This window comes from Streptomyces sp. NPDC006655 (genome assembly GCF_040703965.1).
Classification (GTDB): Bacteria; Actinomycetota; Actinomycetes; order Streptomycetales; family Streptomycetaceae; genus Streptomyces.
In genome coordinates this window covers 56,948-97,607 of the sequence record NZ_JBEYJU010000027.1, presented here as the reverse complement: position 1 = coordinate 97,607, position 40,660 = coordinate 56,948, and the positions used below count along the sequence as shown (strand labels likewise).

General features: G+C 70.9%; 29 protein-coding genes (1 of these 29 only partly in view). 12 read left to right on the top strand and 17 right to left on the bottom strand.

Annotation, left to right across the window (positions count from 1 at the left end; all coding sequences use genetic code 11):
- Positions 1 to 305: 305 nt before the first annotated feature.
- The 6 genes from AB0958_RS18105 to AB0958_RS18080 all read right to left on the bottom strand — a co-directional run bounded on the left by AB0958_RS18105 (position 306) and on the right by AB0958_RS18080 (position 6,793).
- Entirely contained in the window at positions 306 to 1,535 is a 1,230-nt protein-coding gene (locus AB0958_RS18105; protein WP_366891406.1) for a cysteine desulfurase, read from the bottom strand.
- A 39-nt stretch (positions 1,536 to 1,574) separates the two neighbouring features.
- The gene (locus tag AB0958_RS18100; RefSeq protein WP_366891405.1) at positions 1,575 to 2,888 is read right to left on the bottom strand and encodes an MFS transporter; all 1,314 of its coding nucleotides are present in this window, start codon (positions 2,886 to 2,888) and stop codon (positions 1,575 to 1,577) included.
- Positions 2,885 to 4,126 (bottom strand): ATP-grasp domain-containing protein, encoded by a 1,242-nt coding sequence (locus AB0958_RS18095; RefSeq protein ID WP_366891404.1) that lies wholly within the window; start codon positions 4,124 to 4,126, stop codon positions 2,885 to 2,887. Before AB0958_RS18095 ends, AB0958_RS18100 begins: the two co-directional genes overlap by 4 nt.
- 74 nt (positions 4,127 to 4,200) lie before the next feature.
- Positions 4,201 to 5,481: an ATP-grasp domain-containing protein gene (locus AB0958_RS18090; RefSeq protein ID WP_366891403.1), complete on the bottom strand. Its 1,281-nt coding sequence runs from the start codon at positions 5,479 to 5,481 to the stop codon at positions 4,201 to 4,203.
- The gene (mtnC, locus tag AB0958_RS18085) at positions 5,478 to 6,203 is read right to left on the bottom strand and encodes an acireductone synthase (protein ID WP_366891402.1); all 726 of its coding nucleotides are present in this window, start codon (positions 6,201 to 6,203) and stop codon (positions 5,478 to 5,480) included. The genes AB0958_RS18090 and mtnC overlap by 4 nt, the downstream gene beginning before the upstream one ends.
- Positions 6,200 to 6,793: a cupin gene (locus tag AB0958_RS18080; RefSeq protein ID WP_366891401.1), complete on the bottom strand. Its 594-nt coding sequence runs from the start codon at positions 6,791 to 6,793 to the stop codon at positions 6,200 to 6,202. Before AB0958_RS18080 ends, mtnC begins: the two co-directional genes overlap by 4 nt.
- A 408-nt stretch (positions 6,794 to 7,201) precedes the next feature.
- Here AB0958_RS18080 and AB0958_RS18075 point away from each other — a divergent pair, with 408 nt between their 5' ends.
- The 9 genes from AB0958_RS18075 (at position 7,202) to AB0958_RS18035 (ending at position 20,242) form a co-directional block, all read left to right on the top strand.
- Positions 7,202 to 8,998, top strand: a complete 1,797-nt coding sequence (locus AB0958_RS18075; protein ID WP_366891400.1) for a non-ribosomal peptide synthetase — start codon at positions 7,202 to 7,204, stop codon at positions 8,996 to 8,998.
- A 6-nt stretch (positions 8,999 to 9,004) separates the two neighbouring features.
- Positions 9,005 to 12,562 (top strand): SDR family NAD(P)-dependent oxidoreductase, encoded by a 3,558-nt coding sequence (locus AB0958_RS18070; RefSeq protein WP_366891399.1) that lies wholly within the window; start codon positions 9,005 to 9,007, stop codon positions 12,560 to 12,562.
- Positions 12,563 to 12,754: 192 nt separating this feature from the next.
- A complete protein-coding gene (locus tag AB0958_RS18065) occupies positions 12,755 to 13,966 on the top strand; it encodes an aminotransferase class V-fold PLP-dependent enzyme (protein ID WP_366891398.1) in 1,212 nt (403 codons plus the stop codon).
- Positions 13,963 to 14,715, top strand: a complete 753-nt coding sequence (locus tag AB0958_RS18060) for an alpha/beta fold hydrolase (RefSeq protein WP_366891397.1) — start codon at positions 13,963 to 13,965, stop codon at positions 14,713 to 14,715. The genes AB0958_RS18065 and AB0958_RS18060 overlap by 4 nt, the downstream gene beginning before the upstream one ends.
- Positions 14,716 to 14,755: 40 nt before the next feature.
- Positions 14,756 to 15,979, top strand: a complete 1,224-nt coding sequence (gene metK / locus AB0958_RS18055) for a methionine adenosyltransferase (protein WP_366891396.1) — start codon at positions 14,756 to 14,758, stop codon at positions 15,977 to 15,979.
- A complete protein-coding gene (gene mtnA / locus AB0958_RS18050; protein WP_366891395.1) occupies positions 15,976 to 17,538 on the top strand; it encodes an S-methyl-5-thioribose-1-phosphate isomerase in 1,563 nt (520 codons plus the stop codon). Before metK ends, mtnA begins: the two co-directional genes overlap by 4 nt.
- Positions 17,535 to 18,233 (top strand): methylthioribulose 1-phosphate dehydratase, encoded by a 699-nt coding sequence (mtnB, locus tag AB0958_RS18045; protein ID WP_366891394.1) that lies wholly within the window; start codon positions 17,535 to 17,537, stop codon positions 18,231 to 18,233. The genes mtnA and mtnB overlap by 4 nt, the downstream gene beginning before the upstream one ends.
- Before the next feature lie 6 nt (positions 18,234 to 18,239).
- Entirely contained in the window at positions 18,240 to 19,061 is an 822-nt protein-coding gene (locus tag AB0958_RS18040) for an S-methyl-5'-thioadenosine phosphorylase (protein WP_366891393.1), read from the top strand.
- Entirely contained in the window at positions 19,058 to 20,242 is a 1,185-nt protein-coding gene (locus AB0958_RS18035) for a pyridoxal phosphate-dependent aminotransferase (protein ID WP_366891392.1), read from the top strand. Before AB0958_RS18040 ends, AB0958_RS18035 begins: the two co-directional genes overlap by 4 nt.
- Before the next feature lie 34 nt (positions 20,243 to 20,276).
- On the opposite strand, the gene AB0958_RS18030 is transcribed toward AB0958_RS18035, so the two are convergent.
- The 11 genes from AB0958_RS18030 to AB0958_RS17980 form a co-directional block, all read right to left on the bottom strand.
- A complete protein-coding gene (locus AB0958_RS18030) occupies positions 20,277 to 20,642 on the bottom strand; it encodes a hypothetical protein (protein WP_366891391.1) in 366 nt (121 codons plus the stop codon).
- A 2-nt stretch (positions 20,643 to 20,644) separates the two neighbouring features.
- A complete protein-coding gene (locus tag AB0958_RS18025) occupies positions 20,645 to 20,875 on the bottom strand; it encodes a ferredoxin (RefSeq protein WP_366891390.1) in 231 nt (76 codons plus the stop codon).
- Positions 20,868 to 22,130, bottom strand: a complete 1,263-nt coding sequence (locus AB0958_RS18020) for a cytochrome P450 (protein WP_366891389.1) — start codon at positions 22,128 to 22,130, stop codon at positions 20,868 to 20,870. Before AB0958_RS18020 ends, AB0958_RS18025 begins: the two co-directional genes overlap by 8 nt.
- Before the next feature lie 63 nt (positions 22,131 to 22,193).
- Positions 22,194 to 23,636 carry an aldehyde dehydrogenase family protein gene (locus tag AB0958_RS18015; protein ID WP_366891388.1) on the bottom strand — a complete coding sequence of 481 codons (1,443 nt, stop codon included), beginning with the start codon at positions 23,634 to 23,636 and terminating at the stop codon, positions 22,194 to 22,196.
- Complete coding sequence (locus tag AB0958_RS18010) at positions 23,633 to 25,027, bottom strand: cytochrome P450 (RefSeq protein ID WP_366891387.1); 1,395 nt, start codon at positions 25,025 to 25,027, stop codon at positions 23,633 to 23,635. Before AB0958_RS18010 ends, AB0958_RS18015 begins: the two co-directional genes overlap by 4 nt.
- Positions 25,028 to 25,077: 50 nt before the next feature.
- Entirely contained in the window at positions 25,078 to 25,938 is an 861-nt protein-coding gene (locus tag AB0958_RS18005; protein WP_366891386.1) for an oxidoreductase, read from the bottom strand.
- A 145-nt stretch (positions 25,939 to 26,083) separates the two neighbouring features.
- Complete coding sequence (locus tag AB0958_RS18000) at positions 26,084 to 26,512, bottom strand: ester cyclase (RefSeq protein WP_366891385.1); 429 nt, start codon at positions 26,510 to 26,512, stop codon at positions 26,084 to 26,086.
- A 38-nt stretch (positions 26,513 to 26,550) separates the two neighbouring features.
- Positions 26,551 to 29,040, bottom strand: a complete 2,490-nt coding sequence (locus AB0958_RS17995; RefSeq protein WP_366891384.1) for an SDR family NAD(P)-dependent oxidoreductase — start codon at positions 29,038 to 29,040, stop codon at positions 26,551 to 26,553.
- On the bottom strand, positions 29,037 to 35,147 hold the full coding sequence (locus AB0958_RS17990; RefSeq protein WP_366891383.1) for an SDR family oxidoreductase: 6,111 nt from the start codon (positions 35,145 to 35,147) through the stop codon (positions 29,037 to 29,039). Before AB0958_RS17990 ends, AB0958_RS17995 begins: the two co-directional genes overlap by 4 nt.
- 26 nt (positions 35,148 to 35,173) lie before the next feature.
- Entirely contained in the window at positions 35,174 to 36,997 is a 1,824-nt protein-coding gene (locus tag AB0958_RS17985) for an acyltransferase domain-containing protein (protein ID WP_366891382.1), read from the bottom strand.
- Positions 36,998 to 37,100: 103 nt separating this feature from the next.
- Positions 37,101 to 38,468, bottom strand: coding sequence for an NAD(P)/FAD-dependent oxidoreductase (locus AB0958_RS17980; protein ID WP_366891381.1), 1,368 nt, complete (start codon positions 38,466 to 38,468; stop codon positions 37,101 to 37,103).
- Positions 38,469 to 38,760: 292 nt separating this feature from the next.
- Here AB0958_RS17980 and AB0958_RS17975 point away from each other — a divergent pair, with 292 nt between their 5' ends.
- From AB0958_RS17975 to AB0958_RS17965, 3 genes are all read left to right on the top strand, one after another.
- A complete protein-coding gene (locus AB0958_RS17975) occupies positions 38,761 to 39,300 on the top strand; it encodes an FABP family protein (protein ID WP_366891380.1) in 540 nt (179 codons plus the stop codon).
- 13 nt (positions 39,301 to 39,313) lie between these two features.
- Positions 39,314 to 40,072, top strand: coding sequence for a 4'-phosphopantetheinyl transferase superfamily protein (locus AB0958_RS17970; RefSeq protein ID WP_366891379.1), 759 nt, complete (start codon positions 39,314 to 39,316; stop codon positions 40,070 to 40,072).
- 395 nt (positions 40,073 to 40,467) lie between these two features.
- Positions 40,468 to 40,660 carry the beginning of an IclR family transcriptional regulator C-terminal domain-containing protein gene (locus tag AB0958_RS17965; protein WP_366891378.1) on the top strand. Its footprint extends 557 nt past the window's final position, so 193 of the gene's 750 nt are visible here — the first part of the coding sequence; it begins with the start codon at positions 40,468 to 40,470; the stop codon falls past the right edge of the window.

Sequence of the window (40,660 nt, the reverse complement as noted above, 5' to 3'; positions counted from 1 at the left end):
AGGTACGACAAGTTGGCGGTCCGCTACGAGGCGACCGTGCTGGTCGCAGCCATCAACGAATGGCTATGACCAGCACATTTGAAACGCACCCTAGTGCCGCATCAGGCAATGTCCGCCGTGTTCACCACCCGCCGGAGGCGTTCGTCGGCGGCGTGCTTGCTCGGCTCTTCCGCGTGGCGGCGCTCGACCAAGTCGTCCCGCCCGGACTCCGGCGGCCAGGAGGCCGCCGACACCTCGGGCGGGACGTGAATCCACGGGGCATGGGAGCCGTGGGACGACGGCCCGGTCGGCGGCCGGCGGGGATCTCAGCCGAAGTACTCCTGTGCGGCGCGGATTCCGGCAGCCAGTGCGGCCACGTCATCCAGGGTGTTGTACAGGTAGAAGCTCGCTCGTGCCGTGGCGGGAACGCCGTAGCGGCGAGTGAGGGGGCGGGCGCAGTGGTGACCGACCCGGACGGCGACGCCCCGGTCGTCCAGCACCTGCCCGAGGTCGTGCGGATGGATGCCGTCGACCGTGAAGGAGACCGCTGACCCCCGGTCCACCAGATCCGTGGGGCCGATGATGCGTACGCCAGGGATCTCCGTGAGCAGTTCCAGGGTGCGCGCCGTCAACGCCTCCTCATGTGCGGCCACCTCGGCCATACCGACCGCGGTCAGGTAGTCGACGGCGGCGGCCAGCCCCACCGCCTGTGCTGTCATGGGGACGCCGGCTTCGAAGCGCTGCGGCGGCGGCAAGAAGGTGGTCCGGTCCATCTCGACGATCTCGACGATCGAACCACCGGTGAGGAACGGCGGCAGCGCCTCCAGACGCGAGCGGCGACCCCACAGCACGCCGACCCCGCTGGGGCCGAGCATCTTGTGGCCGGAGAAGGCGACGAAGTCCGCGCCCAGGTCCTTGACGTCGACCGGGCGGTGCGGCACGGACTGGGCGCCGTCGACCAGCACGAGCGCACCGACCGCGTGCGCTCGGTCGGCGATGAGGCGGACCGGGTTGAGAGTGCCGAGCACATTGGACTGATGAGTGAGAGCGACGACCTTGGTGCGGTCGTCGATCAGCCGGTCCAGGCCGTCCAGGTCGAGCCGTCCGTCGTCGGTCAGCCCGAACCAGTCGAGTCGGGCTCCGGTCCGCTCGGCGAGCTGTTGCCAGGGCACGAGGTTGGCGTGGTGCTCCATCTCGGTGACCACGATCCTGTCGCCGGGTCCGACTACGCGGGAATGACCGAGCCCGTACGCGACGAGGTTGATGCCTTCGGTGGCGTTCTTCGTGAAGACGACCTCACTCTCCTCGGCACCGATGAAACGAGCGATGGTCCGCCGCGCGTCCTCGTACGCCTCCGTGGCCTCCTCGGCGAGCTGGTGCGCGCCCCTGTGCACGGCGGCGTTGCGTGTGACGTAGAAGTCGCGCTCGGCGTCCAGCACTTGCACCGGCTTGTGCGTGGTCGCACCCGAGTCCAGGTAGACGAGGCGTGCTCCCTCCCGGATGCTCCGCCCCAGGATCGGGAAGTCCTTCAGGAGCGCAAGGAAATCAACAGCCAAGACGAACTGCCTCTCACGTGGGACCACTTCGAACTTGCTTCACTCTAGTGACATGCCGTCCGCGTCAACGGCGGGCGCGGGCCGAGCCGCCACCAAGGTGACCAGTGTCGCCATGGCGAACAGCCCAGCGAGTGCCAGCCAGCCCGCGGCTCCCGACGGGAGCAGGACGGCGGTCATCAGGAAGGGGCCCACCACGAGCTGCACGCTCATTCCCGTGCTGAACAGGGAGAGATACTGGGCTCGGGCCCGGGGCGGTGACATCTCGTACGACAGTTCCCAGCGCGCGATCGCATGCAGGTTCTCCCCCGTGGTGAGCAGCGCGATGGCCACGATCGCACTGCCCAGTGCCACCAGGGGGCTACGCCCGTCCGCGCCGGCGAAGCAGGCGCACGCGAGGACCAGGAAGACACAGGCGAACCGCAGGACACGCAGGGCCTTGTCCGTGCCCTTGGCCAGACGGCCGAACGCCATCTGCAGGACCACCGTCAGCACGGTATTGACGGCCAGTAGCCCGGAGCTGACGCTGGCGGGCAGACCGGCGCGCTGCACGATCCACAGCGGCAGCAGGATGAACAGCACGCAGTCATGCAGCATCAGCACCCCGTTGGCGCAGGTGACGATGAGGAACCGCAGGTCGCGATAGGGCGATCTGGTCGGTGCCGCCGGTGGTTTCGCGTTGTGCGGCCCGTTCTCGGCCGGTGCCGCAGCGGCGGTGCCGACGACGCGGCCCGCCGTCACCACGGAGAAGGCGACTCCCACGAAGACCACCGCGTTGAAGGAGAAGAAGGCGATGAAGGCGATCCGGGACTGTGCCGCCTGCACCACGGCGGCCAGGAAGAACCCGATCGTCAGACCGATGTTGCCGATGGCGCGCAGCGACGCCATGGTACGGGTCCGTTCGGTTCCCGCCTCGAACTCGCCCACGATCACCTGCAAAAGGGGTGAACAGGCACGGGTGGCACCGGTGACCACGCAGGTGACGACCAGGTAGCTGACGTAGTTCGTGACGAAGCCGTAGGCGACGAAGCCGACTGCCCGCAGCAGGGTCAGGCCGACGTACACCGTGCGTGAGCCGAGCCGGTCCGCCAGCGGACCGAAGATCATCGGTGTGATCAGGCCTACGACGTTCGCGATCGCGATGGCGCTGCCGATGGCCACTGCGGACACATGGAGGAAGTGGACGAAGTACAGCGTCGCCGCAGCGAGATAGAGGCCGTTGGCGACGGAGTCCGCCGCCGCGCCGACGGCCACGATGCGGCCCTGCTTCGAGCCCGGGATCAGCGCGTCGCCCAGCGAGTTCAGGGCCTTGGCCACCGTCGACCTGCGCGGCCGCACGGGTGTGGTGGTGCTCACGACTCCACCACGAAGCGGACGGAGGACACCAACTCAGACGCCAACTCCCGGGCGGCGGCAGGGGTTTCCGCGCCGACGACCACCACGCCCACGCGGTCGCTGGACTTCCGGACGGGGTTGATCCGGTCTCCCACCTTGGCGGTCAGGTCGGCGTACAGGACGGCAGGATGGGCCCGCACCTCGTCCCAGCCCTCTATCGCCGTCAGTCGTCCGGGGGGCGGGATCATGTAACGGGCTGCCGCGCCCCGTACCGGTCGCAGGTCGCCGGACGTGTCGGCCCGGCCGAGCATGTCGTCGTAGATGGCGCCGAAGAGTTCCAGGCCGGGGATGGCGTGCGCGAGCATGCGGTGGATCCAGTCGCCACCGAACCGGCCGTGCACCTCACCGAGCACGACACCGGACGGGGTGAGCCACAGCTCGACGTGAAAGCCCCCGAAGCGCAGCCCCAGCGCGGTCAGAGCATCGCCGACCTGCTGTTCGATCTCGATCCTGACCGCCGGATCAAGCTCGGCCGGCAACACATGCCCCACCTCGACGAAGAACGGCGGCGCCACCTTCTCCTTCGCGGTGATCGCAAGGATCGTGGGCTTCCCGTTCTGGAAGAAGCCCTCCACGCTGTACTCCGGACCGTCGACGAACTCCTCCACCAGGAAGGGATCGTCGCTCGGCAACAGCTCTATCGCGGCGGGCAGTTGGGCGGGTTCGAAGACCTGGCTCACCCCGATGCTGCCCATCGCGTCGCGGGGTTTGACGATCCAGGGGCCGGCCGTCTCGGCCAGGAACGCGGCCGCCTCCGCCTGGTCGGCGCAGAGTCGTACGGCGGGCTGCGGGAATCCCTCGGCGGCGAGTACCGCCCGGCAGGTGTCCTTGGCCCGGATCCGACGGATCGCCTCGGGCGGATTGCCCGGTGCGCCAACCGCCTCGGCGGTCTCGGCGACGGACACCTGGGCCATTTCCTGGATGCCGAACACAGCATCGAACCTGTCGCCCGCGGCCACCCGGTCCCGGGCCCACTCTGCGGTGTTCCCGGGGCGGGTGAAGTCCACTGCGGAGGTGGTGTCCGCCAGCGCGCGGACCTCCGGCGTGCCCGCCAGCGAGGCAGCCTCACCGGTCACATGGGTGCGCATGCCGCGTCTCTTGGCCTGGGTCAGGGCCTGGACCGTCATGTCGGAGCTGAGGGGAATCGCTCGGGCTCCGCCGACCAGGAGCAACGTAGGGGTGGTCAGTTCTGTGGGCATGCTGCGATCTCCTGGGTGGGGGTTCCGTAAAGGGAAGCATCGGTGGGCTGCACCCGGCCGTGCTCCGGTGCGGACTAGGCGATCCGGTACACACGGTCCTTGAGCTGTCGGATGCGCTCGTGATCCCGTTCCAGGGCGGCGGGATGGTCACCGGCCATGTGGACCACCATGGTGGCGCTGGGCAGGTCGACGGTCGGTCGGATCCGGTCCCCGGCCTTGAGTTTGACGGTGAGCCGGAAGACCGTCTCCAGGGCTTCGATCTGCCGGACCACCTGCTCGTCGACGCTCGCGACCACACCGTCCGCCGTGGTCGGTACCAGGTACTGGCTCGCATGCCGGAGCATGCGGTAGGAGCGTCCCGCGAGACGGCTCAGGAACTCCTGCGGCCGGGCGTAGGCGAGGGCGGTGACGTCGGCCTGGTTGGTGCCCAGGCACACATCGTGGAAGTCCGGGACCGTGCCGCCGGCGATGCGGGTGCCGACCTCGACCAGGGTGGGACCGTCGGGTGTGACGATGACCTCGGCATGGCTGGGGCCGAACTCGATACCCAGCGCGGTCAGCGCGGCGTCCACGTACGCGATGATCTCGGGCACCGGAGTCCGGTCGGGCGGGCAGAGGGAGTCACGGTCGTAGATGTTGCGGGTGCCGACGAGTCTCTTGCCGTACTGCCAGACGCCGCAGGTGTACCGGCGCCCTTCGTAGGAAACCATGTCGACCTTGTACTCCTCGCCCACCAGGTACGACTGGACGAGCACCTCTTGGTTGGGCCGGCCGAAGAAGTCCGGGTTGCCCAGGATCTCCTCGGCCGCCTTGCGGATCTCACTGGCTTCCGAGCAGACCGACACCCCGTTGCTCGCGGCGGACCGCAGCGGCTTCACCACGACCGGCCAGTTTCCGCGGGCCTCCGCCCAGGCGACCAGGTCCTCCGGTTCACTGCTGCGGAACTGGTCCGCGCAGCGGAGCCCGGCGCTGCGCAGTGCCTCGATCATCAGGAACTTGTCGCGCCGGGCGAGGGAGAGGGACGTTCCGTTGCTCGGCACGTTCAGCAGCGTGGAGAGGGTGTCGGCGAGGTTCACCCCCGGTCCCTCCTGGCCGGCCACGACGCAGATGGGGGCCAGCGCCTCCAGGCGGGCCGCAGTGTCCTCGGGGGTGTCGCAGACGAAGTTGGCCTGGTAGGCGTCCAGGTTCGGGGCCGGCATGGAGGTCAGCAGCTCGGGGGTGCTCTGCACGTGCACCGTGGCCACGCCGAGCCGGTCGAAGGCCGGCGGAAGGTGGTTGGCCGTGGTGTAGCTGTCGACGACCACCGCGACCGGTCGCGCCCCGGCCGGGGCCGGGTCAGTCTGTTCCGCTGTCATCGGATACTCCCTGCACTGGTGACGTCGAGGTCGGCGAAGGACATGGCCTCCGGGTGCTGACCGGTGTCTTGCACGTAGTAGGGCTCGCCGGCGCGCCGGATCCTCAGCGTCTGCCAGCGTGCGGATCCGGCGGCGTCCAGTTCGGCCGCCCGGTCGGACAGGAAGAGGGTCCGTCCGGGGGGCGCGCCGATGGACCGCGAGATGGCCCGGTAGGAGTCGGGCGACTGTTTCGGCCCGGCGTTCTCGGTGTCGTACAGTCCGTCGATCAGCGGCAGCAGGTCTCCGTGCGGACTGTGCGCGAACCACGCTCTCTGCGCGGACACCGATCCGGAGGAGTACACGAACAGCCGGACTCCCCGGGCGTGCCACCCCCGCAACGCCGGTACGACATCGTCGTAGAAGTGCGAGACCAGCTCCCCCTTGGCAAAGCCCTCGGACCAGATGATGCCTTGGAGCTTCTTCAACGGCGGGGCTTTCCGGTCCTCGTCCGACCAGTCGCCCAGCACGTGCTCGATCCGCGCGCTGTCGGCGTCCGGCTCCCCGATCTCTTCCCTGATGCGGTCGACGGCGTGACGGACGTCGGGCTCGCCGGCCCGGTCGTTCAGCAGAGTACGGAACCGGGCCCGGGCATAGGGGTACAGCACGTCCACGACGAAGCCGGTGGCGCTCGTGGTGCCCTCGATGTCGAGGACGACACAGTCGGCGTCGAACTGCCGGCTCAAGGGGCCACTCCCTTGTACCCGGCGTGGATCTCGTCGAAGTCGGGGAACCGGCCGGCGATGTCGCTGCCGGTGAAGTTGCCGATCCAGCCGTCCTCCTCGTGGAAGAAGCGGATCGCGGTGAAACTGGGCACCGTACCCATGTCGAACCAGTGGGTGGTGCCGCGCGGCACGCCGAGCAGATCGCCCTTCTCGCAGTAGACGGCGTGTACCTCGCCGTTCACGTGCAGATAGAAGATGCCGGCCCCGGACACGAAGAAGCGCACCTCGTCGTCATCGTCGTGGGTGTGTTCCCGCAGGAACCGTTCCCTGGCGGCCTTGGCGGTGTCCGGCCAGTCCGGCGCGTCGCTGGGGTGCAGTGACACGACGTCGACGGTGGTGAATCCCTCCTCCGCCACCAGCTTGTCGACCTCGGCGCCGTAGGCGGCCAGCACGGTGGAACCGTCGGCGCCGGCGGGCAGGTCTTCGGTGACCGGCCACTGCTCGTAGCGGACACCGATCGCCGACAGGGCGGCGGAGATCTCGGAAGGATCGGCCGTGCGCAGTACGGCTTTCTGTGGTTCGGAATCAATCCAAGTGGTCAGCAGCGTCATGGAATCTCCCGAGGCTCGAATACGGGGGCGTACCGCCCGGCCCGAATTCGAACTGGCTCTCTCCCCCGTTCCAACTATACGTACCACACCGTGCGTGATGGCAAATGTTTCAGGATTGTGGCGTGCCGACATATCCCTGCCTCCAGACGTGCCGACAGCATCACTTCCATCCGGTTTGATCTGTTTTTGCGGAACATCCAGCGGATGGATCAATGGGCACATTGCCCCGTGACGGCCCCTGGAGAGAGATTAAAACAAGCCGGTCATTTCAAGCCATCCACACGACGATCAGGGTTTTGTGAGTCGAATCACTCGCCTTCTAAATTCCCTTGACGACTCCGATGATCTTGTTGTCCACTGCGGAGCGGCTTCACAATCTCTGCGGACGAAAACGGGGAAGGTGCCTGGATGGTTGAGGGCTCGCAAAAACGTCCTAAAGAAAGAGTCACATCCTGTCTGCATGAGCAATTCAGGAAGCACGCGGAAATGAACCCCGGTGCAATCGCCGTAGTACACGGTGAAGATTCCGTCACATACGGGGAGCTGCATTCCAGTTCCCGCTTTCTCGCGACGCGACTGCGGGAACTCGGGGTGGGCCCCGACGTGGTCGTCGGACTCCACGTCGAGCGCTCCGTCGCCATGGTGGCCGGCATGCTGGGGATCCTGGAGGCCGGCGGGGCGTACCTGCCCCTGCGCACCGACGATCCGGTCGAGCGGGTGTCGACGATTCTCCGCGAAGCCGGTGTCGACGTGGTGCTGACCTCCGCCACGACGGACGGCCGACTGGCCGCCTTCGGCGGCACCCGGGTCCGGGCGGACGCCGCCTCCGTGGTCCCGGAGTCGGACGCCACCGGGCCACAGGAGCGCCCCACCCCGGAGAACCTCGCCTACGTCATCTACACGTCCGGCACGACCGGCACCCCCAAGGGCGTAGCCGTCCCCCACCGGGCCGCCGCGAGGATCGTCCGCAGCGGCATCTACGGGGACTTCGACGCCGAGCAGACGTTCCTGCAGGCATGCCCGCTGTCCTTCGACGCATCGGTGCTCGAAGTGTGGGGTGCTCTGGCGAACGGCGGCAGACTCGTGCTGCTGCCGGACCAGCGGGTCTCGGCGGAGGCCGTCATCGACGCCGTCCGCCGCCACCGCGTCACCACACTCTGGCTGACTCCGACCCTGTTCAACCAGATCGTCGACGACGGTCTGCTCACCGGTACCGGTCTGCGCCAGGTCGTCATAGGCGGCGAGGTGGTCTCCACTCCCCACCTGGCCAAGGCGATGCACACCACCGACATCCGGTTCTCCAACGGCTACGGCCCCACCGAGGCCGGCGTGTTCACCTGCTGCAAAGTGTTCGAGGAGGCGGACCTGGCCTACTCGCCGCCACCGGTCGGCCCGCCGCTGCCGGGCACCCGGGTCTGGATCCTGGACGAACAGCTCCAGCCGGTGCCCGACGGTGAGCTGGGGGAGCTGTACATCGGTGGCGACGCCCTCGCCCACGGCTACCACCGACGGCCGGACCTGACCGAGAAGGCCTTCCTGCCCAGCCCGTTCGAGGACGACGCCGAAGCCCGGGTCTACCGCTCCGGCGACCTCGCCCGTGCGCTGCCCGGCGGCCTGATCCAGATCCTCGGTCGCCTGGACAGCCAGGTGAAGATCAGGGGCAACCGGGTCGAACTGGCCGAGGTCGAGTCGGCGTTGCTCGAGGCGCCCGAGGTTCTGCAGGCCGCGGTCGTCGACCGTCAGGAGGGTGCCGAGCGCGTGCTGGTCGCCTACCTGGTTCCCGCGGAGGGAACCAGCCCCACCATCACCGACCTCCGGCACCGGCTGGCCAAGAGCCTCCCCGAATACATGATCCCGTCGAAGCTGTACAGCCTCGACCGACTGCCGACGAACGGGAACGGCAAGACCGACCGCAACGCGCTGCGGGCCGGTGTGCCCGCCGAGGAACTGCCGCTCGGCGTCGCGTTCGTCCCCGCCGTCTCCGAGCTGGAGAAGATCATCGGCGAGATCTGGTCCGGCATCCTGAAGGCACCGAGTATCGGGATCGACGACAACTACTTCGACCTGGGCGGGACCTCCCTGTCGATCAAGCAGGCGCAGAAGCAGTTGCAGGAGCGGCTCGGCATCCGACTGCCCAGCACCGCGCTCTACGAGTACCCGACCGTCCGGTACCTGGCCCAGGCCATCAAGAACTCCGAGGTATAGACAACTGTGAACCGGACAACAGGCCGGAACCGGCCGGAGATCGCCGTCGTCGGCATGGCAGCCACTCTCCCCGGCGCGGCGGACGTGGACGACTTCTGGGCCACCATCCGAGAGGGCAAGGAGTCCATCAGCCACGGTTCGCCGAAGGTCAGGGAAGACAGCAGCGGTCGGCGCTGGGTGTTCGCGCGGGGCGTGCTGGAGGACATCCGGCGCTTCGACGCGGAGTTCTTCGGCATCCCGCGGCGCGAGGCCGAGGTGCTCGATCCGCAACACCGTCACCTGCTGGAATGCGCCTGGAACGCGATGGAGGACGCCGGCTACGACCCGTACCGCGTGGGTCAGGACGTCGCCGTCTACACGTCCGTAGGCCCCAACACCTACTACGAGGGGCGGGACTTCGGGCACCGCTCCGCCGCCGAGCGGATGCTGATCCAGCTCTCCAACGGTCCGGACACCCTGCCGACCAGGATCTCCTACAAGCTCGGTCTGACCGGCGAGAGCGTCAACGTCCAGTCCGCCTGCTCCTCCGCGGCCGCCGCCGTGCACCTCGCCTGTGAGGCACTGCGCGAGGGCCGGGCGGGCATGGCGCTGGTGGGCGCTGCCAGCATCGGCACCGCGGAGTCCCTGGCCTATGAGCACCAGGAAGGGTTCATCCTCTCCGCGGACGGCAGCACCAGGGCGTACGACAGCAAGGCGTCCGGGTACGTGGAGGGTGACGGCGTCGGTGTGCTGGTGCTGCGCCGGCTGGAGGACGCGCTGGCCGCGGGCGACCACATCCACGCGGTCATCAAGGGCAGCGCCATGAACAACGACGGGCGCGTGAAGGCGGGTTTCTCGGCACCCAGCGTCGAGGGCCAGGCCCGGGTCATCCAGGCCGCCCTCGACGAAGCCGGGGTGTCGGCCGAGTCCATCGGACTGCTGGAGGGCCACGGCACGGGCACCCTCGTCGGCGACCCGATCGAGGTGCGGGCACTGACCCGCGCGTTCCGGGGCCACACGGACAAGCGTGGCTACTGCTCACTGGGTTCGGTGAAGGCGAACATCGGACACCTGTGTTTCGCCTCCGGCATCGCCGGTCTGCTCAAGGCGATCCTCTGCCTGAAGAACGCCGAACTGCCGCCGATGGCCGTCCTCGAGGAGGCCAACCCCGACATCGACTTCCAGGCGACGCCGTTCTACCTCAACCGTGAGCTGCGTCCCTGGGAGCAGAACCCGCGCCGGGCCGGCGTGAGCAGCTTCGGCATGGGCGGCACCAACACCCACTTCGTACTGGAACAGGCGCCCGAGCCGCAGCCGACCGCTCCGAGCGCCCAGCGCCGGCACGCGGTGCTGCTGTCCGCCCGGACCGAGGAAGCGCTGGCGGAGGTGAAGCGGCGGCTGCGCGGCCATCTGACCGCCCGGCCCGACACCGAGCTCGCCGACATCGCGTTCACCCTGGCCGAGGGCCGCCGTCCGCTGGCCCGCCGCTGGGCGGCCGTGGTCGGCTCGGTCGACGAACTCACGGCCTGCCTGGACGGCGCCGGGAACCTCGCTGCCCACGAGACGGGCGCCGACGCGGGCGCGCAGGACACGGATCCGGAGCAGGTGACGCCCGAGGCCCTCGCGCAGAGCTGGGTACGCGGCGAGTCCAGGGACTGGGCCGTGCTCTACCGGCACGAGCAGCGCCGGCGAATCCCCCTGCCGACCTATCCCTGGCAGGGCGAGCCACTCTGGGTGGAGGCCGCCGCGGTGGACGGCGCCGACGCCGGCGGGCTGCTCGAGCCCGAGGAACAGGCACCACTCGCCGAATGGCTCTACCGCCCCACCTGGTCCCGGACCTCGCTGCCACGGCCGTATCATCTCGGCGACCTGCCGGAGACCGACGGCGCCTGCCTGGTGTTCGGCGACGGTGCACCGCTGACGGAGGCGCTCCGCGCGGAGCTGACCGCGGCGGGTCTGACCACCGTGCTCGTCGAGCAGGGGGACAGGTTCGAGGTGCTCGCGGCCGACCGGATCCGTGTGCGCCCCGGAGAGGCGGAGGACGCGGCCAGACTGGTCGAGCGGACCGTGGCCGAGCGGGGTCCGATCCGCAAGGTGATCCATCTGTGGTCGTACGGCCCGCACCTCGGCGGCCAGGACTCCGGGATGCGACGGGGAACGCTGACCATGCTGACCCTGGTCCAGGCCCTCGCCGTGGCCCGCCAGGCCCCCGAGATCTGGGTGGTGACCGAGAACGCCCAGGCCGCTCAGGGCGCGGCGCATTCCCTCCATCTGGAGGCGTCCGCCCTGCTCGGTCTGTGCCGGGTCATCCCGCAGGAGCACCCCGCCATCAGATGTTGCTGCGTCGACTTCTCGACCGGTAGCACCAAGACCGACGTGGTGCCCCGGCTCCTGGCCGAGATGGCGAACCCGCACGACGAGCTCGAAGTGGTGTACCGCGGCGTGGACCGCCTGATCGGCACCGTGGAGCCGGTCGAGGCCAAGGCCGACGCGCCGCTCCCCCTGCAGCCCGGCGGGGTGTACCTGATCACCGGTGGATCCGGGCGCATCGGCATGGTGATCGCGGAGCAGCTCGCCAGGTCCGGCGATGTGCGGATCGCCCTGGTCTCCCGCCGCGGCGCATCGGCGCGGGCTGACGACGCCCACGATCCGCTGCGCCGGCTGCGGGGCCTGGGGGCCGAGGTCGCCGTCTTCGCAGCGGACGTCGCCGACGAGGAGCAGATGAGCCGGGTGGTGGCCGAGGTCAACGAGCGGTGGGGCCCCGTCAACGGAGTGGTGCACACGGCCGGCATCGAGGAGGGTCAGAACTTCTCGCTCATCGCCGGCACCAGCACCGAACGGGCGGTCGCCGCGCTGCGGCCCAAGGTTCCCGGCGTGGCCGTGCTGGACCGGGTCACCCGCTCGCAGCCCCTCGACTTCTGCGTGCTCTGCTCGAGCCTCGACACCCTTCTGGGTGGCATCGCGTTCGGCATCTACACGACCGCCAACCGCTACCTCGACAGCTACGCCCACCGACGGCGGGCGCAGGGCGCTCCGTGGGTGAGTGTGGACTGGGACTCGTGGCGCTTCGACGAGTCCGGCGGTGCCCGGATCGGAGCCGCGGCGGCCCGCACCGCGATCAGGGCCGACCAGGGCGGGAAACTGCTGGGGTCGATCGTCCTGTCCGGTGAACCGCAGTGCGTGGTGTCGACCGTTCCCCTGGCGGAGCGGATCGACCGGGTGAACGCCTCGTTCACCCGGCGCAGGGACGCCGTCGCCACCGGTGCCGCCCCCCAGGCCGAACTCACCCGAGAGGACGTCGGAGTGACGGTCCGCCGGATCGTCTCCGAGGTCGCCGAGGCCGGAGACGTCACGGACGAGGACGAACTGCTGGCCGTCGGCTGCGACTCGCTGGCCCTGCTCGAAGTGGTCACGAGGGTGGAGAGCGCGCTGCAGGCGAAGGTGCCGCTCGCGGAGTTCTGGGGCTGCACCACGGTCGGCGAACTGGTCCAGGTGAGCTGGCAGGTCGTCGCCCCGGTTCCCGAAGAGACGAACGCCGCGGAAGAGGACGCCGGACAGGAGGCGCTGCGCTACCTGGTCGGCTAGGTCCTTCCGGCGGATCGGTCCGCAGGTCCGGCGCCGATGCGGTGTGACGGGATGCTCCGGAGAGCGCCTGGAGCCGGGCGCCGGGCCGGACGGCTGTGGTCCGGCCCCACTCCGACCGGCCCGGCCCCGACGCCGGCCCGCGGGAATCCCACTCGCAATGCCACACAAAGGTTCACCAGACGGGGGTCATCTTTGTTCTACGACACGTTCGACCTGGTCAGGGCTCGTGCCGACACACCTGGTGTGGAGCACGTGGTCCATCTGAACAATGCCGGTGCCGCGCTGGCGCCGAAGCCGGTGGTCGACGCCATGACGAGCCACCTGAACCTGGAGAGCCGCATCGGTGCCTACGAGGCAGCCGAGCACGCCCAAGAATCGATCGATCACACGCACGACGCCATCGCCGCTCTGCTCAACTGCACCCGGTTCGAGGTCGCCATCCTCGACAGCGCCAGCCGGGCCTGGGCCATGGCGCTGTCCAGCATCCCGCTACGGGCCGGCGACCGGATCCTCACCTCGGCGGTCGAGTACGGCAGCAACTACGTGTCGCTGCTCCATCTCGCCCAGCGGCTGGAGCTGGAACTGGAGATACTGCCGGTCGACGAGCACGGCCTCGTGGACGTCGTGGAGCTGGAGCAGCGGATCGACGAACGTGTCCGGCTGATCGCCGTGGCGCACGTCCCGATGCACGACGGTCTGATCAACCCGGTCGCCGAGATCGGTCGCGTCGCCCGCCGGCACGGCATCACGTACCTGGTGGACGCCTGCCAGTCGGTGGGCCAGCTGCCCGTGGACGTGGCCGAGATCGGTTGCGACCTGCTGGTGGGCACCGGACGGAAGTACCTGCGCGGGCCGCGCGGAACGGGCTTCCTGTACGTGCGCCGGGAGATCGCCCACCAGCTGACGCCGGCCATTCTCGGTCTCGACGGCGCCGAGTGGCTCGCCGGCACCTACCGCCTTGCCCCGGGGGCCCGCCGGTTCGAGACCTGGGAGACGAACTGCGCCTCCCGCATCGGCCTGGGCGTGGCCATCGACTACGCGCTCGGCTGGGGAGTGGAACGCACCTCGCGGCAGATCCGGCGGCTCGCCCAGGATCTGCGCCGGGACCTCGCCGGCATCCCGGGTGTCCTGGTGGCGGACCGAGGCCGGGAACGCTGCGGCAACATCGCGCTGACGTTCGAGGACCGTGACCCGTACGCGGTCCGGGAGAACCTCCGGCGAGCAGGGATCAACACCTGGGTGTGTCTGGAGAACGCTGCCTGCGTCGACATGCAGCAGCGCGGCCTGAGCACCCTGCTCCGCATCTCCCCTCATTACTACAACTCGCCCGAGGAGCTGGCCCGGTTGTGCACGACACTGGAAGAGATCATGACCGTTCGCCGGGTCGCGCGGGTGGTCGCGTGACGACCTCGCTGTGGATCAAGCGCCCGCGGCCGCTCCCCGACGCACGGGCGAGGTTGTTCTGCGTACCGCACGGCGGCGGCGGCCCCTCCTCGTTCGCCCGCTGGATCCCCGAGCTGGCACCCGACATCGAGGTCTGCCTGGTACACCTGCCGGGTCGTGAGTCCCGGCTGCGCGAGCAGCCTCTGGACGACATGCACCTGATCGCACAGCGGGTGGCGGAGGCGCTCGGTCCCGTGCTGGACCGGCCGTTCGCCTTCCTCGGACACAGCATGGGCGCGGTCATCGCCTACGAGACCGCGCAGTTGCTGCCGATCGCGCCGAACCACCTGTTCGCCTCCGCCTCGTCCGCACCACACCACTTGGAGGAGGAACCCCCGGTCTCCCATCTGCCGGACGAGGAGTTCCTGGCGGAGGTGCGGCGGGCCTACGACGGAATCCCCGAGGCGGTCTGGCAGGACGCCGATCTCATGCGGCTCATGCTGCCCTCCATCCGCGCCGACTTCGCCGCGTACGAGAACTACCGCTGGCGGCGTCCCGGAAGGCTTGCGTGTCCCATCACAGCCATGGGCGGTGACGCCGACCCGCTGGTGCCGGTCGACTCGTTGACCCGCTGGGCCGAACTGACCAGTGGGGAGGCCCGGGTGCAGGTGTTCCCCGGCGGCCACTTCTACCTCGCCGACGAGCGTGCCGCGGTGCAACGGCTCATCCGCGAGAGCCTCGGCCGGGTTGCCTCGGACAGCGCTGCCTGAGCGGACGTACCCCCCTTTCCCACCACATTTTTGGAGCGCCGTGTCCCGCCGCCTCTTCACCTCGGAGTCCGTCACCGAGGGACATCCCGACAAGATCGCTGACCAGATCAGCGACACCATCCTCGACGCGCTGCTGAAGGACGACCCGTCCTCCCGCGTCGCCGTGGAGACCCTGATCACCACCGGCCTGGTCCACGTGGCCGGCGAAGTGACCACCAAGGCGTACGCGCCGATCGCGCAGCTGGTGCGCGAGAAGATACTGGAGATCGGCTACGACTCCTCGCAGAAGGGCTTCGACGGAGCCTCCTGCGGTGTCTCGGTGTCGATCGGTGCCCAGTCGCCCGACATCGCGCAGGGCGTGGACTCGGCGCACGAGGTCCGCACCGCAGACGCGGACCAGCCGGGCGACCGCGACGACCTGAGCCGGCAGGGTGCCGGCGACCAGGGTCTGATGTTCGGCTACGCCAGTGACGAGACCCCCGAGCTGATGCCGCTGCCGATCACCCTGGCCCACCGGCTGTCCCGTCGGCTCGCCGAGGTACGCAGGAGCGGGGACCTTCCGTACCTGCGCCCCGACGGCAAGACCCAGGTCACCATCGAGTACGACGGCGATCGGGCCGTTCGTCTCGACACGGTGGTGGTCTCCACCCAGCATGCGGCCGGCATCGACCTCGCATCGCAGCTGACGCCCGACATCCGCACCGACGTCGTCGAACAGGTGCTGAGCGAGTGCGAGAACGAGGGCATCAAGCTGGAGACCGCCGGCTACCGCCTGCTGGTCAACCCGACCGGTCGCTTCGAGATCGGCGGCCCGATGGGTGACGCCGGCCTCACCGGTCGCAAGATCATCATCGACACCTACGGCGGCATGGCCCGCCACGGCGGCGGTGCCTTCTCCGGCAAGGACCCGTCCAAGGTCGACCGTTCGGCCGCGTACGCGATGCGCTGGGTGGCGAAGAACATCGTCGCGGCGGGCCTGGCCCGGCGGGCCGAGGTGCAGGTCGCCTATGCGATCGGCAAGGCCGAGCCGGTCGGCCTGTTCGTGGAGACCTTCGGTACCGAGACCGTCCCGGTGCCGCAGATCCAGCAGGCGGTCACGGAGGTCTTCGACCTGCGGCCGGCCGCGATCATCCGCGATCTGGACCTGCTCCGTCCGATCTACGCCCGGACCGCGGCCTACGGACACTTCGGCCGTGAACTGCCCGACTTCACCTGGGAGCGGGCCGACCGGGTCGACGCGCTGCGTGCGGCGGTGCAGGCATGAGCGCCGCCGGGGCTCCCACGGCGTCCCTCACCTGGGACGAGGGCACGATCGTCGCCGTCGACCAGCGCGGACTCCCCCACGAGTACCGGGAGCTGCGGCTGGAGACCACCGACCAGCTCATCGAGGCCATCCGGTCGCTCGCCGTGCGGGGCGCGCCCGCCATCGGTCTGGCCGGGGCCCTGGGGGTGGCGCAGAGTGCCCGCCGGCACTTCGCGGACGGGTGCCGGGACGGGTCGGCGGTGCGGGCCGACGCGGAGCGCATAGCCGCTGCGCGCCCCACCGCGGTAAACCTCGCCTGGGCCGTGCGACGCGTGCTCGGCCGACTGGGCGAGGGACCGCAGGCCGTGCTGGCGGAGGCCATGGCCATGCTGGACGAGGACATCGCGGTCAACTCGGCCGCCGTCTCCCGGGCCGTCGAGCTGGTGGAGACGGTGACGCCCGCCCGCCCGCTGCGGCTGCTGACGCACTGCAACACCGGCCGGCTGGCGACCGCCGCCGTGGGTACGGCGCTGGGCGCGATCGTGGAACTCGCGGCGCGCGGACGCGTGGCCGAGGTACTCGTCGACGAGACGCGTCCGCTGTTGCAGGGCGCCCGGTTGACGGCCTGGGAGCTCGGCGAGGCCGGGATACCGTACCGCCTGTGCATCGACTCGGCGGCTGCGGCGGCCATGTCGCAGGGCCTGGTCGACTGCGTCCTGGTCGGTGCTGACCGGATCGCGTCGAACGGCGACACGGCCAACAAGATCGGCACCTACGGGCTCGCCGTGGCCGCGGCCCGGCACGGGATTCCCTTCGTCGTGGTGGCCCCGGAGTCCACGTGGGACGAGGGGCTGGCCGACGGGTCGGGCATCGTGATCGAGGAACGGTCCGCCGACGAGGTCACCGGCTGGCAGGGGACCCGGAGCGCACCGGCCGGCGCCACGGCCTACAACCCCGCCTTCGACGTCACACCCGCGGAACTGATCACGGCGATCGTGACGGAGCGGCGGGTGTTCCGGCCTGGCCGCCCGGCCGGGCGAGAACGGCAGGCCACCGTGCTGTCCGAGCGGATCGCGGGGCTGCTGGAGGAGTTTCCCGACCATCCGACCCCGGGCGTGACCTTCCGGGACCTGGGCGGCCTCTATGCCGAACCCGGCCTGCTGGCGGCGATGGCAGCCCGGCTGGCGGACGAGTTCCGTGGCCGGTACGACCGGGTCCTGGCCGTCGAGGCCCGCGGCTTCCTGTTGGGCAGCGCCCTCGCCGCTCACGCGGGCGTGCCGCTCGCACTGGCGCGCAAGCCGGGCAAGCTACCGGGAACGGTGCACTCGGCGAGCTACGCGCTGGAGTACGGGCAGGATCGGCTGGAAGTGCGCAAGGAGAGCATGGATCCCGGCGACCGGGTGCTGTGTGTGGACGATGTGCTGGCCACCGGCGGCACGCTCGGCGCGGCAGCCGAACTGGTCGAGACCTGCGGCGCCCAGGTGGCCGGCATGGCGGTGGTGGTCGAGCTGACCGGGCTCGGCGGGGCACGACGGCTGGCGCCGCACCGGGTCGTGTCCCTGTGCGAGGTGCCGGCATGACGCCCCCCGCCGCGCCTGGACACCACGAGGAGGCGGCTGAACTGGCCGCCCTCGCCCGCGCCCTGTACCTGCGCGGCTGGATGCCCGGCACCTCCGGCAATCTCTCGGTGCGTCTGGCCGGAGGGGACCGGGACAAGGCGCTGATCACCGCCAGCGGGCTGGGCAAGGGCGAACTCGCCGCGGAGCACATGGTCGTCGTGGGCGCCGAGAGCGGTGCCACGGTCCTGGCGCCCGACGGACTGAGGGCGTCGGCGGAGACCTCGATCCATTCCGCGATATACCGCACCACGGGGGCCGGCGCAGTCATCCACGTCCACGCGCCGTACTCCACCGTGGTGGCCTGCCGCGCCGGTGACCGCTCCCGCCGGACGACGCTGGAACTCACGCACTTCGAACTCCTCAAGGGACTCGGCCTCGCCGATCCCTCGGGAGCCGACGTTCCCGTCTTCCCGAACTGGCCCGACGTGCCCCGGATCGCCGCCGAGGTCGCCGAGTACCTGACGAGTCGTCCGCAGGCGTCTTGCGGGCTGCTCATCGTGGATCACGGCATCACCGTCTGGGGCGGGGACCTCGCTGAAGCGCGCAACCGGCTGGAGTGTTTCGAATCCGTCTGCCAACTGCTCACCCTCGGCGCGGCGGACCTGCGGACCCGGCCGTCAGCCCCGACCACAACGAACCCGATCACAGAGGACTGACACGACATGAGCGGTACATCCGACAACAGGGCCCTGGCCGACATAGCGGTGATCGGCGGCAGCGGCTTCTACCAGCTGCTGGACGACGCCGAGCACATCGACGTGCAGACCCCCTTCGGTCAGCCGTCGGACGCGGTCGCCGTCGGCAGCGTCGCGGGCCGTCGGGTGGCGTTCCTGCCACGGCACGGCCGGAACCACGCATTCCCTGCCCACAAGATCAACTACCGGGCCAACCTCTGGGCGCTCCGTTCCCTCGGCGTCCGCCAGGTCCTGGCACCGTGTGCGGTCGGTTCCCTCCAGCGTGAACTGGGTCCCGGATCCGTGGTGGTCCCCGATCAGCTGGTGGACCGTACCGGTGGCCGGATCCAGACGTACTACGACGAGAACGCGGTCCACGTGTCCTTCGCGGATCCCTACTGCGCCGACGGCCGAGCCACCGTGCTCAAGGCGGCGGCCGCACGCGGCGCCGAGGTGGTCGACGGTGGCGCCATGGTGGTCATCGACGGGCCGCGGTTCTCCACCCGCGCGGAGTCCCGGTGGTACGCCGCCCAAGGCTGGTCTCTGGTGAACATGACCGGGCACCCGGAGGCCGTCCTCGCCCGTGAACTGGCCCTGTGCTACACCTCGGTGGCTCTCGTCACCGACCTCGACGCCGGCATCGACGCCGAGGAGAGCGTCGCTCAGGAGGAGGTCTTCAAGGTGTTCGCGCAGAACATCGAGCAGCTGCGCGGCCTCGTCCTGGAAGCCGTCAAGCGCCTGCCCGAACAGCGGGAGTGCCGTTGCTCGACGGTGCTGGACGGAATGCACCTGCCGCTGGAACTGCCGTGACCACGGCACAAGCGCCGCGCGGGCTGCTGAACCGCCGGCTCGCCGGGTTCGGAACCACGATCTTCGCGGAGATGTCCGCCCTGGCCGCGCAGACCGGGGCGATCAACCTCGGGCAGGGCTTCCCGGACACCGACGGTCCGGAACAGGTCCGGGAGGCCGCGGTACGCGCCCTGCGCGACGGTCGCGGCAACCAGTACCCACCGGGTCCGGGCGTCCCCGAACTGCGGGTCGCGATCGCCGCCCACCAGCAGCGGTGGTACGGCCTGTCCCACGACCCCGACACCGAGGTGCTGGTCACCGCGGGAGCCACCGAGGCGATCGCCGCGACGCTGCTCGCGCTGCTGGAACCGGGCGACGAAGTCATCGCGCTGGAGCCCTACTACGATTCGTACGCGGCCTGCATTGCGATGGCGGGCGGCGTCCGGGTACCGGTCACCCTGCGGCCGAACGAAGGCGGCTTCCGCCTCGACACCGACGAACTGCGCGCCGCGGTCACCGACCGCACCCGGCTGCTTCTGGTCAACACCCCGCACAACCCCACCGGTACGGTCCTCGACCGCGCCGAGCTCACCGCCATCGCCGAACTCGCCGTGGAGCGGGACCTCCTCGTCGTCACCGACGAGGTGTACGAGCACCTGGTCTTCGACGGCGTCCGGCACCAGCCTCTCGCCGCGCTGCCCGGCATGCGCGAGCGGACGGTCACCATCGGGTCCGCGGGCAAGACGTTCTCGTTCACCGGCTGGAAGGTCGGCTGGGTGACGGCGGCCCCCCGGCTGCTCATGGCGGTCCGCTCCGCGAAGCAGTTCCTCACCTACGTCTCATCGGGGCCCTTCCAGTACGCCGTCGCCGAGGCGCTCGCTCTTCCCGACAGCTACTTCGAGGCGTTGCGGGAGGACATGAGGGCCAAGCGGGACCTGCTGGCGGCGGGCCTGTCACAGGCGGGGTTCGAGGTGTTCCGGTCCGCGGGCACGTACTTCGTCACGACCGACATCCGCCCACTGGGCGAGACCGACGGGTTCGCCTTCTGCCGGGCGCTGCCGGCGCGCGCCGGGGTCGTGGCCATCCCCAACGCCGTCTTCTACGACGACCGGGAAGCGGGCGCGCCCTTCGTGCGGTTCGCGTTCTGCAAGCGGACAGCGGTGCTGGAGGAAGCCGTACGACGCCTCACGGCACTCACGTGACCGCGGCCCCGCCGGCGGGCCGCGGACCACCGGCTCAGGCGGACGACTCCGTGAACGACGGCCGGGTGTCGGCATGGACCACGTCCATGCCGACGAGGCGTTCCACCGACAGGGCCCAGGACGCCCGCAGCCGCCGCAGGGCGGATTCGGAGACCCTGAAAGCACCGGCGTCGGCGGTGCCGGCGCGGGTCTCGCCACGCGGCTCGCGAACCTGGCCGCCGACGCCGGACGCCCGGTCCGTCCACGACCGCAGGACGGTCACCAGCCCCCCTCCGGGACGTTCGCAGACGAGTGTTCCGCCCTGCCTGCCCCGGACGGCACGCACCCGCAGGCGCCGGCCGCACAGCGGGTGCGGCCGATGGGTCACCGTGACCAGGCCGAGCGAGCCATCCCCGGGCACGGTCATTCCACCGGCGCCAGCAGGGTGCCGGAGCCGGCCTCCCGGACCAGGATGGCCTCCATGGGGCAGGTCTCGGCGGCGTCCAGCACCGTGTCGTCGGGGTCGGTGAGGGGGTGCAGCGGGCGGGACCGGCGCTCGCGCACCGCGAAGTGCGCGGCCGCGACGGCGACACACACCCCGGAACCGACGCACCGTCCCGGATCGACGGTGACCTCCCACCTCGGCTCAGCCATGTCCGACCGCGCTCTCCCCGGTCGTGCCGGCGTCGGGCAGCGCGTCCAGCCGGATGCCGCGGAAGTCGATCCTCAGATGGTCCGGGCCGCGTACGGACACGTGCGGCCGGTAGTGCAGCGACGTCTCGTCCAGCCGGGGCTCGACGAAGGCCTGGGCGAAGGCGTTCAGGGCGACGGCGCCCTCCATACGGGCCAGCACCGAGCCGAGGCAGAAGTGTGGTCCCGCAGCGAAGCCCAGGTGCCCCGGGTCGCCCCGGGTGATGTCGAACACGTCGGCCTCACGGTGCTGCTCCGGATCGCGGTTCGCGGCTGCGAGCAGCAGCAGCAGTGGCTGCCCGGCGCCCACTTCGGTGTCCCCGAGGGTGAACGGCTCGCGCGCGATCCGGGTGACCATCTGGGTGGGCGCGTCGTAGCGCAGGACCTCCTCCACGGCGGCCTCGGCCAGTTCGGGCCGCTCGCGCAGCAGCCGCAGCTGGTCGGGATGGCGCAGGAGGCCGAGGAGACCGTTGAGGATCAGGTTGGCGGTGGTCTCGTGCCCCGCCACCAGCAGCAGGATGCAGGTCAGGATGAGGTCCCGCTCGGTGATGCGGTCGCCTTCCTCCTCCGCGGCGATCAGCTCGGACAGGATGTCGCCGCGCGGCTCCCGCTTGCGTTCCTCGATCAGCCGGGAGAAGTAGCCGACGAAGCCGTCGCGGGCCTCCTCCACGTGCCGTTCGACCTCGGTGGTCAGCTCACCGGGAACCAGCTGCGGGTCGACCGTGTAGGCGATGGCATGCGCCCACTTCTCGAACACCGGGTGATCCTCCCGGGGGACGCCGAGCATCTCGCAGATCACCCGGACGGGCAGCGGATAGGCGAAGGCGGAGACCATGTCCACGCTGTGCGCGCCGCTCGCGGCGATGTCCGCCAGCAGCTCGCGCACGATGGCCTGGACGCGGGGCCGCCAGCGTTCGATGACCCGCGGCTTGAACGCCTTTCCCGCGAGCCTGCGCAGCCGGGTGTGATGGGGTGCGTCCAGGTTCATCAGGTTGGGCTGCTGGGGGACCTTGGTGATTCCGGCGCCCATGCGGTTGCTGCTGACGCGGGGGCTGCGCAGCACGGTCTCGCAGTCGGCCCGCCGGCCGACCACGACGATACCGCTGGCGGGGTCGGTGAAGGGGGACGCGTCTCGCAACTCCCGCAGGAGATCGTAGGGATGTGCGCGGGAGGTGTGGTCGGCGAGGCGAGCCAGTCCGGTGGTGAGGGTGGTGGTCACGTTCTGCGTGCTCCTTTCGAGGCAGATGCGCGGGGCCGTCGGCGAGGGTGGCCGACGGTTCCGTCACCGGCCGTAGAGGGTGCGCACCATGCGCACCAGGGTCGGCATGGTCCCCGGGCCCCGGCGGAAGGATGTGGGGTGCATCAGGGGCCGGAACCGCTGGCTCGTGATGGCCTGGGTGCGGGTGAACTCGCGGAGCCCCTCCGGCCCGTGGACCCGGCCGAAGCCGGAGTCGCCGACACCGCCGAAGGGGACGGCGGGCATCCCGGCGAAGGCGATCACCGCGTTGACGGACACCATGCCGGCCCGTAGCCGGGCGGCGATGCTCCGGCCGCCGTCGCGGTCGCGGCTGAAGACGGCGGCGCCCAGTCCGTAGCCGCCGGCGTTGGCGCGTGCGACGGCCTCGTCCACGGTGGTCACCCGGTTGACCACGAGCACCGGCCCGAAGGTCTCCTCGGTGACGGCGGCGGAGTCCTCCGGTACGTCGGCCAGGACGACGGGGGCGGCGTACGGCGGGGTGATGGAATGCGGGCCGCCGACAACCGCGCGGGCGCCCCGGGCCAGGGCGTCGCGCACATGAGCGGCGATGACGTCCAGTTGCTTGGGCAGCACGATGCGGCCCAGGTCGGCATCGGCCCCGTCGCCGACACGGAGACCGGCCGCCCGCTCGGCGACCAGGTCGAGGAAGCGGTCGGCGACGGCCCCCACTACGTAGACCCGCTCCAGGCCGACGCAGGTCTGCCCGGCGTTGGTCATCGCCGCCCAGACCGCCGCGTCCGCGGCTGCGTCCAGATCGGCGTCCGCGGCCACGACCATCGCGTCCTTGCCGCCGCCCTCGATCACCACCGGCGTCAGGTTCTCGGCGCAGGCTGCCATGACACGGCGTCCGGTGGCGCTGGAACCGGTGAAGGAGACCTTGTCGACGGCGGCCCGGCACAGCGCTGCCCCGGCCGCCCCGTCACCCTGGACGACGTGCAGCACCCGGGGGGCGCCCGTGACCTCGGCCAGGGTGGCCGCGAGCCACTCGCCGGTCTTCGGGGTCTGCTCGCTGGGCTTCAGCACCACGGTGTTGCCGGCGGCGAGAGCCGCGGACACGGGGCCGACGGGGATGAACGCCGGGTAGTTCCAGGGGCCGATGACACCGACGACTCCCAGCGGCCGGTGGGTCACCTCGACCGAGTGGTTGAACATCAGCAGGCCGGGCGAGACCCTGCGCCGGCCGAGGACCCGCGCGGCGTGGGTGGCGGTCCAGCGCAGGTGGTGGGCGACGAGGACGACTTCCAGGCGGGCGTCATCGGCCGTCTTGCCGGTCTCGGCGCGGATCAGGCTGATCAGCTCGTCGGAACGGCGCAGGATCAGCGTGCACCAAGCCAGCAGCACCTTGCGCCGCCCGGCGAAGCCCAGCGCGTCCCAGCCGGGCTGGGCGCTGCGGGCGGCCGCCACGGCGGCGTCGACGCCGTCCGCCTCCGGGCCGGCCGCGGCGGGGAAGTCGGAGACCGTGGTCATGCCCGGGCACCTGCCTCGCGCGGTTCGGGAAGGGCGAGCACCCGTGTCATGGGTCGCAGCGAGATGGAGGTGTCGCCGTAGCGCAGGAAGTCGCCGGGCACCAGCCGCAGCCGGAACCGCTGGTGGATCATCGCCGTGATCATGCGCAGTTCGAGCAGGGCCATGAAGTTGCCGATGCACATGCGGGCACCGGCGCCGAACGGGAAGTAGGTCATCCTGGGCCGCTCCCTGACCCGCTCGGGGTCGAAGCGATGCGGATCGAAGGCCTCGGGGTTGTCCCAGTAACGGGGGTTGCGCTGGGAGACCAGGGGCGAGAGCAGGACGGAGGAACCGCCGGGGATGTGGAAGCCGCCCAGCTCGTCGTCGGCCACGGCGTCCCGGGGATAGATCCAGATCGGCGGGTACATCCGCAGGCTCTCGTCGACGACCTGAGAGGTGTACGGGAGCCGCTCCACGTCCTCCGGTGCGCATTCACCGCCGCCCAGCACCTGCTCCAGTTCCTGGTCCAGTTCCTCGGCCACGGCCGGGTGGTTGGCGATGGAGACGAGCGTCCACAGCAGGGCGACGGCCGTGGTCTCGTGTCCGGCGAGATAGATGGTCAGCATCTCGTCACGGATCTCGTCGTCGGTCCAGCGGGCGCCCGTCACCGGGTCGGTGGCCGCCTCGATCAGCTCCATCAGCGGCCCCTCCCCGGTGGCGGCGTGGTTGTCCCGGATCTCGGTGACGAGCCGGGTGAAGATCCGCCGGTCGCGGGCTATGAGCCGGTTGCGCCGGGTCGGCAGCCAGGAGGGCAGCAGCTCGCCGACCGAGCCGTGCTTGAACATCACCTCGATCACGTTGTCGACGATGTCCTTCAGAACCGGCGCGGCGGGCCTGATGTCGTAGCCGAACAGCGAGCGGCTGAGCGTGACGAGGGTCAGGCGCAAGGTCTCGGTGACCAGGTCGACGGGTTCTCCGCGACGGGCGCGGACCTCCCAGTCGTCGAGCATCTCCCGGGTGGCGCGCACCACGTTCGGGCCGATGGCGGACACCGCCTTGCGCAGGAACACCGGCTGTACCGCCCGCCGGTGGGACTTCCAGTAGTCGCCGTCGGTGGTGAGCAGTCCGTCGCCCATGACGAGGCGGAACTGCTCGTAGAGGACGCCTCGCGTGTAGTTGGCGTTGTTCTCCTTGAGCACCCGTCCCACGGCGTCCGGAGCCGTCACCAGGTGCACCGTGTAGGGGCCGAGGCGCATCCGGGACACCTCGCCGTGATCGCGCTGGGTGCGCAGCAGGAACTGCGCGGTGTCCGACTTCCACTGGGGCAGGCTGCCCAGCAGAGGAACGCCCCGCGGGCCGGGGGCGACCGCGCCGCGCCGTGCGGCCGCGGGGTTCGGTGCCAGGGTGGTCATGTCTCTCGTCACCTCGTTGGTTCGCCTGGGAAGCTGCCGTGTCCACCCGCTCAGGGGACCGGGAACTGGCGTCGTATGAACGCGTTGTCGAAGATGCGGTCCGGGGTGAGCCGGCGCAGTGCGATGGTGCTGGCCGCGAGGAAGCCGACGGGATAGCGCGACCGCGGGTAACGGGACGTGACGGCCCGGACGATGGTGCCCGCCACCTGCTCGGCGTCGATGGCGAACGTGCCGGCGAGTGTTCTGCGGGTGCCGTTGTAGATGGCGTCGTAGTAGGCGGCGGTCCGCTCGTGGAAGCTGCGGTAGGGAGAGTCGGCGCGGGCCCGTCCGCTCGGGATGCGGTCCATGAACGTCTGTCCCCAGGGCGTGCGCACGGGTCCGGGTTCGACGAGGACGACCCGGATGCCGAAGGTCGCCACCTCCAGCCGGAGTGCGTCGCTCAGGGCTTCGACCGCGTGTTTGCTCGCGTGGTAGTAGCCGCCGCCCGGGGCCGCGTACCGCCCGAAGATGGAGGAGACATTGACGACGGTGCCGGTGCCACGGGCGCGCATGCCCGGCAGCACCAGCTGGGTGAGCCGGACCAGACCGAAGACGTTCGTCTCGAACTGGTCGCGCACCTGCTCCAGCGAGGTCTCCTCGAAGGTCCCGGACAGCCCGTATCCCGCGTTGTTGACGAGTACGTCCACCGCGCCGTGCTCGGCCTCGACGGCCTCGACCGCGGCCTCGGCGGACGCGGGGTCGGTGACGTCCAGGGCCAGGGTGTGCAGGCCGCGGGCGGCGAGGTCGGCGAGCGTCTCGGGCTTCCTCGCGGTGGCGTACACCCGGTGGCCGCAGGCGTGCAGGCGCAGGGCGGTGGCCCGCCCGATTCCCGACGAGCACCCGGTGACGAGGGCGGTCGAGCGCTGTGTCATCGTGCCTTCCCCTTCCTGGGGCCTGATGGGTACGCAGGGGTGTGCGGAGCGGATGTGGTGACGGACGGCCGGGGGCGGGGCATCGACGGGACACGCCCCCGGCCGTCCGTGTCTGAGGGGGAGCCGCGGGCCGGCTCCGTCCAGGTCAGCCCAGCGCGCCGAGCTGCTGGGCCAGTTCCATACCGTCCATGGAGAACCAGCTCTCGACGATCTTGCCGTCGACGAAGTGGTCGATGACGATTCCGGAGACTTCGAACTTCCGGCCGCTGGCGGGGATCCCGTAGTAGTCCTCGCCGGAGTGGCTGCCGCGCGCGGTGAAGCGCTGCACGACCTTGTCGCCCTCCTCGATCCACTCGTCGACGACGACGTGCAGGTCGGGGAAGGAGGCGCGCTGGATGCGGACCCACTCCTTGAGGTGCTCCACACCCTCGAAGCCGTCGGCGCGGGTGCCGTGGCTGATGTGGTCCGGAATTGCCTTGTCGTAGACGGCGTCGAGGTTGCCCTTGTTCAGGCACTCCTCGTAGTAGTGCTCCAGCACCTTGCGGTTGGCGCTGACGGTCGTGGTGTCACTCATGTCGTGAACTCCTTGAGAGCGGAACGGTTGCGTTGCGGCTAGATGCGGTTGGCCATGAGCCCGCGGATGCGGACCACGGTCTGGCCGGTGTCCTCGTGCCGGGCACTCCAGACACCGAGTACGGGATCTCCCTCGAGCCGGATGCGGTGCGGGCCGGATGCGCCGGGCGGACCGCACGGCGGGAAGGAGAGGTGACGGACGGTCAGGGGGTCGGGCGTGACGGACAGGCCCGGGGCCCGTTCCGTCACCGCACGCACGATGTTCTCCACTGCGGCGACCGGCACCAGACAGTCCGGCGGCTGCGGCACCACCCAGAGGTCCGAGGCCGTGCAGCGGCCCACCTCGGCGACGACGCGGTGTCTGCCTTCGGAACTCCAGCGCGTCACCGGCACGACCAGCCCCTGCCACCGCAGCACGGGCGTGTCGGTGAGCAGGGTGGCGTCGGCGGCGTCCGTACCGTGGCCGGCCCGGTGCCGCTCGGTCGGCGTGGCCGCGTGCTGCACCGCCGAACCGGGCGCGCCGAACACCAGCCGCAGGCGGACGGCGTCCCGGTCGTGCGCGCCGCCCTCCGCCCCGTCGGGTGCCTCGGACGGTGCCGCCGGGCGGAAGGTGACGTCCACCCGCCAGCGGCCGTCCGCGCTCTGCAGCGCCCGGACGTCCCGGCGCAGCCGCAGCGGACCGCCGTCGGAGCAGCGCAGTGTGCTCCACGGGACGCGCAGGTCCTCCACCGCGTGCAGCACGTGGTCGGGGAGGTCGGCGGGGGTCACCCACTCCGCCCCGCGCACAGCGTTCTCCAGCAGCATGCCGAGCGGTACGGCGGGCGTGCCGTGGACGGTGAAGTCACCGATCGCCGGACTTGTCCCGGGGTCGAACGTGACGACGCTGCACAGGCGTACGTGCGGCTGGAACACCTCGGGCTCGCCCAGGTGGAAGACCTTGGGGTAGGTCTCGGCATAGCCGGGCAGGCACGTCGGCACGGGGTAGCCGGTAGCCTGCACCGGGTCCAGCGCGCGCCCCAGCGGCCCGACGAAGGTGATCTCGCCGCGGCTGCCGGCGAGCAGCTCCGCCCGCCAGTGGTCCAGCCCCTCGGAGACGTCGAGGGCCGCCATGTAGCGCAGGCTGGCCTCGAAGTTGGAGATCAGCCCGAGTCGGGCCCAGGTGGGCCAGGCGAGCGTCATCACCGGGAAGGACAGGTGCCGTTCCGCCCACAGGCCCAGGCGGGCCAGGCACTCGTTGGCGGCCGCGTAGTCGAACTGGCCGACCATGCCGCCGAGACGGCCGGTGAGCGAGCCGACCGTGCACAGCACCTTCAGCGGTCGGCGGCGCACGGCCCGCACCAGGTGGACGAAGGAGTCGACCTTGGTCGCGACCACGGCGACGACGTCCTCGTCCGACTTCTTGGGCAGCCGGGCCGGCCGGTCGATGCCCGCGTTGTGCACGACGGCGGTGAGGCCGGGCAGCCCGGCGACGAGTGCCTCCACCTGGGCGGCGTCGGTGAAGTCGCACTGCCGGTAGTCCAGGTGCAGTCCCTCTTCGCGGGCGGAGCGCAGCTGACCGACGAGTTCCCAGGTGGCTTCCGCGCGCTCGATGTCGCGGCGGATGTCCGCCACGCCGCGTCCTTGCCGGTGCGCGGACCACAGCTCGGTCCGGCGCTCGGCGAGCCGCTCGGCGGTGTGATCGTCCCAGGTGTCCTCGGCGGGCAGCCGCCCACGTCCGGTCACCACCACGCGCAGCCCGAACTCGGCGCACAGCCGGCGGGCAAGCGCCATGCCGATGCCCCGGCTGCCGCCGCTGATCAGCACGGTGTCGTCGGGGCCGAAGCGCACGGCGGGCGGTCCGGCCGGCACCGCGGCCGGCGTCAGGGTCCAGCGTGCGCCGTCCCGGTACCCGATCTCGCTCAGGCCGGGACGGCCCAGCTCGTCGCCGACCAGCCGGGGAAGCGCCGCACGTGCGTCGAGGGCGACGTCGATGACCCGGACACGGCAGTTGGGCAGCTCCCGGTGCAGTGTCTTGGCCAGGCCCGCCCACAGCCCGCCGAGCGGCTGCGCGAGGTCGTCGTCGGGGTGGTGACCCATGCCGCCGCCCTGGTAGGTGACGGCGAGGTAGGTGAGCCGCTGAGCCGATGTCTCCCGGCTCCACTCCGCGTAGCAGTGCCGCAGGACGTCGAAGGTGCGCATCAGCGCCGTACGCCACCGGCCGCTTCCGGTGGCGGCCGCGAACCGTTCGGCGAGCGTCAGGTCGACCACGGTGTCGGGCACCGGGCCGGCCTCGACGGTGTCCCCGGGGAGCACGGTCGCTCCCCGGGCGCGCAGTTCTTCGCGCACGCGTTCGGCGTCGGCCGGGGCCCCGCCCAGGACCAGCACGCGCCGGCCGGCGATGCCGCGGGCGCTGCCGTCGGCCGGGGCGGGGGTGAGCCGCCACAGCATGCGCCGCACCGGACGGGTCATGGGGTCGGGTCCCGTGACGGCGGACGCCGGCCCGGGCCTCGGCGCACCGGTGACGACCGGCGGGTCGGTGAGCGCGGTCACGAGGTACGTCCCCCTGTCGCGGCCGGGCCCCGGGAGGGCGGGTGCACCACGCCGGTGTCCGGGTCGAGGTACCCGATGACGGTGGCGTCCAGGTCCTTCATCTGGGCCACGACGTGCCCGCCGGGTGCGGCGGCGACGAACCGGTTGCCGGACTGCGGCGCGGCGGAGAACCCGGGCTGGGTGACGTACAGGTCCAGCGATCCGTGGGTCTGGGCCAGTTCCAGGTCGTTGGCGCTCTGGTACAGGTCGATGCGGCGGATCGACAGCGGGGCGGCGACGGGGACGAGCCCGTCCGCCGGGTCCAGCACTCCGGTCCGCGCCAGGGCGTCCAGCAGCACGGTGGGCATCAGGAACTGCGACCAGGGTCCGGTGGCGGGGTCCAGGTCCGGCCGGAACACCGAGCGGGCGCCCAGCGGGTGGCGCCGGGTCGCGGTGGTGGCCCGGAAGGGTCCGCTCAGCAGGACCGGGGCGGACGGTACGTGGTAGGGGTCGACGACGGGTTCCTCGCCCTCTGCGTCCCACCGCTCCCACTTGGGGGCCGTGGGGAAAGCGTCGGACACGAGGACCCGCACGGTGAAGTGCGGTTTGTCCGCCACCAGCAGCACACCGGACGGAGCGATCACATCATGGGTGACGGAGACCGCGACGGTGGTCAGGTCGCCGACCTGTCCGGTGATCCGGGCCGTGATCCGCTTGGGCGTCTGGGAGACGCCGTCCCGCACCTGGAGGAAGTGCAGGAAGCGCAGGTCTTCGAAGGCGACCACGCAGCCGCCCGGCACGAGGGCGAGAGCGGCCTCGGCCGCGATCTCGGTGACGAAGGTGCCGGGCAGCGTCGGTACGCCGCGCACCAGGTGGCCGGTGAGGTAGCCGTCGGTGTCCAGGTCGAAGGGGCACTCGAAGCTCACGGCTCCGGTGCCGTCCTGCCCGGCCTCCCGCCGGGCCGTATGGCGCAGGTAGAACCGTCCGCGGGCGAGGTCGCTCGACCGCTCGCCGGGGTCCGCCGGGGAGCCTGGGGCCGGCGGGGCAGCACCCGCCGGTGAGTGCGTGCCGAGGTAGCCGGGGTAGAACGACTCCACCGTGGCCCGTTCCGCCGCCCCCATGTGCACGAGCGAGGGTATGCGGTCGGCGGTGCCGAGTTCGGCCAGGAAGTGCCGGACGCCCTCGGCGACCGGCATGTGGCTGTAGGAGCCCGCCCGCTTGAAGTACTCGCGGGTCAGCTCGTTGGCGCCCATACCGACCTCGTCCCACAGGGTCCATCCGATGACGAACTCGTCGGAGCCGGTGGTCCGGGCGGCGTAGGCCGCGGCCGTGGCCAGGTAGTCGTTGCCGGAAGCGTAGTCGGCTTCACCGCGCTGTCCGAAGTAGCCGAGCAGGGACCCGAAGTCGCACCAGAGGCGCGGCGGGCGGCCGACGAGCGCCCGGTGCAGGTTGCGGTGCGCGACCAGCTTCAGATCGCGGATGCGCCGGAACTCGTCGAAGTCCTTGTCCTGAATGAGGGCGGAGCGGTTCAGGCCGGGCGCGTTGACGAGCAGGTCGATCCGGCCGTGCTCGGCATGGACGGTGTCGAGGGCGCGGCGCACCGACTCCTCATCGCGTGCGTCGCAGTGCAGGTAGGACACCCGGCCGACGCCGCTGTGCCGGGCCATACGGTCCAGGTTGCGGCGCGCGGCCCGCGCGTCGGCCATGCGGTCGAAGCTCCGGTTGATCTCGGCGACGCTGCGACCACCGGCCTTGAGCTGCTCCCGGATGTACCGGGCGCGGGTCGCCGTGAACTCCTCGTCCGTGCCCTCGAACGTCTCCGCCGGGTAGCTGTCGACCGGGTTGCTGCCCAACGCGTAGATGCGGCTGCCGTGACGCTCGGCGACCGCCGTGAGCAGTTCGGCGGTGATGCCACGGGCCCCGCCCAGGGCGACCACCACGGACTCCCGGTCCAGTGGGGCCGGGCGGCCTTCGGGGGCGGTGGCCGGCTGTGCGGTGAGGATGGGCGCCCGGCGCTGTTCGCCGTCGCGGTGGACGACCGGGAAGGCACGCTCGCAGGCGCGCTCCGCCGCGATCAGGTCCGCGGCCACGTCCGGGTCTTCCGTGGGAGTCAGCAGGGCAAAGCAGTCCGCGTCCGGGCGTTCCAGGCGCACGCACTTCAGCAGGCCGGTGAAGAGACCGGCAAGCGGGTGGGCCGTACCCTGCGGCTCGGCGCCGAGCAGGGCGAAGACCACGGACGCCGGCGTGTCACCGAGGTCGGCGTAGCACTGCTTCACGACGAGGAAGGCCAGGTCGTGCAGGGCGGTCAGACCGGAGTGGTCCGCGGTGAGCGCGGTGCCGGGCGGCGCGGACGCGGTCAGGTCGGTGACGAGGAGCACGTGACGCACCGGGCGCCCGAGTGCGTCCAGGGCGGCACGCAGACCCTCCGGCGTGCTCGTCACCTGCCGTACCGCGGGCCGGTCCCCCGCGACCGGCGCGGTGCTGAACACGGTGCAGCCGGTGGCGTCCCGGGCGAGACGCTCGGCGAGGTCCGGCCGGTCGGTGAGGATCAGCGCGTCGTCCGGCACCGCGGTGGCCACGGGGCCGCGGGGGGCGGCGGGCGCAGGCGTGAGCGTGACGGCGTACCGCTCGACCAGGTCGGTGGACGCGCCGTCCAGAGCCGTGGTCCCGCTGGGGCCGGGGGCGTCGGTGTCGCGTGCCGGCTCGCCGGCGGAGACGACGAGGTGGGTGGCCACGTCGTGGCCGTTCTCCCGGCAACTGATCCGGGTGGTGCTGCCGGTCCGCTGGAGGGCGCGCAGGATCTGCACCCCGCCCGCGGCGCCGAGGTAGTGGCCGGAGCCGCCGCGCGAGCCGCAGTCGAGGACGTCGTGGCCCGCGCCCGTGCCGGCGCGCACATCGACCTCATCGACGATGCCGAGAATGCGCAGTCCGGCCTCCTTTGCGGCACGCTCGGTGGTCAGCCCGAACAGGAAGGCGCCCTCGGCCGGTTCCACCGGCTCCTCGAAGACACCGCTGAGCAGCTCCCGAAGTTCCGGCAGGCTGTTGCCGTTGATGCCGCCGGCGAGCACGAAGTCCAGCTCCCCGCTGCGCAGATAGCGAGCGGCCGTCGCGAACGCCGCCACGGTCGAGGCCAGCCCGGCGTCCACCGTGATGTTGGGGCCCTTGAGGTCGAAGTAGTTCGCCACACGAGCCGAAATGATGTTGGGCATCATGCCCGGGAAGGAGTCCTCGTTCGACGACGGGACCAGGGAGCGGACACGGTCGCGCATCCGCTCCAGCAACGGTGTGAGGTGCGGGCTGCCGGCGAGTTCGGGGTCATGGCGCAGGGCGTGCTCGATGTCGTCGAGGTAGCAGCGGTTGGCGTAGAGCATGGCGGCCCGGGTGGGGCCCATGTGGCCGACGACCACGCCGGTGCGCTCGGTGTGCCGCTGCCAGAAGTCGCCCAGCTGGTCGCGCAGGTCGTGGGCGCAGGCCAGGATCATCAACTGGCAGCGGTCGATGGTCCGTACGGTGGCCGGAGGCATCCGCACCTGCTGGAACGGCGGTGCCGGGTACTGGTCGCCGAACCCGGGCTCGACGTCCCGGGAACCGGCCAGCCACTGGAGGACGTGCTCACGGTCCCCGACGCCGGGCAGCTTGGCCGACCAGCCCACGACGGCGATGCGGTCGGTGCCGCCGGGAAGCGCGGCGGCCGTGCGCTGTCGCGTCTCGTCGGGCGTACGGTCTTCCGTCTCCTCGGTGAGGATCAGGTGCGCGTTGGTGCCGCCGAACCCGAAACCGGAGATCGCCGCCGTGCGCGCCCGGCCGGGCGCGGCCGGCCAGGGCCGCGGACTGCCGGAGATCTCCAGCCGGGTGCGGTCCAGTTCGAACATCTTGGGCGCGGAGGAGAACCGGTACTGGCCGGGGATGGTCCCGTCGTGCAGGGCGAGGATCGACTCGATGAGCGAGACCACGCCCGCGGCCCAACCGGTGTGTCCGATCAGTGACTTGTTGGACGTGACGGCGGTGGGTCGGGTGCTGCCGTAGTGCTCGCGGAGCGTGGTGAACTCAGCGAGGTCGCCGGCCGGCGTGCCGGTGGCGTGGGCGTTGATCCAGTCGATGTCGGCTCCGTCGAGGCCGCCTGCCCGCAGTGCCCGCTGCACGGCCAGGTTCTGCCCGGTGGAGCTGGGCGCGTAGATCGCCTTGCCCTTGCCGTCCGAAGAGGAACCGAACGCCTTGAGCACGCCCAGGATGCGGTCGCCGTCGGCCTTGGCCCGGCTGAGCCGCTTCAGTACGACGACGCCGGCGCCGTCGGCGAAGATGACGCCGTCCGCCTCGGCGTCCAGCGCGTGCACCGCACCCCGCTGGGACAGGCCCTTCAGCTTGGAGAACAGCACCGTCCCGCGTGGGGCCAGCGCGAATGCGCCGCCGCACACCGCGATGTCCTGCTTGCCCATCAGCAGGCCCTTGATCCCGATGTCGATCGCGTACAGCGAGGAGGAGCAGGCCGTGTCCACCATCTGGAGCTGCGTGTCGTCCGGCAGGACTCCCGTCATCGCGGTACGGCCCACCTGGTGCGGCAGGAACCGCGGCGTGTCCGTGGCACCCCGGTGGTAGCGGCCCGACAGGACCTGGTCGACCCGGCTGACGAGTCGGGTCCGCGTCTCCTGTGCGATGTCCAGGCCGCCGGCGATGTCCGCGGTGAGGTGCCGGGCGGCGTGCAGCACGCCTGCTTCCTCCAGGTGCTGGCTGCCGTCCGCGGTGTAGCCCACGTGGAAGGAGAAGCGGTCGGTGTCACCGACGTGCACCCCGTCCAGGGCCTGGACCAGCGAGTGGCGCAGCCACAGGGTGGTCAGTTCGGTCTCGTCAGGCGTCTCCGACAGGCCGTCGAGGACGGCCCGGCCCGGCTCGAAGTCGGTGATGAACACGCAGGTGTCCTGGTACGACTTGTCTTCGGCGGACCGGTCGGGGGAGGAGAACCGGGTCCGGTCCCAACGGTCCTCGGGCACCTCGATGAACAGCTCACCTCCCGTGGTACGCAGGTGCCAGAACGCCTCGGGGCTGTCGGCTCCGCTGACCACGAGACCCATACCGACGACGGCTATCTCGTCGTCCTCGAGGCCGTCCTGGGCGTGCGCGTCCTCCTGCGCGGGGGCGTCCTCCTGCGCGGGGGCGTCCTCGGCGGCCGTCGTGCCGCCCGAGTGGGCCGTGGCCGCGTCGGTGGTCTCCGGGTCCGCCGGCACCGGGGCGGCGGGCGCCGTCGCGGGCGGCGTGGCCACCGTCCCGGCCGCGCCGTTCCCGGCGGTCACTGCCGCCGGCCCGGTCCGCGGGGCCGAGGCCACCGCGTCCGTCCCGTCGGCGGCCGGCCGCGCGGACGGCGACAGCAGGGGTGCCCCGAGGGACAGGCCGCCGTCGGCGAGGATCACCTGACCGGTGATCCAGCGGGCTCGCTCGGAGGCGAGGAAGGCGACGACCTCGGCGAACTCCTCGGGCGAGCCCAGACGGCCGAGCGGAGTGCTCGCCGCGATCGTCTCCTGCATCGCCTCCGCGTCGGGGAAGGCGTCGGCGACCTCACTGACGAGCATCGCCGCCGAGGCGGTGTTCACCCGGATGTTGAAGGGGGCGAATTCCACGGCCAGGTAGCGCGCGGCGGCCTCGACCGCCGCCTTCGCCGGTGCGCAGGCCAGGTAGTTGGCCATGACGAGCTGGGAGCCGCCCAGGGCGGAGACGTTGACGATCGAGCCGCCGCCGGTCCGCCGCATCAACGCGGCAGCCGCCCGGGCGCAGCGCAGGCCGCCCTTGAGGTTGGTGTCGAGGGCCTTGTCGAGATGCTCGTCGGTGACCTCGGGGCCGGGGACGAGCGCGCCGTTGGCGGCGTTGTTGACGAGGATGTCCAGCCGCCCGAACCGTTGCTCGACCTCGGCGAACATCCGGTCGACCTGCTCGGGGCGGGCCACCGAGGCGCGCAGCAGGTCCACCCGGGCGCCGCGGGCGCGCAGTTCTTGCTGCGTCCGCTTGGCCTCATCGTGCGAGTGGAAGTAGTTGACGAGGACGTGGGCGCCGTGGTCCGCGAGGGCGGCGGCGATGGCCTTGCCCACGTTGCGGGCCCCACCCGTGACCAGTGCGATCTTACCGCTGAGGTCCTTCATGGAAGTCGTTCCTCCGGTTCGCTGGTTCACGCCGAAGCGCCCTGGAGCCGGTGACCGCTGAGTTCGTGGTGGATGAGGTCGGCGATCCTGTCCAGCGTCTCGTGGTCCGCCAGCCGGAAGTCCGCGTCCCGCGGCGGCAGACCGAAGTGCTCCGACGCCCGCGACAGCAGCTCCACCTGCTTCACCGAGTCCACCCCCAACTCGGCCTCCAGCAGCACACCCGGCGTGAACACCTCCTCCGGGTACTCCAACGCCTGCGCGTACAGCCCCCGCACCGTCGCGAACACCTCCTCCCGCGACGGCACACCCGCACCCGCCCCGCCCCGCTCGGCACCGGCCGGCTCCGCCGGACCCGTCTCCACCGCGCCGACGCCGCGCAGGCCACCCAGCTCGTGGTGGATGAGGTCGGCGATCCTGTCCAGCGTCTCGTGGTCCGCCAGCCGGAAGTCTGCGTCCCGCGGCGGCAGACCGAAGTGCTCCGACGCCCGCGACAGCAGCTCCACCTGCTTCACCGAGTCCACCCCCAACTCGGCCTCCAGCAGCACACCCGGCGTGAACACCTCCTCCGGGTACTCCAACGCCTGCGCGTACAGCCCCCGCACCGTCGCGAACACCTCCTCCCGCGACGGCACACCCGCACCCGCCCCGCCCCGCTCGGCACCGGCCGGCTCCGCCGGACCCGTCTCCACCGCGCCGACGGCGTCCTCCGGCGCGGTACGGAAGTCCGACAGCCGCCGGTTCACCAGCGCTGCGATCTCGTGACCCGTGGTGGTCCAGAAGGTGGAGAACTCCGCGGCGGACAGCTCGGGCGCCAGGTACCGGCGCAGGGACTCCAGCCCGTCACCGGTGGCAAGGCCCGTGCGCCGCAGCTCGGCCAGGGTGTCAGGCAACCGCAGGGTGTGGTCGCGGCCCACGGACAACGTGGACAGCACGGTGAGACGGTCGACGGTGCTCAGGTTCTTGCGCACCAGCGAGGTGAGGAGCGCACGCCCGCCGGCCTCCACGAAGACCCGCGCACCCTGCTCGTGGAGGAAGGCCATGGCCGAGGAGAAGCGCACCGGCAGCGTGAAGTGGTCGGCCAGCCGGTCGCCGAGGCTCTCGTCCTGGTCGTAGAACCGCTGGAGGATCGGCGAGTACACGGGCGTGGCCAGCGGGCCGCGCGGCAGGTCGCGTACCGAGGCCGCGAAGTCGGGTGCCACGGAGGCGAGTGCCGGGTGGTGGAACGCGAACCCTGCGGCCAGCTCGACGCAGCCGGTCCCGAGGTGGCCGGCGATCGCCTTGACCCGGGCGATGGCCTCCCGGGGACCGCTGAGCACGGTCTGGGCGGGGTGGTTCTCGGTGGCCACGGCCAGGCCCTCGTCCTCCAGGAGTCCGATCAGGTGCCGGGTGCGGGCGGGCGAGGCGGCGAGCGCGACCATCGCTCCGGTGCCCCCGTCCTTCCTCGCGATGGCGGCCGTGCGGCTCAGCACGATCCGGGCACCGTCCTCCACGGAGTAACCGCCCGCGGCCACCAGCGCCGTGATCTCGCCGAGGCTGTGGCCGACCAGGGCGGACGGCCGCACACCGTGCTCGGTCAGGATGCGGTGTGCCGCGAGCCCCGCTCCGTAGATGGCGAGCTGCGACACCCAGGGCTCGTCCTCGAGCAACTCGGTGAGTTCCACCGGGGTGGCGCGGAACAGGGTCGATGACAACGCCCGGCCGTGCGTCTGCCGCGTCACGGTGTCGATCCGTTCGAAGACGGCCCGCACCTGCGGGTAGCCGTCCGCCGCACGGCTGAGCGCGGCACCGTCGAAGCCGCCTTGGCCGGGGAAGAGAAGGACGGGGTCGGCGTACTGCTGCGTACCGGTCATGGTGAGGTTCCTCCAGAACGAGGTGTCACGGGGCTGTGCCCCAAGCAGCCGCGCAACGGCGTCGGTGCTGCCTGCGTGACGTCGGAGTGGGCGAGGGCGTGGCTCAGGCAGCCGTACTGCGCAGAAGCAGCTCACCCATCAAGCCGAGCCGTGCCGCGAGAAGCCGGTCGGCGAGCCGGGCCGTGGCCTCCGGCCGGCCGGGGACGGCATGCAGCAGCCAGCGCAACATGCGGATCTTCAGCGGCAGTCCGCCCTCTTCGTCGAGGAAGTCGAACAGCTCGCGGAAGGTACGACGGGAGTAGAACTCGGTCGGCGGAACGGCCGTGGCGAACAGACCGATCATGCCGCGTGCGTGCCAGGGGCTCCGGCTCATCGCCTCGATGAGCGCCCGCTCCTCGGCACTGTGGTCGAGGATGCGCGCGTAGTCCCGTGTGTAGTCGTAGTGGTCGCGGACGAGCGCGTCCCGGGCCCGGCCGTACGACGCCAGCGCCGGATCCACGCCCTGGCCGTCGGAGAGTCCCCGGTGCACGGCGTCCGCGAGGAGTTCGGCACCCAGCACCGCGTGCGTGATGCCGGACGCGGTGATCGGGTCCCGGGTCGCGGAGGCGTCACCCACGAGGGCCCAGCCCGGACCGTGCGCGGTGCGCAGGAAGTTGGGGACGGAACCGGTCAGCCAGCGACCGGCCCGCCGGCCCGCTCGGACCTCTTCGGCAAGGTCCGGGTCGACATCGGCCAGGGCGGCGACGACCGTCCGGTCCGTGGCCTCGTCGCCGCCCGGCGAGGGGAAGTCGGTCGTGGGCCAGGCCACCCCGACGATGGACAGCCCGTCGTGGGTGGGCCAGGTGAAGGGATGCCGCCGGTTCTTGCGGTAGGTGCGCACGAGGGAGGACTGCGGCAGTCCCTCCCAGTACGTCCACAGGCTTTTGCTCAGCACCGGTTCGGCGCGGTACTGCTCCGCGCCCACCAGTCGGGCCACCTTGGAGTTCTTGCCGTCGGCGCCGATGACGACGGCAGCCTTCTCCTGGAAGCGGCCGGAACCCTTGGTGGTGCCGGCGACACCGACGACGGTGCCGTCCTCGTCGCGCAGCAGTTCCTGGACGGACGTCTCCTCGCGCAGTTCGGCACCGGCGTCGACCGCGCAGCGCACGAGGGCCTCGTCCAGCTCGACGCGCGGCGGTGACAGGGCGTAGTCGACGTCCTCGACGGCGGGCAGCGCGGCCTCCAGCCGGACCGGGCCGCTCTGGAGGCTGTAGCGGGTGATCCGCGGGATGGCGTGGTCGCCCAGGCGGTCCAGTACACCCCACTGCTTCAACCGCTGGACGCCCGGCGGGTGGATGAGGTTCGTGGACGATGACGTCGGGCTGGGAAAACGTGCCCGGTCGACCACCAGCACCCGGTGTCCGAGCCGCGCCAGCAGCAGAGCCGTGGATGCGCCGGATATTCGCGCACCTACAACAATGGCGTCGTACACGAAGGCCCCCGTCCGTCACAAAGAACTCCGGGCGAGAACCCGGCCCGAGCAGCGTAACAACACCGCCCGATGGTCCGTCAATCATTTTCGGACCGCCCCGTTCCCCCCTATTTCCACTGAGTGAGAAACCGAGTCTCGGTCTTCTCGCAGAACGAGAAAGAAGCGTTGTCCGCCCGAAAAACGGATCGATTTCTCAGCCACCGAGAAACTGACCACAATCCTCGAGAAATTCAGTTCGCATCCGGCTACGCTGCACCAAGTCCGGGCGTGTACACCTACAGGAGTGAGCAGAGTGCTCGATTCGACACAGGCCCCCTTCCCTGACAGCCACGTCGTGGGCAGCGGACCCGAACCGCACCCCTGGCTGGCGCCCGCCGTCGCCCTGCTGGGCAGGTGGCAGGGAACCGGCACCGTCGGCTACGGCACCATGACGGAGGACCTGACCTACGCGCAGCAGATCACCTTCAGTCACGACGGACGCCCCTTCCTCCACTACGACGCACGCGCGTGGCTGACGGACGCCGAGGGCCGGCCCGTACGCCCGTCGGGCCGCGAGACCGGATGGTGGCGGGTGATGCCCGACGGTTACCTCGAGGCGGTGGTCGCCCATCCGACGGGGATCGTGACCACGTATGTCGGCCGCATCAACGGCACCGAGATCGAGCTGGCGTCCCGGGACATGGCCGTCACTCCGCTGGCGAAGGAGGTCACCGCGTCCCGGCGCCGCCTCACTCTCGACGGGGACGCGTTGACGGTCGTGCAGGAACTCGAGGCGGTGGGAATGCCGCTTCAGCAGCATCTGTCCGCCCGTCTGCGGCGCCGTCCGGTCTGACGGGCGCGGGCTCGTGGAATTGCGGTGGTGGCGGTACGACACGCCGGTTCCCGAGGGCTTCACCGAGCTGCTCGACGCGGCGGAGCGCGCGCGGGCGGCGAGGTTCCGCTTCCCCGTGCACACCGCCAGGTTCGTCTGGGGGCGGGCCATGACGAAGCGGATCGTGAGCGCAGCCACCGGGGTGCCCGCCCCGGACGTACGACTGGTCCGTGCGCCCTGTCCGGACTGCGGTGACACCGCACACGGCCGACCGGAGATCGCGGACGGCGCGGTACACATCAGCCTCTCGCACAGTGAGGGCTACTCGGCCCTGCTGCTGTCGCGACGGCATCCGGTGGGGCTCGACATCGAGCGGGTGCGGCCCATGTCCGTCGACACCCTCGCCCCGGTGACCCTGTGCGCCGACGAACGTGCCTGGGTTCTCGACGAGCCCCCGGGCGATCGCCGCTCCCTGGCCTATCTGCGCTGCTGGACCCGGAAGGAGGCGGTTCTGAAGGCGGTGGGCACCGGAGTCGTGGGCGACCTGACCTCGATGGAGGTGCGCCCGTGGGAGCGGGTGGCGCGCGTCCCGCACGGCAGCAGCGGAGGGATCTGCGACTGGCGAGTGAGCAACGTCAGACCGCTCCCCGACCTCATGGCAGCGGTGGCACGACCGGCCGAGGCGAGCGCACCCGTCGACCTGCGCGGGGCCGGCACCGGCTCCGCGGCACCGTCCGTCCACCCGGCCGCGAAGGAGCCGCGCCGAACGGAAAAATTTAGCCAACTCCGTTAGGGAGAGATGTCAGTCACACTCTCCCTCGGCCGCCCCCGTGTACCGTCCACTGAACACAACGGATTGACACGGGGGCTGTGACATGCATTGCATGCCGTTGATCACGCACTTTGGGGCGCTATGTCCCGACGGGTTCCGAAAACCTGGCCATTCGCAGAAAAACGTGCAGAAGCACCTCGCTCAGCACCATCACCTCTCGCGGAAATCGCGCTGTGGCACCACCGCCTGACGGTTGCATTCCTTCCTTTTCCGCATCGAGAGGTGAATCCATGCAGCACAGCGCTGTCTATCACTCCGAGGCCACGTCCACGAGTCTTTGCCCGCCGCGGGAGAAGAGTCACACAGAACGACGCGAGAGCGCATCCCGTGCGGCGGGAACGAGTTACACCGAGCGGGTGTTCCGACTGTTGCATGCCTTCACCCAGCTCGGCGGCGAAGTGCACGGACTGGCGGAACTGGCGCGAGCCTCCGCACTGGACGATTCCACCGTGTACCGGATACTGCGTTGCGGCATTCAGCAGGGCGCGTTCGTGCAGGTCGCCCGAGGCCGCTACCGGCTCGGGCCCGCGGCCGTACGGCTGGGCACCC

Excerpts from the sequence above, each read along its gene's own strand:
- AB0958_RS17990 (WP_366891383.1), bottom strand. The coding sequence starts at position 35,147 with ATGAAGGACCTCAGCGGTAAGATCGCACTGGTCACGGGTGGGGCCCGC.
- AB0958_RS18090 (WP_366891403.1), bottom strand. The coding sequence starts at position 5,481 with ATGACAGCGGAACAGACTGACCCGGCCCCGGCCGGGGCGCGACCGGTC.
- AB0958_RS18000 (WP_366891385.1), bottom strand. The coding sequence starts at position 26,512 with ATGAGTGACACCACGACCGTCAGCGCCAACCGCAAGGTGCTGGAGCAC.
- AB0958_RS17985 (WP_366891382.1), bottom strand. The coding sequence starts at position 36,997 with ATGACCGGTACGCAGCAGTACGCCGACCCCGTCCTTCTCTTCCCCGGC.
- AB0958_RS18015 (WP_366891388.1), bottom strand. The coding sequence starts at position 23,636 with ATGACCACGGTCTCCGACTTCCCCGCCGCGGCCGGCCCGGAGGCGGAC.
- AB0958_RS18075 (WP_366891400.1), top strand. The coding sequence starts at position 7,202 with ATGGTTGAGGGCTCGCAAAAACGTCCTAAAGAAAGAGTCACATCCTGT.
- AB0958_RS18010 (WP_366891387.1), bottom strand. The coding sequence starts at position 25,027 with ATGACCACCCTGGCACCGAACCCCGCGGCCGCACGGCGCGGCGCGGTC.
- mtnB (WP_366891394.1), top strand. The coding sequence starts at position 17,535 with ATGACGCCCCCCGCCGCGCCTGGACACCACGAGGAGGCGGCTGAACTG.
- AB0958_RS18080 (WP_366891401.1), bottom strand. The coding sequence starts at position 6,793 with ATGACGCTGCTGACCACTTGGATTGATTCCGAACCACAGAAAGCCGTA.
- AB0958_RS18005 (WP_366891386.1), bottom strand. The coding sequence starts at position 25,938 with ATGACACAGCGCTCGACCGCCCTCGTCACCGGGTGCTCGTCGGGAATC.
- AB0958_RS18025 (WP_366891390.1), bottom strand. The coding sequence starts at position 20,875 with ATGGCTGAGCCGAGGTGGGAGGTCACCGTCGATCCGGGACGGTGCGTC.
- AB0958_RS18095 (WP_366891404.1), bottom strand. The coding sequence starts at position 4,126 with ATGCCCACAGAACTGACCACCCCTACGTTGCTCCTGGTCGGCGGAGCC.
- mtnA (WP_366891395.1), top strand. The coding sequence starts at position 15,976 with ATGAGCGCCGCCGGGGCTCCCACGGCGTCCCTCACCTGGGACGAGGGC.
- AB0958_RS18040 (WP_366891393.1), top strand. The coding sequence starts at position 18,240 with ATGAGCGGTACATCCGACAACAGGGCCCTGGCCGACATAGCGGTGATC.